42 protein-coding genes, 1 tRNA gene and 1 pseudogene (2 of these 44 cut by a window edge) are annotated in these 57,671 nt (G+C 38.6%); 33 read left to right on the plus strand and 11 right to left on the minus strand.

The window, feature by feature from the left end:
• Positions 1-548, plus strand: partial view of a DUF3153 domain-containing protein gene (locus tag H6G73_RS10085; RefSeq protein ID WP_190603901.1) — the 3' portion only. 280 nt of this gene lie to the left of the window's left edge; only the last 548 of its 828 coding nucleotides appear in the window; its start codon lies off the left edge, out of view; it ends in the stop codon at positions 546-548.
• Between the two features lie 246 nt (positions 549-794).
• On the opposite strand, the gene H6G73_RS24775 is transcribed toward H6G73_RS10085, so the two are convergent.
• Positions 795-923, minus strand: coding sequence for a hypothetical protein (locus H6G73_RS24775; RefSeq protein ID WP_256443769.1), 129 nt, complete (start codon positions 921-923; stop codon positions 795-797).
• 386 nt (positions 924-1,309) lie between these two features.
• On the opposite strand from H6G73_RS24775, the gene H6G73_RS10090 reads away from it, so the two are divergent.
• Both H6G73_RS10090 and H6G73_RS10095 read left to right on the plus strand, forming a co-directional pair.
• Complete coding sequence (locus H6G73_RS10090; RefSeq protein ID WP_190603903.1) at positions 1,310-3,484, plus strand: NACHT domain-containing protein; 2,175 nt, start codon at positions 1,310-1,312, stop codon at positions 3,482-3,484.
• A gap of 395 nt (positions 3,485-3,879) precedes the next feature.
• Complete coding sequence (locus H6G73_RS10095) at positions 3,880-4,590, plus strand: NACHT C-terminal alpha/beta 1 domain-containing protein (protein ID WP_190603905.1); 711 nt, start codon at positions 3,880-3,882, stop codon at positions 4,588-4,590.
• An 83-nt stretch (positions 4,591-4,673) separates the two neighbouring features.
• Here H6G73_RS10095 and H6G73_RS10100 read toward each other — a convergent pair.
• Positions 4,674-4,747 (minus strand) — tRNA-Pro (locus H6G73_RS10100).
• Between the two features lie 138 nt (positions 4,748-4,885).
• Between H6G73_RS10100 and lipA the strand changes: the two genes are divergently transcribed.
• The 3 genes from lipA to H6G73_RS10115 all read left to right on the plus strand — a co-directional run bounded on the left by lipA (position 4,886) and on the right by H6G73_RS10115 (position 7,159).
• Positions 4,886-5,761 carry a lipoyl synthase gene (gene lipA / locus H6G73_RS10105; protein ID WP_190603908.1) on the plus strand — a complete coding sequence of 292 codons (876 nt, stop codon included), beginning with the start codon at positions 4,886-4,888 and terminating at the stop codon, positions 5,759-5,761.
• Positions 5,762-5,848: 87 nt separating this feature from the next.
• Positions 5,849-6,136 (plus strand): hypothetical protein, encoded by a 288-nt coding sequence (locus H6G73_RS10110; RefSeq protein WP_190603910.1) that lies wholly within the window; start codon positions 5,849-5,851, stop codon positions 6,134-6,136.
• Between the two features lie 72 nt (positions 6,137-6,208).
• The gene (locus H6G73_RS10115; protein WP_190603912.1) at positions 6,209-7,159 is read left to right on the plus strand and encodes an NAD(P)H-dependent glycerol-3-phosphate dehydrogenase; all 951 of its coding nucleotides are present in this window, start codon (positions 6,209-6,211) and stop codon (positions 7,157-7,159) included.
• An 87-nt stretch (positions 7,160-7,246) separates the two neighbouring features.
• Here the strand turns inward: H6G73_RS10115 and H6G73_RS10120 are convergent, their stop codons facing one another.
• Positions 7,247-8,662, minus strand: coding sequence for a sugar transferase (locus tag H6G73_RS10120; RefSeq protein ID WP_190603914.1), 1,416 nt, complete (start codon positions 8,660-8,662; stop codon positions 7,247-7,249).
• A gap of 1,123 nt (positions 8,663-9,785) precedes the next feature.
• On the opposite strand from H6G73_RS10120, the gene H6G73_RS10125 reads away from it, so the two are divergent.
• The 12 genes from H6G73_RS10125 (at position 9,786) to H6G73_RS10180 (ending at position 22,656) form a co-directional block, all read left to right on the plus strand.
• Positions 9,786-11,999: a GumC family protein gene (locus tag H6G73_RS10125; RefSeq protein WP_190603916.1), complete on the plus strand. Its 2,214-nt coding sequence runs from the start codon at positions 9,786-9,788 to the stop codon at positions 11,997-11,999.
• Between the two features lie 52 nt (positions 12,000-12,051).
• A complete protein-coding gene (locus H6G73_RS10130) occupies positions 12,052-13,008 on the plus strand; it encodes a glycosyltransferase family 2 protein (RefSeq protein ID WP_190603918.1) in 957 nt (318 codons plus the stop codon).
• Positions 13,009-13,012: 4 nt separating this feature from the next.
• Entirely contained in the window at positions 13,013-13,717 is a 705-nt protein-coding gene (locus tag H6G73_RS10135; RefSeq protein WP_199317688.1) for an acylneuraminate cytidylyltransferase family protein, read from the plus strand.
• Positions 13,714-14,646 (plus strand): phosphoglycerate dehydrogenase, encoded by a 933-nt coding sequence (locus tag H6G73_RS10140; protein WP_190603920.1) that lies wholly within the window; start codon positions 13,714-13,716, stop codon positions 14,644-14,646. Before H6G73_RS10135 ends, H6G73_RS10140 begins: the two co-directional genes overlap by 4 nt.
• Positions 14,646-15,383 (plus strand): SDR family NAD(P)-dependent oxidoreductase, encoded by a 738-nt coding sequence (locus H6G73_RS10145; RefSeq protein ID WP_190603922.1) that lies wholly within the window; start codon positions 14,646-14,648, stop codon positions 15,381-15,383. The genes H6G73_RS10140 and H6G73_RS10145 overlap by 1 nt, the downstream gene beginning before the upstream one ends.
• Positions 15,384-15,510: 127 nt before the next feature.
• Positions 15,511-16,287: an FkbM family methyltransferase gene (locus tag H6G73_RS10150; RefSeq protein WP_190603924.1), complete on the plus strand. Its 777-nt coding sequence runs from the start codon at positions 15,511-15,513 to the stop codon at positions 16,285-16,287.
• A gap of 26 nt (positions 16,288-16,313) precedes the next feature.
• Positions 16,314-17,768 (plus strand): hypothetical protein, encoded by a 1,455-nt coding sequence (locus tag H6G73_RS10155; protein ID WP_190603926.1) that lies wholly within the window; start codon positions 16,314-16,316, stop codon positions 17,766-17,768.
• A 130-nt stretch (positions 17,769-17,898) separates the two neighbouring features.
• Complete coding sequence (locus H6G73_RS10160; RefSeq protein ID WP_199317689.1) at positions 17,899-18,570, plus strand: 6-hydroxymethylpterin diphosphokinase MptE-like protein; 672 nt, start codon at positions 17,899-17,901, stop codon at positions 18,568-18,570.
• A gap of 58 nt (positions 18,571-18,628) precedes the next feature.
• Positions 18,629-19,927 (plus strand): O-antigen ligase family protein, encoded by a 1,299-nt coding sequence (locus H6G73_RS10165; protein ID WP_190603930.1) that lies wholly within the window; start codon positions 18,629-18,631, stop codon positions 19,925-19,927.
• 61 nt (positions 19,928-19,988) lie between these two features.
• Positions 19,989-20,771 carry a glycosyltransferase family 2 protein gene (locus H6G73_RS10170; RefSeq protein WP_190603932.1) on the plus strand — a complete coding sequence of 261 codons (783 nt, stop codon included), beginning with the start codon at positions 19,989-19,991 and terminating at the stop codon, positions 20,769-20,771.
• 5 nt (positions 20,772-20,776) lie between these two features.
• A complete protein-coding gene (locus tag H6G73_RS10175; protein WP_190603934.1) occupies positions 20,777-21,847 on the plus strand; it encodes a glycosyltransferase family 2 protein in 1,071 nt (356 codons plus the stop codon).
• Positions 21,848-21,879: 32 nt separating this feature from the next.
• Positions 21,880-22,656 (plus strand): class I SAM-dependent methyltransferase, encoded by a 777-nt coding sequence (locus H6G73_RS10180; protein WP_190603936.1) that lies wholly within the window; start codon positions 21,880-21,882, stop codon positions 22,654-22,656.
• An 8-nt stretch (positions 22,657-22,664) separates the two neighbouring features.
• Here H6G73_RS10180 and H6G73_RS10185 read toward each other — a convergent pair whose 3' ends face one another.
• Positions 22,665-23,558, minus strand: coding sequence for an SMP-30/gluconolactonase/LRE family protein (locus tag H6G73_RS10185; protein ID WP_190603938.1), 894 nt, complete (start codon positions 23,556-23,558; stop codon positions 22,665-22,667).
• A 699-nt stretch (positions 23,559-24,257) separates the two neighbouring features.
• On the opposite strand from H6G73_RS10185, the gene sigC reads away from it, so the two are divergent.
• Together sigC and H6G73_RS10195 are read left to right on the plus strand one after the other, a co-directional pair.
• The gene (gene sigC / locus H6G73_RS10190; protein ID WP_190603940.1) at positions 24,258-25,511 is read left to right on the plus strand and encodes an RNA polymerase sigma factor SigC; all 1,254 of its coding nucleotides are present in this window, start codon (positions 24,258-24,260) and stop codon (positions 25,509-25,511) included.
• Positions 25,512-25,771: 260 nt separating this feature from the next.
• Positions 25,772-26,227, plus strand: a complete 456-nt coding sequence (locus H6G73_RS10195; protein WP_190603942.1) for a transcriptional repressor — start codon at positions 25,772-25,774, stop codon at positions 26,225-26,227.
• 110 nt (positions 26,228-26,337) lie between these two features.
• On the opposite strand, the gene H6G73_RS10200 is transcribed toward H6G73_RS10195, so the two are convergent.
• Positions 26,338-27,447 carry a peptidoglycan-binding domain-containing protein gene (locus H6G73_RS10200; RefSeq protein WP_190603945.1) on the minus strand — a complete coding sequence of 370 codons (1,110 nt, stop codon included), beginning with the start codon at positions 27,445-27,447 and terminating at the stop codon, positions 26,338-26,340.
• An 18-nt stretch (positions 27,448-27,465) separates the two neighbouring features.
• Positions 27,466-31,308 (minus strand): cobaltochelatase subunit CobN, encoded by a 3,843-nt coding sequence (gene cobN / locus H6G73_RS10205; RefSeq protein ID WP_190603948.1) that lies wholly within the window; start codon positions 31,306-31,308, stop codon positions 27,466-27,468.
• A gap of 92 nt (positions 31,309-31,400) precedes the next feature.
• On the opposite strand from cobN, the gene H6G73_RS10210 reads away from it, so the two are divergent.
• From H6G73_RS10210 to H6G73_RS10220, 3 genes and pseudogenes are all read left to right on the plus strand, one after another.
• Entirely contained in the window at positions 31,401-33,383 is a 1,983-nt protein-coding gene (locus H6G73_RS10210; protein ID WP_190603950.1) for a GAF domain-containing sensor histidine kinase, read from the plus strand.
• 17 nt (positions 33,384-33,400) lie between these two features.
• Positions 33,401-34,078 (plus strand): annotated as a pseudogene (locus H6G73_RS10215) (N-acetylmannosamine-6-phosphate 2-epimerase); the annotation flags it as partial.
• 77 nt (positions 34,079-34,155) lie between these two features.
• Positions 34,156-35,139, plus strand: a complete 984-nt coding sequence (locus tag H6G73_RS10220; RefSeq protein ID WP_190603954.1) for an alpha/beta fold hydrolase — start codon at positions 34,156-34,158, stop codon at positions 35,137-35,139.
• 109 nt (positions 35,140-35,248) lie between these two features.
• Here the strand turns inward: H6G73_RS10220 and H6G73_RS10225 are convergent, their stop codons facing one another.
• Both H6G73_RS10225 and trxA read right to left on the minus strand, forming a co-directional pair.
• Positions 35,249-35,914 (minus strand): nitroreductase family protein, encoded by a 666-nt coding sequence (locus H6G73_RS10225; RefSeq protein ID WP_190603956.1) that lies wholly within the window; start codon positions 35,912-35,914, stop codon positions 35,249-35,251.
• A 264-nt stretch (positions 35,915-36,178) separates the two neighbouring features.
• On the minus strand, positions 36,179-36,508 hold the full coding sequence (gene trxA / locus H6G73_RS10230; protein WP_190603958.1) for a thioredoxin: 330 nt from the start codon (positions 36,506-36,508) through the stop codon (positions 36,179-36,181).
• Positions 36,509-36,714: 206 nt separating this feature from the next.
• Between trxA and H6G73_RS10235 the strand changes: the two genes are divergently transcribed.
• From H6G73_RS10235 to H6G73_RS10245, 3 genes are all read left to right on the plus strand, one after another.
• Entirely contained in the window at positions 36,715-37,320 is a 606-nt protein-coding gene (locus H6G73_RS10235) for a vWA domain-containing protein (RefSeq protein ID WP_190603960.1), read from the plus strand.
• Positions 37,321-37,513: 193 nt separating this feature from the next.
• On the plus strand, positions 37,514-38,119 hold the full coding sequence (locus tag H6G73_RS10240; RefSeq protein WP_190603962.1) for a vWA domain-containing protein: 606 nt from the start codon (positions 37,514-37,516) through the stop codon (positions 38,117-38,119).
• A 50-nt stretch (positions 38,120-38,169) separates the two neighbouring features.
• Positions 38,170-38,562 carry a salt stress protein, Slr1339 family gene (locus H6G73_RS10245; RefSeq protein WP_190603964.1) on the plus strand — a complete coding sequence of 131 codons (393 nt, stop codon included), beginning with the start codon at positions 38,170-38,172 and terminating at the stop codon, positions 38,560-38,562.
• A 3-nt stretch (positions 38,563-38,565) separates the two neighbouring features.
• On the opposite strand, the gene H6G73_RS10250 is transcribed toward H6G73_RS10245, so the two are convergent.
• The 3 genes from H6G73_RS10250 to H6G73_RS10260 all read right to left on the minus strand — a co-directional run bounded on the left by H6G73_RS10250 (position 38,566) and on the right by H6G73_RS10260 (position 45,019).
• On the minus strand, positions 38,566-38,913 hold the full coding sequence (locus H6G73_RS10250; protein ID WP_190603967.1) for a winged helix-turn-helix transcriptional regulator: 348 nt from the start codon (positions 38,911-38,913) through the stop codon (positions 38,566-38,568).
• A 13-nt stretch (positions 38,914-38,926) separates the two neighbouring features.
• Complete coding sequence (locus H6G73_RS10255) at positions 38,927-39,439, minus strand: 2TM domain-containing protein (RefSeq protein ID WP_190603970.1); 513 nt, start codon at positions 39,437-39,439, stop codon at positions 38,927-38,929.
• A gap of 123 nt (positions 39,440-39,562) precedes the next feature.
• Complete coding sequence (locus H6G73_RS10260; RefSeq protein ID WP_190603972.1) at positions 39,563-45,019, minus strand: translocation/assembly module TamB domain-containing protein; 5,457 nt, start codon at positions 45,017-45,019, stop codon at positions 39,563-39,565.
• A 397-nt stretch (positions 45,020-45,416) separates the two neighbouring features.
• On the opposite strand from H6G73_RS10260, the gene H6G73_RS10265 reads away from it, so the two are divergent.
• The 7 genes from H6G73_RS10265 to H6G73_RS10295 form a co-directional block, all read left to right on the plus strand.
• The gene (locus H6G73_RS10265; RefSeq protein WP_190604051.1) at positions 45,417-45,830 is read left to right on the plus strand and encodes a DUF3110 domain-containing protein; all 414 of its coding nucleotides are present in this window, start codon (positions 45,417-45,419) and stop codon (positions 45,828-45,830) included.
• Positions 45,831-45,934: 104 nt separating this feature from the next.
• Positions 45,935-46,864 (plus strand): N-acetylmuramic acid 6-phosphate etherase, encoded by a 930-nt coding sequence (gene murQ / locus H6G73_RS10270; RefSeq protein WP_190603975.1) that lies wholly within the window; start codon positions 45,935-45,937, stop codon positions 46,862-46,864.
• Between the two features lie 1,202 nt (positions 46,865-48,066).
• Complete coding sequence (locus tag H6G73_RS10275; RefSeq protein WP_190603977.1) at positions 48,067-49,245, plus strand: response regulator; 1,179 nt, start codon at positions 48,067-48,069, stop codon at positions 49,243-49,245.
• 466 nt (positions 49,246-49,711) lie between these two features.
• Positions 49,712-50,077 carry a response regulator transcription factor gene (locus tag H6G73_RS10280; protein ID WP_190603979.1) on the plus strand — a complete coding sequence of 122 codons (366 nt, stop codon included), beginning with the start codon at positions 49,712-49,714 and terminating at the stop codon, positions 50,075-50,077.
• A gap of 345 nt (positions 50,078-50,422) precedes the next feature.
• Positions 50,423-50,899 (plus strand): chemotaxis protein CheW, encoded by a 477-nt coding sequence (locus H6G73_RS10285; RefSeq protein ID WP_190603981.1) that lies wholly within the window; start codon positions 50,423-50,425, stop codon positions 50,897-50,899.
• A 102-nt stretch (positions 50,900-51,001) separates the two neighbouring features.
• Complete coding sequence (locus tag H6G73_RS10290; RefSeq protein WP_190603983.1) at positions 51,002-54,859, plus strand: GAF domain-containing protein; 3,858 nt, start codon at positions 51,002-51,004, stop codon at positions 54,857-54,859.
• Between the two features lie 109 nt (positions 54,860-54,968).
• A protein-coding gene (locus H6G73_RS10295) for a hybrid sensor histidine kinase/response regulator (RefSeq protein WP_190603986.1) crosses the window boundary here: on the plus strand, positions 54,969-57,671 show its 5' portion. The gene runs 966 nt beyond the window's last position; 2,703 of the gene's 3,669 nt are visible here — the first part of the coding sequence; it begins with the start codon at positions 54,969-54,971; the stop codon falls past the right edge of the window.

Below are 57,671 nucleotides of genomic sequence, written 5' to 3' on the forward strand. Positions count from 1 at the left end.
AATTACAAGGTTCAGCTAAACGCATTTCTCCCCAAGAAGTTGTTGTTAAAATTCCCTTTACTAACGGCAAGGAATTACAGGAAAAATTTAACAGCTTTTTTAATCCCCGTAACGACAAAAAAGCCAAAGATTTAGATAATAATGGAGAGTTAGCAAAAATCGATTCTAATTTAATTGTTGAACAAAACAACTTTTTGCTATTTGTGAGAAATCGGCTGATTTATGATTTAGATTTAAGTTCTCTAGCTGTAATTGCTAGCAACGGTAATGTCATAGAGGGAACTAGTTCTCTAGTGAATTTAGATTTAAGCTTAAATACTCCTTTTGGAGCAAAAAATATCCAGCCAGTAGAAAATATAAATCAACCAGAAAAACATGGAAACCAACTAGTTTGGAAATTACAACCAGGTCAGTTAAACCATGTCGAAATCGTATTTTGGTTGCCTAATTTTTTAGGGATTGGCACCTTAGTGATAATTCTGTTGATTTGGGCTGGTTTGTATTTGCGATATACGGTATTACCAGCACCAGTAGTTGAGAAGAATTAAATTAGGGCGCTGCAATGATAATGCGTAGGTTGGGTTAATCGGAGTGAAACCCAACATAGACAAGGCATTTGGTTCTTGGTTTATACCTACGACAAGCTACGCGAACGTTCCTCAAATGGATATTAATTGGAGAAATCAAAGGCTGAGATTGTGATTTGGGCTATAGCTTTTATGGTCTCTATGTTAATTGGTAAAGTCTTAGCACAATCCAATCACATCTAATGGTGAGTTAGAAAAGCTTTATAGCTAGTTATCCTCGTTGTTATCGGAAGATTTTTCTTTGAGATTTTTCTTCACCCAAAATAGAAACTCATCCGCAGATTTCTCAATTGCCCAAGTGATTAAAGCTGTTAAAAGAATAGTAGGTATATCCATGATTAAAATTTTTTAAAATTTGGTTGCTATTCAAACAATACGAAATTCCTAATTAGCTTGTACGGCAACAAACAGAAAGTTAATAAGTTTCCGGATCTTTCCGGTTTTAAATCTAGACTGACTTTTGCAACAAAGTTATGATGATGAAATTAATTTAGTCATTAGTTTGGTGTAGTAGATTTTGACCCCACCCCTAACCCCTTCCCGCAAGCGAGGAGGGGAACAAGAGAAGATAGAAAAAGTAGCCTCTTTTCACCCAGTGAGGGGAGATAAGAAAAAAATAGTAGCCCCTTCTCCGTGAACGGAGAGGGGGTTGGGGGTGAGGTTTCCAGATGTAATGAACTCAACTAAAAATTCCTATAAAATGCCTATTATTGAAAATAAATATGGCTAATTCTAATTCTTCTCAGTCCAAACCAAGATCAATTGCCATCAGTGCAAATGGACGTATTTTACTGGAACAGAAAATCGCACAACAAAAAGATGAAGATGGAAAAAAGTTATCCCAACTGGATATTGCTACTAAAGTGGGTATTAGCGATAAAACGTTGCGAGAATGTCTGAAGGGTACACCAAAAGATTTAACGACAGTTGTAGCGATCGCTAACAATCTAGGATTGAAAATTGAGGATATTGTTGATTCTGAAGATTTAAAACAAGTCAGGGGAGAAAGCAAACCCAACTCTATGCAAATCAACTGGCGCGAAATATGCCAGAAAATGCTACAAAAACAGCAACATCAACAACTATTAAGGCGACAAATTACTGAATTAAAACACGAAATAGAAATCTTTGTAGAATTAGGCTTAATTCAACCCAAACCCGCACGACGTAAGGAAGAAACACCCTTTCCTCATCCTACCAACGGAATGCGACAATATAAACCAGAACCAGAAAAACAATACGAATATGAGGAATTTATTAATGAAGTCATTGGACAGCAAACCAAAAATTTAGCCATTATTGGAGAACCAGGGGCAGGAAAAACCACTTGGTTAAGCAAAATTGCCGAATATTTAGCCGATAATTCTGATTATCCCAGCCCTATTTGTATTAGTCTCAGTCGCTTAGAAAATAGAACCCTAAAAGACTATTTACTGCATACTTGGCTAGAAGAGGCTTTAGAATTTATTCCCTCCCAAATTACCGTTACACCCGCTTTAGTGGCAGATTTCCAGCAACAGTTTAAGGATCAGCGAGTGTGGTTGCTGTTGGATGGGGTGGATGAGATGAAAACCACCGCCAACTCACCTTTATCCCAACTCAATAGCCAATTAGAAGGATGGGTAACTTGGACAAGGGTAATTCTCACCTGTCGTCTCAATGTTTGGCAACCTAACCCCATTGCTAATTTTGAATATTATCGCACTCTGGCTTTTAGTGATGTCCAGGTGAGAGATTTTATTCAGCAGTGGTATGAAAAGGCGGAAAAACGGGAGTTAGGGGAACAGTTACAGCAAAAGTTAACCGCACCCCAACACAGCCGCATTTTTGATTTAGTCAAAAACCCTTTGCGGTTGGCAATGTTGTGTCAGAGTTGGTATTTTTTGCAAGGGGAATTACCGGAAACCAAAGCAAATTTGTATCAGCGTTTTGTGAATGAAACTTATGAATGGAAAAAAGGGGAATTTGGCACTACAGCAGTGCAAAGACAACAGTTAAATCAGGCTTTGGGAAATTTGGCTTTGAGGATGATTGATGAACAAATCAGTCTCAAGGAGTCTGTGATTAAAGATGTGATGAGTTTAGAGGAGTTTGAGTTAGCAGAAAGGTTAGGTTGGTTAAATGAGATTTATCGTGACCAAAAAACTGATGAAAAGGTTTATGCTTTCTTTCACCTGAGTTTTGCAGAATATTTTGCAGCCTGTGTGATTGATGATTGGGATTATTTTTTACCTAAAAATCATGTTGATAAACCTGTTGAAGGTAAGAAATATCGCATTTTTGATAATGAATGGAATGAGATATGTTTATTGTGGATGGGAAGAGGGAATATTGATGATAATAAGGAAGAATTTATTCAATCGTTAGTAAATTTTGCAGATGGTGTAAATGATTTTTATCGGTATCAGACTTATTTTAAAGCAGGTGTAGCCCTTGCTGAGTTTAAAAATTGTTCCCTTGCTGATGCGATTGTAGATCAAATTATCAAATGGGCATTTGGCTATTTTGATATTAAAAAGCAAGAATGGATAACTTTTCCTGATCCTCTTCCAAGATATGCAGAAGTAAAGTTATCATCAACTGATACACAGAAAGTTATTCCGGCATTAATCTCCTTTCTTAATTCTAATCAGTATGAAGATGCCCATAGGCAAGCTATTTCGACTTTAGGAAATATAGCAGTAGGGAATGAACAGGCTATTAATACTTTAATTTCTATTCTTAATTCTACTCATAATGAAGATACTCATATGATAGTTGCTATGACTTTAGAAAAGATAGCAGTAGGGAAGGAACACGCTATTAATGCTTTAATAAACCTCATTTTATCTGCTCAGAATGAACCTAGAAGTATGATAATTCCTGGGAGTTTAGGAGAGATACAAGAAAAGCTTTAGTCTCTCTCCTTGATTCCAGCCATGATAAAGATATCCGTCGGAGAGTTTCTGAGAATTTAGGAAAGACAAAAGTCCGAAATAAACAGGTATTAGAGATTTCCATTCCATGTATAGAATCTTCTGATAATCAGAGTATTGAAAGACTAAATTTTGATGATGAAATAGTTGGGTCTACCACAATAAATGTTGATCCAGTATTTACCGTTTTTACTCAAGAGGGTGTTATAGAACGCCGAAATGGAGATGATAAATATCTGATTCAACATGAAATTTATCTATTAGAAGAAGTTTTATTATGTGGTGAAGATATATCTGCTTGTTGGTCAGCAGCTAATATACTAGCACAAACTAATCCTGGTAATGAAATAGCCATTTCAGCATTGTTGAAATTTATTATGTTTGATAAAGATGCAGATTTAAGTATTGCATCTTATAGATTAAAACAAGCTTTAGATAAATCTCACATACCAATGGTTATCAATAATCTAAGATATTGTCTATCTAATGAAATTTATGAAAATGAATTTGAACGATTTACTTGTTGTTTCAAAATCCTCTGGCAATGTACCAAACACCTCACCTATCCCCAATTTTACCAAGCATGGCACGCCACCCCAACCTATCATCCCAAAATGGCAGATTATCAACCCTCCACCGACACCACCCTTAACAAACTCGAACAACAATACACCGATATTTATACCCAATTAAAGCAACTGCAACCAACCTCCACCACCTATCCCATCCCTCTCAACGCTGCCAACCTGGAAGGAAAAACGGCAGAAAAAGCCATAGCCAAAGGTATATTAATCAAAATTTATGGCGAAATATTTCCCAAACAAAAAGCCAACAGCATAGAAGATATATTCGACTTAGAAAACGAACTCCAACCCCTGAGAGAACATCTAAAAACAGATAAAATCGCCCTCATTTTCTGTAACATTAATCCTCACCCAGAATTAATTAATTTCTGTCAGCAATTACAGAATCACTGGTTAAAAATCGCCTTGATTACCGATACACTAATAGTATCTCCCTTGAGTGCTTTTCTGCCTCAACAGGATAATTTATTAGGAAGCGTTCAAACTTGGTTAGAGGAATTGTGATTATCACACTACTCTAGTAATAGGCAAAAAAATGACATTAATCTGTTAACAGTGACAAATAATTAGTTAATGTACATGTACAATCGGGATGACTGGATTCGAACCAGCGGCCCCTTCGTCCCGAACGAAGTGCGCTACCAAGCTGCGCTACATCCCGCCGCAAAAAACAGCAGTTTATACTGATTATATCACACTTGGTGCAAAATAATAAAAATAATTTGCTAAACAGATGACATCATCACGGTCTTTGCTTGCTAGGATTAGATTTGTATAACTTCAGTGGTCAAAATAGATTGTGACTGTTAAACCAGACTGGTTGCGGGTAAAAGCACCTCAATGGGAGCGTGTCGGTAACGTTAAAGAAATTTTGCGGGATTTAGCCCTGAACACGGTTTGTGAAGAAGCATCTTGCCCAAATATAGGTGAATGCTTCAACGTTGGTACTGCCACATTTTTAATTATGGGGCCTGCTTGTACCAGGGCTTGTCCTTACTGTGATATAGATTTTGAAAAAAAACCGAAACCATTAGATCCTACTGAACCAGCAAGACTGGCACAAGCTGTCCGTCGAATGCGACTTAATCATGTCGTCATTACTTCTGTCAATAGAGATGATTTATCTGATGGTGGTGCATCTCAGTTTGTCCAGTGTATTACCGCAGTCCGTGCAGTTTCACCCCAGACCACAATAGAGGTGTTGATACCTGATTTGTGTGGCAATTGGCAAGCTTTGGAAATCATTCTCCAAGCTGCACCAGAAGTGCTTAATCATAATACAGAGACAGTACCTCGCTTGTATCGTCGTGTCCGTCCCCAAGGAAATTATGAACGGACAATCGAACTTCTCAAAATAACCCGTGCACTATCTCCCAGTACCTATACTAAATCTGGCATTATGGTTGGCTTGGGTGAAACTGATGAAGAAGTACGTCAAGTAATGCAAGACCTCCGGTCAGTAGATTGTGATATTTTGACTATTGGGCAGTACCTTCAACCAAGTCAAAAACATTTACAAGTAGCGGAATTTATCTCTCCCGACCAATTTGCAGCTTGGCAAGCATACGGTGAAGAACTAGGATTTTTACAAGTTGTTTCATCACCTCTGACCAGAAGCTCATACCATGCTGAACAAGTGAGAGAATTAATGACACGCTATCCCCGCAGTCATTGATCCTCATTTGACTGACTTGTTTTATACCCCCCTATTCAGGGGGTTGTATATGTCAACAAGCTGGCTTTTCAGAGTAAATTTGGACTTATGTCTCTAAAAATTAATATATATCTATTATTCGCTGCTATTATTTTTGCTATTTGGCCTATTCCTGCTGTTTTTATAGGAGTTACAGTAGCTGACTGGCTTGGTTGCGATACCTCTGGACTTGCAGTGCATTGTGAAGGCAGTTACGAAATCAGTTTGATTTTAACCTGGATGACTCTTAGCCCCACGCTTCTTTTTTATACTGTGCCAATAGGAGGTTCAATAGCTGCCGTTTTGTTAATTATGTTATTAATTCAACTAGCTATAAAAAGATTTAAATCTCAATAAACTGTGGTGGTTAATTGCTAGTCAAATATTCCTTTGACATTCAGGCAAGACCAAATTCTTGGTTTTTGACTAATGATTGAACTCAAATCTCAAATTCAAAAAATAAAGTTGGTTACTGTTCTGGGTGCAGGTGCTTGGGGTAGTGCTTTAGCTGATTTAGTTAAATTAAATGGCTATCAAGTCCGTCTATGGTCACGACGGAGTGAGTTAACTTTACCAAAAGCATTAGAAGATACAGAAATTGTCGTTTCTGCAATTTCCATGAAAGGTGTGCAGGACGTAGTTTCTGTGGTTCAATCTTGTCCCATAGCACCACAGACTATCTTGGTCACAGCGACTAAAGGTTTAGACCCGCAAACTAACACAACACCTTCTCAAATTTGGCAAAATGCTTTTCCTCATCACCCGGTAGTGGTTTTATCTGGTCCCAATTTATCAAAGGAAATTCAAATGCAGTTACCAGCAGCAACGGTGGTATCTAGCATTAATCATGATGCCGCAACCGTAGTGCAGTTGGTTTTTTCCTCTCACAGATTTCGTGTATATACAAACCCAGACCCTGTGGGAGTTGAATTAGGGGGGACACTGAAAAATGTGATCGCGATCGCTGCTGGTGTTTGTGATGGTTTACAATTGGGGACAAATGCCAAGGCAGCTTTAGTCACTCGCGGCTTAACGGAAATGGTTCGCATTGGCACAGTCTTGGGAGCAAAAACAGAAACATTTTACGGCTTGTCTGGTTTAGGAGACTTGTTGGCTACATGTAATAGTCCTTTAAGCCGTAATTATCAAGTAGGTTATCAATTAGCTTTAGGCAAGACCTTAGACCAAATTATGACCAACTTACCTGGTACAGCAGAAGGAGTAAATACCTGCCAGGTGTTGATGCAAATAGCCCAACAACAAAATATATCTATTCCCATTACTGAGCAAGTCTATCGGTTACTACAGGGTGAGGTTACACCTAAACAAGGACTAGATGAGCTAATGTTAAGAGATATTAAGCCAGAGTATCACCATTGACCAAAAGTTCATGCTCTCCAACTCTGATTGATGAGTATGGAGAGCAAACTATAGGATTCTTTTTCTTGGCTTACGAAAAAGGTCTAACTATCTACCTTTACCCAATAACACCACTCGAATAGTCTTGAAAATAATTGCTAAATCCAATCCAAGTGAATAGTTCTTGATGTAGTAGAGGTCGTAAGCCAACTTTTCATAGGCATCCTCTACAGATGCTCCATAGGGGTACATAACTTGGGCCCAACCAGTAATTCCCGGTTTGACTACATAGCGTAGGTCGTAATAAGGAATCTCTTGTTTGAGTTTGACATCAAATTCTGGTCTCTCTGGACGAGGACCAATCAGACTCATTTCCCCCCGCAAAACGTTTAAAATCTGGGGTAATTCATCAATTCTGGTCAAACGGATGAATCTTCCCACTCTAGTAATTCTAGGATCTCGCTCATTAGCCCACTGCGCTCCTCTTTTTTCCGCATCTTGATACATGGAGCGAAATTTATAAACCTTAAAAGGCTTTCCTTCTAATCCTGTGCGTAGTTGACTGTAAAAAACTGGCCCTGGACTATCCAACTTAATAGCCAACATCACCAGCAGCATCAGTGGAGACAAGAGGACTAGTAATATCCATGCCATTAATAAATCTACGGCTCGTTTGAATTTTTGACTGATGCTATCAGATGCCAAGTTAAACCCTGCACCAAACGCTAACCAACTGTCTTGCAGCAAAGATGAGGGCAACTTGTACCATAATGTTTCACAAACATCTGGTATCGTATAAATTGAAACACCAGACAGTCGCAGTTGCATCAGCTGTTGTGTCTGTAGAGGAGATAAATCAGTGGATGTTGCCACTACTACTCCAGACCAAGCCTGTTGGCTCCATTCAGGCAGTTCATTTAAACTACCTACATAAACACGACTATTTTTAATTAACTTTTCTGTGTCTTGTTGTGGTTCTACCAGGACTACTAAACGTCCCCAGGTGTTTTTATCTAGAAATGTTTTTACAAATTGAATAGATTTTTGGGTTGCCCCTAAAATTAGCCATCGAGTTTCTTGAGCGTGCGATCGCACCCATTTTACTGCCCAAACCCTCAACATCACAGACCAGAAGGTGAATATGAGTAGGCATAGCAATAAAATCCCTCGGCCAAAAAATGGATCTTGACCCCAAACACCAGTTAAGTAAATCAGAACAGCAATAATGCTACCCACAATGCCATTACTAACTACTACACGGTAGGGAGCGCGAAACCCTGCTATTTGAGTATCTGGATGATATGTATCTGCTAAATAAAGCCCTGCTATGAACAATGCTAAAAATAGATAAAAAATAGGATTAACAGCATTAAAATGCCTGTCCAATCCTAGTCTGATCCAAAAAGTCAGAGTAAAACTTAAAAACAAACCCAAAATATCCCCTATTAACAGCAGGACAGATAGAATATTTTGAAATTCGTGCAGCTTGTTTCCTGTTTTGCCAATAGTCAGAGTAAAATTCATTGCCACAAAATTGTTGATAAATTAAAAATTGGCAGAATCTGCTAAAAAATGGAACTTAAAACTATTCATTTACTGGCTTTGCCTGTCAATAATGGGCATACTCCTTGACGTAGATAGCAAGATGTAATTTTTATTATGTGCATTTAGTAGCTGCATTTTACACACTTGTATTCTATGAGAATATGTAGATTACTCCAACTCTAGCGGACAATATTACGTAATTCAGGTAATAAATCTTGATTTTATGGACTAAGTTATCTTAGATAACTTAATTACTTTTTAGCATGTACATATTACCTAAACACTATAGAATATACAGCAAAATCTGCTCTAAACAAGCATGTTTAGCATTTGTCAAAAAAACGCCCACCCGATAAGATATATTTATAGGCAGTATTCATGGATCATTTGTACTAAATTACAAGTGTAGTTATTAACAATAAGCTTTTCAAGGAGCAATATTTAATTAGCGTTAAAAATAAAACTGTATAAATACTGAAATTAGCAATGTAATCTATCAAAATTTAGTATCAATTTATGGTTTTAGAGGAGCAAAATCAATAGATATGAGAAGTATTTAACCAAGAATAGACTTTTTGCTAGATTTCTAGGGGGAATATTAAATCTATGAGTTTGGTACAAAATGCAAAGAGCGATCGCTGAACGTGATAAGCTGTTCACCGAATCTATGAATAGTTAACCCTTAACTTGCTCTCACACACAACCACTGCATAGTTTACAAGTTAAGATATTATGCTTAACATCCGAGTTAACCCACTTCTGATTAGCAACCCTGAAACTGTACAATCGAAGATCATGTTTACCAAACTGAAGAGATGCACAATGTTTATAAAGCTATAATCTCTCACATTAAAAGTTAATTCGTATTTTATTTAAGTATAATAATGTATTATACCATTTTATACTTTAGCTTCATTGTTGAGTATGTAAGAATTTTAAACCAAGAGAGGATTATCAATCATATTGATAGGGAACATATACATAAACTTTAGTGTCTACTAATACAAGATTTATTGAAAACTGCATTGCTTAAATTTTCCGTTCAACAATATCCATACATAAATCCATAAATAAATTTCAGTCCTTTTTTCTCAAATAAACTATGTCTAATAACCAAGAAGATAGAGACACAATTGATATTCAGCAATACCTATTGACCCTGAAAAGAAGATGGTTATTAATATCATTAGTCGCTGGCTCTGTATTCGGTCTTGTAGCCCTCATTACCTTCAAGCAATCACCAGTTTACGAAGCAGAAGCAAAATTGCGTTTTAGCAAGCAAAGTAGTGCGTCAGAACTAACTGGTATTTCGGAAAGCGTGGGAGAATTAAGCGGAATTACTAGTCTGAGTAATCCCATAGATACAGAAGCAGAGGTGATCCGTTCATACCCAATTATTCAAAAAGCTATAAATGAACTAAATTTACAGGGTGATGATAATCAACCTTTATCAGTGGATGATCTGCTCAAATCTCTAAAACTAAAAACCATTCGTGGTACAGATGTGATGCAGTTATCTTATCGAAGTACCAATCCTCAAGAAGCAGCAGCAACGGTTAACACTATCATCAAATACTATTTAGAGAGTAATATTACTACTAATAGATCAGAAATCAGATCAGCTAGAGAATTTTTAACCAAACAACTCCCTGAAGTAGAGAAAAAAGTTCTAAAAGCAGAAATGGCCCTAAGGCTATTTAAAGAGCAAAATAGAGTAGTTGCTCTGGAAGCAGAAGCTAAAGCAGGGGTAGATAGTCTTTCCACTTTATCCAATGATATTATTAAAGCCCAAGCTGATTTGGTAGATGCCAACACTCGCTCTTTAGCTTTGCAAAATCAAATGGAATTGAAAACTAAGCAAGCTATACAACAGAGTACATTAAGCCAAAATCCAGCCGTTCAGCAAGTATTAGCAGAATATCAAAAAGCAGAAAACGAATTAGCTGTAGCCAAAACAAGGTTGACTAATCAACATCCTGCCATTGTAAACCTTGAACAGAAAGTCTCTGTTCTCAAAAATCAGTTGCAAAAACAAGTCTTTAAAACTGTTGGCAGTACATCTTTGCCGGAAAAGAATTTGCAAATTGGCGAACTCAAGCAAGCATTAACTGTAGACTTAGTTAAAGCAGAAGTAGAACGCATTGCTCTAGTTAATAGAGTAACAGAGTTAAAAAAAGCATTTACCCTATACCAAAACCGTTTAGATATATTACCCAGACTTGAACAACAGCAGCTACAACTAGAGCGACAATTACAAATAGCTCGCCTTACATATGAGCAACTTTTAAAGAAATTACAAGAAGTTGAGGTTGCAGAGAATCAAAACGTAGGAAATGCAAGAATCATTGCAGAAGCTTTAATACCAGACGAAGCTGTTTCACCACGTATTCTTCTGAATTTGGCGTTGGGCGGATTTTTAGGAATAATTATCGGTATAGGAACAGCACTCATCCTTGAATCCATGGATAAAGCCTTGAAGACTGTTGAAGAAGCTAAACAGTTGTTGGGATATCCTCTCTTGGCTGCTATCCCATCTGCGAGTCGTAAAGGCAAAGAAAAAGAAGAAGACCATACCCGGGAATTACCAGTTATTAACAGTCCTTACTCAACTCAAACCGCAGCGTTTGAAATGCTTCAGACTAACTTGGGATTCACTCTTTCTGATAAAACACTCAAGGTAATTGTAGTCACCAGTTCTGTACCCAGTGAAGGAAAATCTTTTGTATCTGCAAACTTAGCAGCAGCAGCATCTCAAATGGGAAGAAAAGTCTTGTTGATCGATGCAGATATGCGTCGTCCTCGGCAACAAGAAGTTTGGCAGATACCTAACCTTCAGGGTTTGAGTAATATTTTAGTTGGTCAATTAGAACTTGAGTATGCAACTCAAGAAGTGCAAGTCAACTTGGATCTACTGACTGCTGGTACAGTTCCTCCCAACCCAGCTGCACTACTAGATTCCAACCGGATGTCTACTCTGGTAGAAGAAGCTTCAGATAAATATGATTTCGTTATTATTGACACTCCACCTATTGGACTATTTGCTGATGCTGTCATATTAGGCAAGCTAGCAGATGGAATGATGCTGGTCGTACGTCCTGGAACAGTAACATCTCCTGTAGTTTCTACCTCTAAATCAACCTTAGAGCAATCTGGAAGAAGGGTATTAGGAATGGTAGTTAATGGTGTTAAATCGGAAGGCAGAACTGGATACTATTCTCACTCTTATCATGGTTATTACCGTAAATACTACGGTCAGGGTAGAAGTGATAATAATGGCAAAGTAAATATAGTTACTGGAAAAGGTCGTAACAAATAATAAATTGATGTCCAGAGCGAGAGTAATTTGCTGTGGTTAGTGAGGCTTAATCATGGATTCATCAGTCAGTATTATTATTAGGACTTATAACGAGCAAAAATATCTAGCTCAACTATTAGCAGCTATTCATGCTCAAGTCTTCGAAAATTTGTTTTATGAAGTAATAATTGTTGACTCAGGCTCTACAGATAGAACCTTAGAAATAGCAAATAACTTCAAATGCAAAGTTTTGCACATTAAAAAGTCAGATTTTTCATTTGGGCGTTCTCTCAATATTGGCTGTGCGGCAGCACAAGGAGATTATTTAGTATTTATTAGTGGTCACTGTGTACCAACTAATAATTATTGGCTTCTTAATTTAGTGACTCCCTTAATAAAAGGTGATGTGGTTTTAACTTATGGACGACAATTAGGTGGAGAAACTACAAAATTTAGTGAGCATTTACTTTTTGCCAAATTTTATCCCCAAGAGAGTCGAATTCCACAGCAAGGCTATTTTTGTAATAATGCTAACTTAGCTGTATTAAAAAGTATGTGGCAATTGCATCTTTTCAACGAGTCCTTGACTGGCTTAGAAGATATGTATTTGGCAAAACAACTTGTTTCTAAAAGCTTCCCTATTGGTTATGTAGCTGAAGCATCTGTTTATCATTATCACAATGAAAATTGGCAAATAGTCAAGAGAAGATATGAGAGAGAAGCCATTGCTTTAAAAGAAATCATGCCAGAAGTACACATCACTTTTATTGATTTTCTGAGATACTTTATTAGTGCCATTCTTTTGGATCTTTATGTGGCTTGGCAACAAAAAAAACTAATGGGGAAAATAAGTGAAATCATCCTGTTCCGTCTGATGCAGTTTTGGGGATCATATGTCGGCAATCACGAACACAGAAAATTATCAAATGAAATGAAGGAAATGTATTTTTATCCTTTGAAAATTTACCCACAGGATGATAATAAAATCTATTACAATGAACAAGACCAGGAGATAGTGGAGGTTATTTAGATCAATGTCTCAAAAAATTGTTGCTTTATTACCAATGAAAGCTAATAGTGAGAGGGTCAAAGGCAAAAATTTTAGATTAATGCATGATAAACCTCTGTTCCGTTGGATTTTAGATACTTTACTTTCTATAAATGAAATTTCAGAAGTTGTGATTAATACGGATGCTCGAGAAATTTTATCTGCAAATCAATTGTTAGAATCAGACAGGGTGAGAATTAGAGACCGTAAGCCTGAAATATGTGGTGATTTTGTGAGTATGAATTTGATATTAGCTGATGATGTTGCTAACGTTCCTGCTGATATTTATTTAATGACTCATACAACTAATCCCTTGCTCAGTGCCACAACTATTCAAAATAGCCTTAAAGCCTTCTTAACTGCCCAAGAAAGTAGGGCGGCAGATTCTTTATTTACAGTTAATCGCTTTCAAACTAGATTTTATACGAAAGATGGTGTTCCCATTAACCATAATCCTGAGAAATTAATTAGAACACAGGATCTTGAACCTTGGTATGAAGAAAATTCTAATTTGTATATTTTCACCAAGGAAAGCTTTCAATCAACACAGGCAAGAATAGGTAAAAAACCATTGATGTTTGAAACACCTCGTTTAGAGTCTATTGATATTGATGACCAGGATAGCTGGAATTTAGCAGAAGCAGTTGCTAAACACCTCAAAGTATCTGCGGCTTCAGGGGGAAACCTATGAAAGTTCTGGTTACTTGTCCACCAATGATTGGAGCAATTGAGCGATTTGAACCTCTATTTGCAGCTAAAGGAATAGAAGTTAATTGTCCTTCAGTTATACAAACTTTATCTGTAGAAGAATTAAAGAAGTTAGTTCCTCAATATGATGGTTGGATTATAGGTGATGATCCAGCTAATAGAGAAGTGTTTGCTGCTGGTAAAGCTGGAAATCTCAAAGCAGCTGTTAAATGGGGAGTGGGTGTAGATAATGTTGATTTTAAGGCAGCCCAAGAATTACAGATCCCAATTACTAATACACCTAGAATGTTTGGTGGTGAAGTAGCGGATATTGCTGTAGGGTATGTAATTGCATTAGCACGGCAAACCTTTGTAATTGACCGAGGTGTAAGAGCAGGACAATGGCCTAAACCTTCAGGAATTTCACTGGCTAATAAAAAAGTCGCTCTGGTAGGATTTGGTGATATTGGTAAAAATACGGCCAAACGCCTTTTAGCCTTTGATATGCAAATTACTGCCTATGATCCATATTTTCAACCAGCCTTAGGACTAGAATCTGTTGAATCTGCTGTTTGGCCTAAAAAGCTAAGTGAGGCTGATTTTATTATCTTGACTTGTGCTTTAACGCAAAACAATAGACATTTAATAAATTCAGAGACTTTAGCTCAAGCTAAACTAGGCGTACGTATTGTGAATGTGGCAAGGGGTCCATTGATTGATGAGGTAGCTCTAGCTGAAGCATTGGCCTCTGGGTATGTACATTCAGTAGCATTAGATGTTTTTGAAGAAGAGCCACTATCTGCAAATTCGCCGTTACGAAAATTTGAACGGTGTATATTTGGTTCTCATAACGCCTCTAACACAGTAGATGCTGTTCATCGTGCCAGTGAACGAGCGATCGCTCTTTTGTTTGAATTTCTGGGAGTCAATTAATGCCCAAAAACGTATTGATTACAGGAGCAAATGGTGGTATCGGGAAAGCTCTATGTCGTAGTTTTAAAGAAACTGGCTATTTTGTAATCGCTTCTGACCTAGTTGCAGGTAGTTGTATCTGTGATGTTTTTATTCAAGCTGATATACAAGCTCTTTGTACTAACCTTAAATATCAAACAGATTTTCTGGATAAAATACGCAGTGCCTTAGGTAATAATGGTCTTTTTGCCTTGATTAACAATGCTGCTATTCAAATTCTTGGCTCCACTGAAGAAGTTCAAATCAACCATTGGCGACAAACTTTAGATACGAATTTAATAGCACCTTTTCTGCTCATTCAAGGATTACTACCAGAACTAAAATTGTCTGGAGGATCTGTAGTTAATATTGCTAGTGTTCACGCTATTAGTACCAAGCCTGGCTTTATTTGTTATGCTACTAGCAAAACAGCGTTAGTCGGTTTGACAAAGGCTATGGCAGTTGATTTAGGAAACAAAGTTAGAATCAATGCCATTTGTCCTGGTGCAACAGCAACACCGATGCTATTGGCTGGGTTTGAGGGTAAAGATGAGGCTTTTCAACAACTATCAAAAATGCATCCTCTAGAAAGAATTGCTCAACCAGAAGAAGTGGCTCAGGTCGCATTATTTTTGGTGTCTTCCCAAGCAAGCTTTATTACTGGAGCATCTATAAATGTCGATGGAGGTATTGGGGTACGACTTCATGATCCAGTCTAATTACATATGAATCAAATTAAAACATCCTCTTGGTAAATATATTAATTATGCGGACATAGCAAAATTTTATATTAATATATATAGGTTTAGACAAGGCAGTGATAACATTAACTACTGAGAATTATCAATGATGACAAAAATAAATTTAATAGATATTGGTTCAGTGGGTGGATTTGATATTCCCTGGAGTTTTAATACAGATAAGATAGAATACAGTTTAAGTTTCGAGCCTAATGACCAGCCTATATTAAATAGTAAAAATTTACGCTATAATAGCGCTATTTGGAATTTTGACGGTGAAGCAAATTTTTATGTCTCAGGACATAATGGCACTGGTTCTTCATTACTCAAACAAAACTTCACTTGGGTTAATAATAATTTTGATGCTATTAAAAATAATGGCAACAAAAAGTTAAATCAATCATGGTTTGAACGCTCAAAAATTACCAATGAATTTAAATGTCAGGTTAAGAAATTGGATACTGTTTTGAGTGAAATTCATGCAGCAATTGGAGAAGATATTAAATTTCATTTCTTGAAAAGTGACACCCAAAGTGGAGAATATTACGTACTCGAAGGTGCAGAAAATTTTTTAAAAACTGATTGTCTTGGACTAGAGTTAGAATTATATCGTTATCCTTTATATGAAAATATAATCCTTGAACAAGAAGTAAAAGATTATTTACGTAGTTTAGGTTTTTTTGTAGCTGGTTGGACTGGTTATAAAAACTCTTTTGAGTCTCAAGCAGACTATTTATTCTTGAAAAAAGAGGCAAAAAATCAGGAAGAACAAAACATCATTGATTTAATTAAAGAAGTTTATAAACCTCAAAGAGGAGGAATTATTAAACATAGAAGCCTGCTCCAAAAGGTAACTGCTAAATTGAAAATGAACCTAAAGTAACTATATTGCTAAGGGAATCAAAAAATTTGCAAAAACTTCTGTATAGAATTTGGCATTCTCCAACTTTAATGACCTGGGCAAGTTTTACGGCAAAATCGCTCAGTTTAGTCTTGGTTATACCCCTTATTTTAACACGGTTAAGCACTGAAGAAATAGCATTGTGGTATCTTTTTGGCACCATTATTGGGTTACAGCTTTTAGCAGATGTTGGCTTTAGTCCTACATTTTCCCGTGTAATTGCTTATGGTATGGGAGGTGCAAGTAAAAGCGATATAAAAGACTTTCGGAATATTAAACCAATAATTGATCCCAAGCAACCCAACTGGAAGACAATAGAATTAATTTGCTCAACAATGCGAGCAGTATACTTGCGCTTAACAGGTATTTTAATTTTTTTACTAGCCACCTTTGGAACTTGGGCATTAGTTAAACCAATTTCTGTCACTAATGACTTAACCTCTGCTTGGATAGCTTGGGTGGTTATTTTAGTAGTTTCTACAGTTTCTCTATTAGGTAACTCTTACAGTTCTTATCTTCAGGGCGTAAATCAAATTGCCCTACTTCGGCGATGGGAGGCTTTAACCTCTCTAGGTTCCATTATCACCAGCGTTTTAGTTTTATTGCTTGGTGGTCGTTTACTAGCACTTGTGATCGCTAATCAAATATGGCTAATCATAAACTTTCTCCGCAACCGATGGTTATGCCAAATTGTAGAAGAGGGACGTTTCCAGAAATTCAGTAGTCATGAATTTGATCAAACAGTTTTTAGAGGAGTATGGTCAAGTGCTTGGCGTAGCGGTGTAGGCGTATTTATGGGTTACGGTCTAGTGCAACTCAGTGGTATCTTTTATGCTCAAGTTTCCTCTGCATCAGAAGTTGCATCATACTTATTAGCCCTAAAACTTATCCAAGTTATTACTCAATTTTCTCAAGCCCCTTTCTACAGCAAAATTCCCATGATGGCACGCTTGCGTTCTGAAGGCAATTTAGAAAAGCAAGTTAGTGTAGCTAAAAGAGGTATGATCTTATCGTACTGGACTTATATTATCGGGTTTATTGGATTAGGAATTTTAGCAACACCTTTACTGAACTTAATTGGTAGTAATACTGCATTTATCAATCCCTTGCTATGGAGTTTAATGGGATTGAGTAATTTTACTCATCGCTATGGCGCTATGCACATACAGTTATATAGTACCACTAATCATATTATATGGCACATTGCTGATGGGGTATCTGGTTTAATTTACCTTACTATTAGTTTAATGACGTTTAAACTAATTGGTATATATAGTTTTCCTTTGGGAGCTTTGTGTGGTGACTTAGGGTTTTATTGCTGGTATTCTGCCAAACACTCTTACCAATCTTTAGGTGTGACCTTTTGGTCTTTTGAACAATCAGTAACTTTAATTCCTTTTATAACTATGTTAACTTATTTTGCTGTAACTTTAATAATGTCTACCAATATCAATTGGATGTGAGTAAATGAACGAGATTAATCCACTCTTAAATCAAAAACCAACAATTAACCCCTATCTTTACGCTGCATTTTCAATTTGGAATCGATTAAAGTGGGATTTATATCCTGAATCCTGGAAATCACGCTCAAAATTGAAAAATTGGCAAAATAAATACGCTGACCATAAAGCAGTAATTCTTTGCAATGGACCAAGTCTGTTGAAAAGTGATCTTTCATTACTAGATAATGTATTTACTTTTGGTTTAAACAAAATTAATTTACTTTTTGCAAAATCCAGTTTCAGAACATCTTGTATTGTTGCAGTTAATCGGTTTGTTATAGAACAGAATGCAGATTTTTATAATCAGACTGACATTCCTTTGTTTTTAGATAGTAATGCCATCAAATGTGTTAAACCACGTTCTAATATTAGTTTCTTGCATTCTTCTCCACAACCGAAGTTTGCGATGGACTGTTCTATGAGTATTTTTCAAGGATACACAGTTACTTTTGTGGCTATGCAATTAGCTTTTCATATGGGTTTTACAAAAGTAGCATTGATAGGCTGTGATCATAATTTTGCAGTCAAGGGACCAGCAAATATGACTGTTGTTGCAGGGAATAAAGATGACAGCCATTTTGACCCCAATTATTTTGCAGGAGGCATGAAGTGGCAACTTCCTGATTTATTACGTAGTGAAGTGTTTTATGCTTTAGCAAGGGATGTATTTGAAGCTCATGGTAGAATGATTTTTAATGCCACAGAGGGAGGAAATCTGAATATTCTACCCAGGATTTCCTTACAGGAATTTATTAATAGTTAAATTCAAATTATCAGAAAAATAATTCTTAATTTGTGCATTAACAAGGAAAAAATAAGGAATGAGTTTTGCTATTGTTATATGCAGTATTCTTTTATTACAAATTCCCAATCTCTTGCCATCTAACTACAGTGGAATAGCAAAAGTTGTAGTATTAATTCCATTTTGGTCATTTATTAGTATTACTTTTTCTTCACACTTATTAACTCCTGCTAATTTTAAGCAAAAAGTAAAGCTTCATAAACAAAGATTTTGGGCATTTGTTGTATTTATACTTTTTTTGGTTTTTGCAATTTTAAGAAGCTATGCAGGCATTAGCTCTAGTATATATGAATTATTTGAACTGATAACTATTATTAGTTTTGGTTTTGCCGCATTCTTGTATAACCAAAATAAGTATTCAAGCCACAAATTGGTCATGGCTATTTGTTACTCCATACCCGTTTATGTGGTTGCTAATGTATTATTAAGCGTAGCAGGGATCAATCCTTCCCCAGAAAAAATTGCTGGTCTATATGGTACTGCAACTACACAAAGTAGTTATTTTTTAACAATATTAGGTCTTCAATCTCACAGGGTACTGTTTCCATTAGCTAGTGGTATCAATTCTTTTGGTGTTGCTGCGGGAGCATCATTATTATTGGGAATTGCTATGTTTTTGGAGGAGAAAAAGTATATTTTTAAAAAAATAATTGCATTATTTATAACCTTGTTTGGTCTATACGCATCATTGATGTGTGATTCCAGAGGACCATTATTTATGTCTTTTTTATCATTATTGTTTATGAAAATTGCAATTAGCAAAACTAGAGGTTTGGTTCCTTACCTGATAGTGTTAACTCCTTTATTTTTAATTTTGTTCTCTTTATTTATTGCAACTGTAGACATCCCATTTGTAGAGGTTTTGTCCCGTAATCCATCATCCCAAGTTTTGACAGGTAGAGAAGTAATTTGGAATAGTGCTATTCAGGAATTATCACATTTTTCCCTCAACCATTTACTAGGCTTTGGTATTTATGGTCAAGCAGCTTCTTCTGTATCTGCTAATTATTCTGATATTTTTGAGAAACGTTATGCAATCAATCCAGAGTTAGCTTCTTTGCACAATGCACAGTTGCAGTATATTATAGATATAGGTTACATAGGTCTTTTTTCGTTTATTACTACTTACATACTCACAATTAAAAAATTAATTAAATCTGCAAATAATTTTCAATCAGGCTCTAATAATGCCATTGTATTATTAACATATTTTTCTTTTGCTGGTGCTTTTGAAGTTACTAATACTATTTATTCGGCTGAAACATTTCCGATTTTTATATGGCTGGTAGTTGCCAGTTTAAATACACGCGATATTTAAGCGCATTTTTTATTAAAAACCATGATCTACAAATTGCAAGTTGAATATTAATATTAAAAATATGGAAAATCTATATCCCCAAGTCCAAGTTGATGTTATTACAATTGTGAAAAATTGTAGTGATGTAATTCTCCAAACATTATCCAGTGTTAGTAGCCAAACTTATGAATACATAAACCACATTATTATTGATGGTAAATCAACAGATAATACAAAAATATTAATAGATAGTTTTAAACACAATAAGAATGTTAATGTATACGAGCAAGATGGTCACGGAATTGCCAATGCCTTTAATAATGGATTAAGACAATCCCAAGGAGAAATAGTGATTTTTTTAAATGCTGGTGACTCATTTATAGATGAAAATGTATTGTCAAAAGTAGTAGATTCTTATATTAAAGAAAAATGGTTGTGGTCTTTTGGAGAAACAATATCAGTTAGCAAAAAGAAGCTACTCAAAAGATATATTAAACAATACAAAACCTGGTCAAATGAATATTTACTGTATGGCAATCCTATGTGTCATCAATCTACATTTTATTCTCGCCATATTTTAAACCAAATAGGACTATATAATGAAAATTTGAAACTAGGTATGGATTATGACTTCAATATCCGAGCATCTTTAACCCGTTCACCATTTCTTCTTTATTTCCCTATTTCCTATTATGATACATCAGGTGTATCATCTATACGTGTCTTTAGGAGTTTTCGGACAGCAAGGAAAATACGTAATCTCTATTTTCCCTTAAGCATTACTAAAAATTTCCTGATTGATAGCATCTCTTTTGCCAAGGCAATTAAGAGATTTATTATGATACCTATAAAACTTTTATTTTGATCATTATGACTCTATCATATACAGAAAAATATCCAACCCTAACAGTAGCAATTCCGACTTACAATGAAGCTACTAATATAGAAAGTTTAATTAAAGGTTTTTTATCTACCAATTATCCTAATTTAATAGAATTGTTCGTTGCTGATGGTGGTAGCACAGATGGAACACAGGATATAGTTAAAAGATTAGAGTTAGAAGATAATAGAGTTAAATTAATACATAATCCTTTAAAAATTCAATCGGCAGGATTAAATTTAATTTTAAATCAATGTAGTGGAGAAATTTTCCTGAGAGCAGATGCTCATTCGGAATATGCGGACGACTATATTGAAAAATGCGTCGAAATTTTATTATTTTCTCAAGCTTTGAATGTAGGTGGAGCGCAACGCTTTGTTGCCAAAACCAATTTTCAGTCTGCGGTAGCTATAGCTACTAAAAGTATCTTGGGAAGTGGAGGGGCAAAATATCGAAATCCTGAATATGATGGTTATGCTGATACTGTTTATATAGGATGTTTTTGGAAACAAGCATTGCTTGATGTTGGGGGATTTGATACCACACAAATTACAAATCAAGATGCTGAGTTGAATCAAAAGTTACTCAGAAAAAATGAAAAAGCTATTTATATAAGTTCAAAAATTCGTGTTTGGTATTATCCAAGAGAAAATTGGAAATCCTTATGGATTCAATATTTTAAATATGGACGTGGCCGATATATGACAACTACTAAACACTATTTCAAATCTCAAGTTAGAGGCAATTTGCCCTTTATAACAATAGCGACGACAGTAAGTTTGCTTTTAATTGATTTGTTATTACCCCAAGTCAATCTGCATATAGAAATATTAATTGTGATAGGAATTTTGTTAACTTTTTTAGAAAGCTTACGAACAAATTTAAAAATTAATGATAAATTTGATATGGAAATTTGGCGTGGAGATAAAAATAAGATACCTTCTTTTCTAAATCGCTGGTTTGGTTGTGAAGTTGTTTTATTAACTATGTCACTAAGTCATGCTTGTGGTTATGCTTATCAGCTAATTAGGCATAGGCTATTGGGTGTAACAGGTTGGTAAGTCTAGTTCCATTATTAATGGAGTAAATAATTATGTCAGAATCTTATGGTAAAGATAAATCAAGAGTTGAACGTGAAAAAAGATTTCATGATCAACGCTTTGCTGATGATTCTCAGAGAAAAAACAAAGTAGGAAGATTTTATAAAATAACTCAATCTATTAAAACAGAATATGAAAAACTTTTAATGGATAGCTGTCAAGGTTCATACATTATTGAGTATGGATGCGGAACTGGCAGTTATGCCTTTGCATTAGCTAAAAACGGCGCAACAAAAGTTACAGGAATTGACATATCTCCAGTAGCTATTGAAATTGCTACTACAAAAGCTATAGATGAAGGGTTAGGAGATAATATTGCTTTTGAGGTTATGAATGCGGAAGAATTAAAGTTTGCTCATTCTTCTATAGATTTGATTTGTGGTTCTGGAATTTTACATCATTTAGAATTAAAAAAAGCTATTTTAACAATTGTAGATGTTCTTCAACCAGAAGGTAAAGCAATTTTTATTGAGCCATTAGGTCATAACATATTGATTAACCTTTTTCGTAGTTTAACACCATCCATTCGCTCGGAAGATGAGCATCCACTGTTAAAAGATGATTTAAAATTTTTCAAGACTTACTTTAAAAAGGTAGAAATTAAATATTTTTACTTAACATCTCTGATTGCTAGTCTGACGGTTGGATTTCCAATATTTAGAATAGTCTTAAGTGTCTTAGAATTTCTAGACCAGATTTTATTTAAGTTACCATTTTTACGTAATCAGGCATGGCAGGTACTAATAGTAGTATCAGAACCGATTAAGTAGTGATATATTTATACTACTAATTTCATAGGAGAAAATGTATAGGTAGATAATCCAGTCATTGCTGTTGACACAGAAAATATATCGCCGGAGTAGAAGCTTTTCTGAATTTCTTCTTCACTTAATCCTACAGATGCGCTAGTGATATAAAGTATATCTAAGTTTTCACCACCAAAAGTGCAGCTAGTTGGACGTTGCACTGGTAAATTTATCCGCCATATTTCCTCACCTTTGGGGTTGAAACAGATCACACACCATCCATCCCACATAGCTGACCAAATATTCCCTTGTTGGTCTATTGCTAATCCATCGGGATAAAACGATTCAGTTGTTAAATCTACAAATACCTGGCGATCGCTAATATTGCCTGTGCTAGGCTCAAATTTGTAGGCGTATATCTGTTTTTGAGCAGAGTCTGTCAGGTAAAAAGTTTTATCATCTGGACTCCAACCTAAGCCATTGGCAATGGTTAATCCTGTTTCCATTCTATGTAATGAACCATCAGGATCATAGCGATAAAGACTACCTTGGGGTTTACCAGGACACATGGAACCAAACCAGAAACGTCCTTGCGAGTCACATTTTCCATCATTGAAGCGGTTCTCTGGTAAGTCTGCTTCTACAGATATAATTGGCTCTACTTCACCTGTTTCTGTATTGAGATAAGTTAGCCCATTGCGTTGGGCCATAATTAGTCGGTTTTCACCTGCTATTGCTATAGAACCTACCACATCTCCAACATCAAAATATAAATTCTGTCCAGTTACAGAATTAAATTTATTGACTCGATGGTTATATATATCAACCCAATACAGCACCTTTTCTGTTGCACTCCAAATCGGTCCCTCTCCTAAACGAGCGCGTGCTGGTAAAACATTTGTGATTTGATATTGATGGGAAATCATAAATAACTAGATTACAAGGTATATAGTATCAAATTTAACTGTAATACTCAACTTTTTTTAATTTATTTAGGAGAAGATTATCATTGCTATTGCTTAACTGATGGGTGATGGAAGCTTTTTCATCGCTCCTGGATCAAATTTCAGTATTAATGTATTTTATGTTTTAATTTCTTAATTAAGATACCGCAATAACTCTGTACTAGATTGTCTCATACAACTTTTTTTGATCTTATTCGTCATCAAAAATAATTGTATTTTTCAGTATTTTATCCCTTGCGAGTGGAAAGAACACCAGGGCATACCTCGAAAAAATTGTTAAATTGTCAGGAAATTACCCTGAAAGTCTTGTAATTATAGCTATCTAGTTTATAATCACGATAATTACTCGGAATAGAATTATACTTAGTAACAAAAAGAACATTTAATATATTTCATTAAAGTGGTTTTTACTAAGTATTATTTAATCTGAAAGTATAACTGGAGCTTTTAATAGCTATAGGTTCACCCAAAAAAGCTACAGTAATAGATGCATTTTAAGATGTATCTAAATACACAAAGTGCAATTTATCTAAAGAATTGTACAGGAACCCTCAACTGTGTTAGTTCTTCGTGAATTACGGGAACAATAGCAATAGTTGATTAGCTGACCGTAATTTTAGCTGACCGTAATCTATTGTTACCTGGAGCAATTAAGACGTTATGCCCGCAACATCTTTTGACACTGATGCTGTCTTCGATACCGAACCTTCCAACCAGATATTAGAGGCGGATCTTGGGGTTGATGAAAGTGATTTGACTCTAGATGATCTACAGGAGTTGGAGATAGCTGCTGTTGATGCCAATCTTTTGACTGCTAGCTCAACTAACCGTCGTAGCACAGATTTAGTGCGATTGTACCTGCAAGAAATTGGTCGGGTACGGTTGTTAGGAAGGGATGAAGAAGTTTCTGAAGCGCAAAAAGTTCAACGCTACTTGCGGTTGCGGACAGTGCTGGCTAATGCGGCTAAGGATGGGGATGTAGTGATTACACCCTACTTGCGCTTAATTGAGGTGCAAGAACGTTTAGCCTCAGAATTAGGACATCGCCCTTCTTTAGAAAGATGGGCAGCAACAGCTGGTGTGAATGTATCTGATCTCAAACCAATTTTGGGAGAAGGTAAACGACGCTGGGCAGAAATTGCCAAATTGACTGTAGAAGAACTGGAGAAAATTCAATCCCAGGGACTGCAAGCAAAAGCCCACATGATTAAAGCCAATTTGCGGCTAGTGGTATCTGTTGCGAAGAAATATCAAAATCGTGGTTTGGAATTATTGGATTTGGTGCAAGAAGGAACGTTAGGGTTGGAGCGAGCGGTTGAAAAGTTTGACCCAACCAAAGGTTACCGTTTTAGTACCTATGCTTATTGGTGGATTCGCCAGGGTATCACTAGAGCGATCGCTACCTCTAGCCGGACTATTCGCCTCCCTGTTCATATTACCGAAAAACTGAACAAAATTAAGAAAGCACAACGGAAAATAGCCCAGGAAAAAGGTCGGACTCCTACCTTAGAAGACTTGGCTGTGGAATTAGAAATGACACCTACCCAAGTGCGGGAAGTTCTACTCAGAGTTCCTCGTTCGGTTTCTTTGGAGACTAAAGTCGGAAAAGATAAGGATACCGAATTAGGGGAATTGCTAGAAACTGATGGCATTACACCCGAAGAAATGTTGATGAGAGAATCTTTACATAAAGATTTACAACATTTGCTGGCTGATTTAACTAGCCGCGAACGGGATGTCATCTTGATGCGCTTTGGTTTAGCCGATGGTCATTCTTACTCTTTAGCAGAAATTGGTCGGGCACTTGACCTATCACGGGAACGTGTCAGACAAATTGAATCTAAAGCGTTGCAAAAACTGCGCCAACCTAAACGTCGTAATCTAATCCGTGATTACCTAGAGTCCCTGAGTTAGTCATCAACTTCAGGCAGGCAAAAAAGGATCTTGAATTGGGATAGGGTTGATTGTTACCAATCTGTTTACCTGAACTGACATAACACCATCCCATATTTTCAAGCATCTAATGTAGGGATATTAGCTGTATTTGATGACAGGGACATTTTTCTTGATCCCCATAGCATTTAGTAAATATTCTCAATAAGCTATGATTGTTGCAAATCAGGTGAGACATTTGCTATATTCTCAACTAACGGGCTTTGTTGAGAAAATTTAGTATGACTGTCTACACAACTACTTCCTTAAAGGCAGAACTAAACGAAAGAGGCTGGCGTTTAACTCCCCAGCGTGAAACAATTCTACACATTTTTCAAGAGCTTCCGCAAGGCGAACATTTAAGTGCAGAGGATCTTTATCATCGCTTAGACAGTGATGGAGAAGGGATTAGTCTGTCAACGATCTATCGGACTTTAAAGCTGATGGCGAGAATGGGGATTTTGCGGGAGTTGGAATTAGGTGAAGGGCATAAACATTATGAAATCAACCAACCTTACCCTCATCACCATCATCATTTGATTTGTGTAAAATGCAACAGCACAATTGAGTTTAAAAATGACTCAATTTTAAAAATTGGCGCAAAAACTGCCCAAAAAGAAGGTTTTCATTTACTTGACTGCCAGTTAACTATTCATGCGGTGTGTCCAAAGTGCCAAAGGGCATTGATGCCGCTTTAGCACTAAATTGAAACCATAAAGCTAATTTAATGCAATGACACCATCAGATCATTTGCCGTTATTGGAGAGCTAATCAACTGGATGGGAATTTTTCTGCTAGATGGCGGATGCTAAAAGCTTCCGCTTCTAATATCTTTGAGATTAACACCGTAAAATTCTTGAGCTTGCTTAATGGCTTTGGTTGTATCCTTGGACATCACACCATTGAGTGGGCCTTTGTAGAAACCTCGTTCTTGTAGTCTGCGCTGAATTTCCAAGGTATTGAAATCGCTTTTAGGTGATGTTCTCACTAATCTATGTAACTTCGACCGAGTTGTGGGGCCAGCAACACCGTTAACATCTAAATCATGATCCTTTTGAAAGCGGCTAACGGCATCAGCAGTATAAGAGCCATAGTAGCCATTGGGTTCTCCTTCTAGATAACCAGCTTTAATTAATTGCTCTTGGAGAACTCTCACGGCTTCACCGCGATTACCAAGGCGAAGCTGGTCACGATTAGAAGTCTTTTTGGGTGTTTCTTGAGCACCTCCCACTCCCAAGGGGGGTAACTTGGCTAGGGTAGCTGGGCCAACTACACCGTCTGGGGTTAATTTATAAGCTGTTTGGAAGCGTTTCACAGCTTCTTCGGTAATGGGTCCGAAAATACCAGTGGCGTTGCCATAATAAAAGCCGGCAATTCTTAAACGTTCTTGTAAAACTCTAACTTTTTCCCCTTCATCTCCTTTGGAGAGAATTTGGGTATCTGAGCTTTGTTTGGTGGGAGAGGTATTGGTGCGGGTTGTAGTAGTGACTTGGGTAGTGGGGGGTTTAGTGGTGCTGATGGTTCGAGATTGGGGTTTTTTCGGCCAAGTTTCTAGTTTTTGCAGTGTAGTGGACTTGGCAACACCGTTAACTGGTAACCCTGCTGCCTGTTGAAAACGTCTGACGGCCGTTTCTGTGGAAGCATCATATACTTGGGTGATGGGCGCTTGATAAAAACCTGCTTGTTTTAATTTCATTTGCAGATTTCTGACAGAGGGGCCTTGGTCGCCTTTTTCCAAGGCTAAAACACTACTCACCGCACTGAGGATAGATAAAGTCAGTGCCAGGGGAAGCATATATTTCCAGGCTTTGCTGGAAAGCCGCTTCCAGTCTGGTGCTACAGAACTAAGGCACACCAATTCATGAGATGCGCTGTCTTCATAGGCGAAAGCCAAGTGTAAATAAGCGAGATTCTCCATTTTTGTTTCCTAAAGCACTTACTTTTCTTCGATGGCAGCTTCTGCTTGATGTACTAAATTTCGTAGATTTTCCAGTGTTTCTATACTTACATCCTGCCATAAATGGCGTTGATGTGCTTCTAGTAATCTTTCAGCAATGTCACGTAATGCCCAAGGATTATGTTGTTGAATGAATCCACAGACTACAGAATCTTGTAAATATGCCTCCATGATGCCCTGATACATATGGTCTTCTACGCAGTTAGCTGTAGCATCGTAGGCGAATAAAAAATCGACGGTAGCTGCCATTTCAAATGCACCTTTATAGCCGTGACGCATCGCGCCGGCAATCCATTTAGGATTTACGACGCGGGAACGATATACCCGTGCAATTTCTGCGGAGAGTTGGCGGACTTTGGGTTGAGCAGGTGTGGAATTGTCTCCAAAATAGGTGTGGGGGTTTTTCCCTTGGAGAGAGCGCACCGCTGCTGTTAATCCACCTTGAAATTGATAATAATCGTCGGAATCGAGTAAATCATGTTCGCGATTGTCTTGATTGTGCAACACTATTTGCATTTGTAGCAAGCGTTGCTGAAATGCTTCGGGAGAGGTGACAGGAATGCCCTTGTCTGTTCCCTGATTACCGGGATAGGCGTAACAACTCCAATTCAGATAAGCACGGGCTAAGTCTTGGTCATCTTGCCAGTTTTGGGAGGCAATTAAGCCTTGGAGTCCAGCACCGTAAGCACCGGGTTGGGAGCCAAAAACACGGTAGAGCGATCGCTCTGTGGCTGTTTCTACAGGTAAACCCTGTTGTATCCAAGACATCTGGTCTTGGCGGACTGTGGCGGCTAGGGGGTTATCTTCGGCTGGTTCATCTAGGGCGGCTACCGCTGCCACAGCTTGGGAAAATAAATCGATTAAATTGGGGAAGGCATCCCGAAAAAATCCAGAAATTCTTAAGGTGACATCAACACGGGGGCGGCCTAAGTATGATAATGGCAAAATCTCAAAATCTACGACTCGTCTAGCTGCACCATCCCAGACAGGTTGGACACCAATTAACGCTAATGCCTCGGCAATGTCATCTCCACCAGTCCGCATGGTCGCAGTTCCCCACAGGGATAAACCTAAGGTTTTTGGATACTCACCATGTTCTTGGGTGTAAGTTTCAATTAAGGTTTCGGCGGCTTTTCTGCCTACATCCCAAGCTGTTTCTGTGGGGATGGCACGAATATCAACAGCATAAAAGTTTTTACCTGTGGGTAGCACTTCCGGGCGACCCCTGGTAGGTGCACCAGAAGCCGCACTAGGGACGTATTTTCCATCTAAGCCCCGTAAGAGGTTGGTGATTTCTAGTTCCGTTTGCTGGAGGTCTGGAAGGAGTTTGCTGGCAATCCAGTGAAGAGTGCGGTTGATTTCTGGGTATTGGTGGGTGGGAGGGGTATTGGTGATGATTTCCTCCACGAAAGTAGCGGCTTGTGTTTCCAGCAGTGCCACCACATCGCCAATGGTGCGGCAGGATTTAAGGTTAGCTTCTAGGTGTAAAGGTGCTGTGTGACTTTGGGGTAGGGTGAAGTGGGTGGAGAAATTTGTAGTTAAAGGGTCGAAGTCTAAACCCCAATCTTGAGCGATCGCACGGGTGAAGCCGATAGAATAACGATTAGGAATGCGAGCGATGGCCACGATTAAATCTCGCAGTTGTCGATCTTGGGGACATTGACCAAAAATATGTAAGCCATCCCGGATTTGGGCTTCTTTTAATTCGCACAGATAACCATCTAGAGAATTTAAGATTGATGATTCAAAGTTGGCAATATCCTGTGCTTCCTTAATTCCCAAATCCCGATAAAGATTTTCTTTAATCACCAATTCCCGAATGCGATCGCCTAAAGTAGATAGGCGTGACGGATCTAAACTTTCTGCTTCATAATACTCATCTATTAAATTTTCCACCTGCTGCAAAGCCCCATAGAGTTCAGCGCGGGTCATGGGTGGTGTGAGGTGGTCAATAATTACAGCTTGGGCCCGACGTTTGGCTTGGGAACCTTCACCAGGGTCATTCACAATAAATGGGTAGAGGTGGGGCATGGGGCCAAAAGCCACTTCTGAATAACAATTACTCGATAACGCCACACTTTTACCTGGTAGCCATTCCAAATTGCCATGTTTTCCCACATGAACTACCGCATCTGCACCAAAACAAGAGTCATGTTTTTGCCGCAGCCAATGATAAAAAGCTAAATAATGATGGGTTGGTGGCAAATCTGGCGCGTGATAATTCAAGCTAGGGTCAATATCATAACCCCGCGATGGTTGTACCCCGACAAAGACGTTGCCCAATTGCACACCAGCAATGGGAATGGCTGAAGCAAAATACCCTGTATCTATTTCTCCATCACCAGGTAAACCCCAACGGGCAATTATTCCTTCCTGGACAACTGGTGGTAAGGTCGCAAAATACTCTTGATATTCTCCCCAGCTTAAACTCTGCTGTACAGGTTTCCAGTCCCTTCCCTCTGGGTCGTTGGTAACACCATCAGTTAGCAGTTGAATTAACTCGTCTCCAGTGGCAGGAATATTATCTACTTGATACCCAGCCAACTTTAAAGCCTGGAGAATTTCTACACAACTAGCTGGAGTATCTAAACCCACACCATTAGCCAAACGACCGTTGGTATTGGGATAATTAGCCAAAATTAAAGCTATACGCCGTTCCTGGGGTGGTTTGTGGCGGAGATTGGCCCAGTTGGCAGCTAATTGGGCTACAAATTCAATGCGATCGCTCACTGGTTCATAAACTACCACATCTGTCTCTAAATCCAAATTCCGAGTTTGTAAGGATTTAAATGAAACTGCACGGCTAATAATTCTGCCATCTACTTCCGGTAAAGCCACATTCATCGCTATGTCACGGGGAGTCAGCCCTTGCATCTGTGACTCCCACTGTTCCACAGAACTAGCGCACAAAATCACCTGCAACACAGGTACATTTAATTTTTCCCACAGTTCTGTTTCTGGGGTTTCCGTGTCTAACCGAGCTAGGGAAAAACTGGTAGTATTTAATAATACTGAAATAGGTTCTAGATCCTTCGGGTGAAATAACTCTTGTAATTCTTCACTGACATTTGCTTCCCGTAAGGAAGAAACAAACACAGGTACAGGGTGTAAATTTTTCTGTACCAAAGCTGTACATAAAGCATCTATAACCTTGATATTCCCTGCCAAATAATGAGCGCGATAAAAGAGGATACCAACTTTAGCTGAGGTAGAGGAAACGTCAGAAATTGATAATTTGTAATTTTCATCCAGTTCTGCCATCTCCCGTCTTAATTTCCACTCATAGAAACCTACACGGGGAACGCTTCGGGGTGGGTTAGGGTGAAAATTAGTGGACAAACAATTATCAGTAACAAATTTGAGGGCATTGACAAAATTTTCCACACCCCCTTCACTAAAGTAGCGCCAGACTTGGTTAACAATACTTATAGAAATTGTTGATTGAGACATTAAATCTGGATCAAGAGCATCGTCTCCTGGCATTACAATTAGGGTTGTACTATTACGTTGCACAATTTCTTGAACAACCTCTAAACCGTAAGACCAGTAAGCACGTCCCCCTAATAGACGCAAAATAATTACTTGGGCAGATTCTAAGACTTGTTCGCTATAAGCATCTATAGTGATTTGTTGCTGTAGTTGTAGGAGGTTAGCAACTCTGAATGCGGGAAAGTTAGGAGGTAATTTGGAAACCGCAGCTGCCAGAGTTTGAATATCAGTATCAGCAGATGTAATTAATACTAAAGGAGCCGGAGTTTGCTCAACAAAAATTACACCTTCTGACTGATTCCATCCTACCGATGAGGTATTTATACGATGCATAAAATTGTGTGATCACCTTAAACTATTGGTTAGTACACAAGCAAAATAGACATTTTTCACCAGCATTTAGCCCCTCTCCCCAGACTTTTACAATGCTTATCTCTCCTGAATTGGGCTTTTCTCGAACCTTACCTTTGAGTGTATTTAATCAGCTTAGGGAATTGTTAGAACAAATGGCCCAAGCTGTAGAAAATGTCACTGTGGTACTGACGGAAGCTGTACTGGCGAGAATTTGTTTACCACTAGAATGGGAAAGGCAGAAATTTACACTAGTTGTCTCAGAACAATTCAGTGCGCTGTTACTGGGTAAGCAGGAGGATGGAGGGGAAAATGGAGAAGAAAACGGTGAAAAACCAGGGGAAAGCCGAATAGTATCGAAAAACAAGGAAATTCAGCATTTACTATTAAATACAACCTTGACCTTTAATGCTGAAGCGATCGCCTCATTTATTTCTAAACTTAAAAATTGCTTTGACATTTATTCCTCAACATACCATAGTCTCGAAAATTACAAGCAAATTATCCGCACCAATGATTCCACTAAGCAAAGTCAATTCACACTATTATTATTAGAACATTTCCTCCCATCAGTTAAGCCCAGCACCACTGTCAATGAACAAGTAGTCAACACAGATTGTGATGCTTGTGCAGAAATAGAAGCAGCCTTGAATAAAAAGATTGCTCAAGAGCAACTATTAAATCAGGTGACAACCCAAATCCGCAAAAGTTTAGATTTGGGAGTTATTATGGCCACGGCCTTGACCCAAGTGCGGGAGTTTTTAGGTTTAGATCGATTAGTAATTTATCAATTTGAACCTGCTAAAGTTAAGTATCCATTTCAGTTACATAAAACAGGAGAATATAGTTCTATTGCTCCAATAGAACCAAAAAATACTGGCTATGTTCTCTACGAAGCCCGTGCCACAGAAGCAATTCCCTCGGTGTTAAATGTGCCCACAGATGAATGTGTGGATAAAAATGATCGCTGTTGGGATAAATATCGATGTGGTTTTACTTTGGTGGTAGACGATGTAGAAAAGACCTATGGTTTAGAAACTTGTTTTTTAGAATTTCTGCAAAAAAATCAAATTCGAGCCAAGTTAGCTACCCCAATTATGTTTGAACAGACATTATGGGGATTGTTAATTGCTCATCAATGTCATGCACCCCATCAATGGACAGACAATGAGAAAAGTTTATTGAATGCCATCGCGGAACAATTAGCGATTGCCATTCATCAAACAGAATTAATGCGATCGCTTGGAGATGCAGCACGTAAACTCACTAAGGAAAAACAAACCTTAGAACAAAGGGTAGTGGAACGAACCATTGCCCTGAGGGAAGCATTATTAGCAGCAGAAGCCGCAAGTCGCTTAAGAAATGAATTTTTAGCCACTATTAGCCATGAATTACTCACACCGCTCACCTATGTAATTGGCATGTCTTCCACCTTATTACGGTGGCCTTTAGGTGAGTTAAGTCAGAGGCAAAGAGATTATTTACAAACCATACATGACAGTGGCGAACATTTACTAGAAATGATTAATGACATCCTGGATTTGTCACAAATCGAAGCAGGAAAAACAGTATTAAATATTTCTGAATTTTCATTAATCGAAATAGCCCAGGAAACCGCAGAAGCCTTACGAGAAAAGGCCGAACATGAAAAAGTCACCCTCAAACTAGATTTACAAATCCATCCTCCACGCGATCGCTTTACCGCAGACCTGGGTAGAGTAGAACAGATTATCTGGAATCTTGTTTCTAATGCCATTAAATTTACCCCAGAAGATGGTGTAGTTACCTTACGTTTATGGGTAGAAGATGACACAGCTATCTTTCAAGTAGAAGACACAGGAATTGGCATACCGGAAGAGCAGTTACCCCGACTTTTTGAAAAGTTTCAACAATTAGACACACCCTATCGTCGTCGTTACGAAGGTACAGGACTTGGTTTAGCTTTAACGAAGCAATTAGTTGAGCTACATCGAGGACGAATTGAGGTAGAATCAACAGTTGGCATTGGTTCAATATTTACGATCTGGATTCCTAATCAATTAAAAATTAAAAATTAGCCAGTAAAAATAACAAACAAATGATTAATTTACCCAAAGGATTAATAATTTCTTGTCAAGCACCAGTCAATTCTCCTTTACATCATCCCATGATCATTGCAGCCATGGCCCAAGCTGCTGTAAATAATGGTGCAGTTGCCGTGAGAATTGATACACCTGATCATATTCAAGCTGTGAGAGAAAAAGTCGATGTACCAATAATTGGTTTATGGAAACAAGTTATACCCAATTATGATGTTTATATTACACCCCAATTTCATCATGCTGTAGCTGTAGCTGAAGCAGGGGCAGATATTATTGCCATTGATGCAACTATCAGAAATCGTCCTGGTCATGAAACAGTAGCAGAAATCATCACCCGCATTCACCAGGAATTAGGAAAACCAGTCATGGCAGATGTGGATACAATTGCATCTGCAAAATTAGCAGTAGAAGCAGGTGCAGATATTGTCGGGACTACTTTATTTGGGTATACAGGAGAAACTAAAAATTGCACTCCTCCTGGTTGGGAATTACTCAAGCAAATTGTCGAAAACCTTGATGTTTTTACTATTTGTGAAGGGGGAATTTCTGCTCCAGAAATGGCCAGAAAAGCTTTAGATTTAGGTGCAGATGCAGTGGTAGTTGGCACGGCAATTACTGGCATCGATTTGTTAGTGCAAGCTTATCATTTATCAGTTATGAATCAGAGATAATTGTTAGTTTTTGAAAAAATTAACTTGCTTTTAACTTGTGACAAATAGTTAAATTTCTCTGACCGTCAATTCTGGTGATGACATTATTTTATCTGCGAATTATAGTATTGATTGCCACTACTTTGTATCAAGCGATCGCTTGTTGGCTAGAAGATTGCACACCTCCACCAGGCCAGCGAGTAGATATAGGAGGTTACCATTTGCACTATGTCACGGCTGGTACAGGATATCCAACTATCGTTGTAGATCATAGTTTGGGTGGAGTTGAGGGTTATCTGCTACTGGAAGAATTAGCAAAACTCTCACGGGTCTGTATCTATGACCGAGCAGGTTTTGGTTGGAGCGATATTAGTCCCTATCCTCGGACTAGCAATCAAATTGTCACGGAACTTGATACCATGCTGACCCGTGCTGGATTAGAACCACCTTATATTCTCGTGGGTAATTCCTTTGGTAGCTACAATATGCGTCTTTATGCCCACCGATTTCCCGAAAAAGTCATGGGACTCGTACTTACTGATGGTTTGCATGAATCCAGGATGTTACAAATGGGTCTTGCTCTTAAAGGACTACAACTATTTTTTATATCGGGTTTTCTCATGTCTATTTTCGGGTCTGGATTAGGGCTAATTAGAGTTATGAATTTGTTGGGAGTGTTTGAATTAATCAAGCCAGAACTGCGGAATTTTTCCACTGCATCTCTTCAGCCCGTAAAACGCTCTTTTTGTCGCCCTAAACACTGGTTGACCATGACACAAGAAATTCTCAATTTAACTACAAGTGGTCGCCAAATGTTTTGTGCTAATAATTTGCAGAATCTACCCATTGTCAGTATCAAAGCTCAGTCTTTTTTCAAAGTTTCTCTCATCACTGCCTTGATACCTTTGAAAGCAGCGAATCAATTACGAGAGCAGATACAGCTTGAGTTAATAAAACTTTCCACTAACTGCATTCAATTAGATGCCGAAAACAGCGGTCATTTTGTTTGGATTGATCAACCAGATGTCATTACCAAAGCCGTTAAGTTGCTGTTGAAATCGGTAAATGAAAATAATCACTAGCTTGCACTACCTCCTGCCATGTTTTCGTTTCGTATCACATAAAGTTAAGTAGAGACGTTACATGTAACGTCTCTTTTGATATGCAAATTACCTTGAATACAAAAATTGCCTATCCTTGATAAGGATTGTCAATTGTATCGACAGAAACCTTGGCAGATAAGGGCAGACGACCAGGATTTAACCGTGGTTCAGCAGCATAACCAACCGGTACCAAAACAGCAATACCAATATGAGGATGATCTGCTGCACCAATTACAGCTTTGACCTGTTCTTCAATCCAACCATTCATAAAACAGGTGGATAAACCTAAACTTTCCGCAGCTAATACTAAGTGGGTAGCAGCAATCATCGCATCTTTAATGGCATATTCTCGACGCTTGTCTCCTAACCCTGCTTGGAATTGAGGAATGGCATTTTTAAAATAGTTAATAGTACCTTCATTCCAGGCACCAATTTCTAAAGCTTGATTGAAAATGGGAGTTAAATCTTCTTCCCCAGCGGTAGCATCTCCAGCAAAGACAAAGGTCACAGGTGCTTCAATAATTTGCTTTTGGTTCCAAGCCGCAGCAGATAATGCTGCTTTTTTTGCTTCATCTTGAACCAAAATAATCCGCCAAGCTTGAACATTAAAACTACTAGGTGCAGCAATAGTTAATTCCACTAATTGCTGTAGTAATTCTGGTGCTATGGGGTCTGTTTTAAAAGTTTTAATGGAACGACGCTGAAGGATCGCACTGGGAACGTCTAAGGCTTTGATTTCAGTGATTGGACTCACGCGCTTTTCCTCTAGTTTATTTGATTGCTGGGGCTAGACTAGCGTTTTTTGTCCTAAATTTCAATCTTTCATCGGTGTCAAATCTAACTTCTCTCATTAAAACAACCGCAAAGATATTCTCTGCGGTTGCTGGCAAAAATAACATGGATTTACGATGTAATTTTAAATATATTTTAGCCCTATCTTAACCATAGAGATTTCCCGATTTCTATACATAGTTTTGTTGATAGGAGCAATGGATATTAATCCCTATTCAAACATTCTCTAGGAGGCAAGATAAGGAGTTAAAGCTTTAGCTAAAGTGGTTTTAGGAACTGCACCAACAACTGTATTAACTTGCCGACCTCCTTTAAATACCATCAACGTGGGAATACTGCGAATTCCATAGTGGCTTGCTACTGTGGGATTTTGGTCGGTATTGAGTTTGACCACTTTCACATGGCCTGCGTATTCAGCCGCTACTTCATCGACCACTGGAGACAGCATTCGACAAGGGCCGCACCAAGGGGCCCAAAAATCAACTAATACTGGATCTTCACTATCCAATACTTCTTGTTTGAACGTTGCCTCAGTTACATCAGTGACGGATGACATGATTGTCCTCCTGAATTTAAGTCAATAACTCGATATTATCCAAGAATTAGCGATCGCTCAAAATTGTAAGAATTAATTTGGTTTGCCTTGACAACCTGAAAACAAAGGACTTTTTAGCTAGTTTGCTGAGTATTACTTCCCTTTATAGATGTACTACACTGAATTTGGGAGTTAAAATGGCAACAGATAATTAACTCAGGTACATTATGATGAGCGATCGCGACTATACTCTAATCATTGATAAAAGTGGCAGTATGTCCACTCCTGACCAAGCTGGTGGTAAAAGTAGATGGGACACAGCCCAAGAATCTACCCTAGCTTTGGCGAGAAAGTGCGAACAGTTTGACCCTGATGGCATCACTGTTTACGTATTTTCTGGTAGATTTAAACGTTACGAAAATGTCACCTCCGCCAAAGTCGCGCAAATATTTCAAGAAAATGATCCTGCTGGGACAACGAATTTAGCTAGTGTATTACAAGATGCGCTAAATAATTATTTCCGACGCAAAGCTGCTGGACAAGCTAAAGCAAATGGAGAAACAATTTTAGTAATTACTGATGGTGAACCTGATGACCGCAAAGCAGTATTTGAGGTCATTATTCAAGCAACTAGACAAATGGAAAGAGATGAAGAATTAGGCATTTCTATTATTCAAGTTGGTGCTGATGCACAAGCGAAAAAGTTTCTCACGGCTTTAGATGACCAGTTACAAAGCGTAGGCGCTAAATTTGATATTTGTGACACAATAACTTTAGACGATTTAGAAGATATGAGTTTGGCAGATGTATTAATGAATGCTATTACTGATTAATTATTAAAAACTACTGAATCTGAAATCAAAAAGTTCAAATAGACCTCTTGTCAAAATTTTAATTATGGCGTTTTAATTGACTAAATTTACATCATAAATAATTGAACAAGAGGTCTAAATATTTAATTCAAGATGATTGTGAGTTGATTATTGAAAATTATCAATATTAAATTAATTGCTGGAGGAAAAGACAATGTTAGAAAATCGTGATTACACTTTAATTATTGACAAAAGTGGCAGCATGGCTACCCCAGACCAAAAGGGTGGTAGAACAAGATGGGTAACAGCCCAAGAATCTACCTTAGCTTTAGCTAGTAAATGTGAACAATTTGACCCAGATGGCATTACAGTGTATCTGTTTTCTGGTAGGTTTAAACGGTATGAAAATGTTACTTCTGGCAAAGTAGCACAAATTTTTCGCGAAAATGATCCCTCTGGTACCACAGATTTAGCTGCCGTATTAAAACATGCTACTGATGATTATTTTCAACGCAAAACTAGTGGTCAAACTAAACCCAATGGAGAGACAATTTTAGTGATTACGGATGGTGAACCTGACGACCGTAAGGCAGTGATGAAGGTAATTATTGAAGCCTCACGCAAGATGGATAGAGATGAGGAATTAGCTATTTCTTTCATCCAAGTGGGTACAGACCCCCAAGCAAGTCGTTTTCTCAAAATTTTAGATGATGAATTACAAAGTGCGGGAGCTAAATTTGATATTTGTGACACGGTAACTATGGAAGATATGGAGGATATGAGTTTATCTGAAGTTTTACTCAATGCCATTACTGACTAGATACCAGGGATGAAAATCACAAATTCACAAAGCAAGTAGGAATTATCAATATGGATGATATTGAGAAGCTATTAGCTGAAATTAAACAAGAATATCAAGGTCAAACAGGTGGGCAATCAAAACAATTAATTACCACACAACCTGTTAACATATCAACAACAACAGGAGATGTGTTAGTAGATAGTTTGTTAGCCTCTGTTAAAGCTGATTTTGCTGCCCTAGATGCAGCTGAAGAACTAAAAAAACAGGCAGAATTAGAACAAGAAAGAAAACGACAGGCACAAATCAAGGCTAAAGAATTAGAGAAATTACAAAAACAAGCTCAACAATGGTTATCGAAATTAGACCCTTTATCCTCAGAAGGTTTATGGTTTGAGAGATTTGCAGAAAATTACCCCTCTAAATTAGCAGCAGCTATAGAATATTTGCAAATCAATCAGTAAATTTTAATTGTTTTTGCTGTGAGATAAATTTTCTACAGCCCATGTGTGCATGGCATACAAAACGGGTTTTAAACTTGACCCTAAGTCTGTGAGTGAATATTCTACTTTTGGTGGAATTTGGGGATATACTTCTCGATGAATAATGCCATCATCTTCCAATTCTCTTAATTGTTGAGTCAGCATTTTCTGTGTAATTCCTGATAATGAACGTTGCAGTTCTCCAAAGCGTTTAACCCCATCCATGAGTTCACGAATAATTAATACCTTCCATCTACCACCAATAATTTTCAGTGTGGCTTCAACTTCACAGGTTAGTATCTGATGGGTCTCAACTGCCGAATTCAGTTTCATTTTGTTTAGTGATTTAGGTAGACGAAATAAATAAGGCTTTAAACCATTTATTGATGATTGTATTCAGAGTTTGTTTGATTTGATGCTGACGATTCCACTTTTGGAAAGCGAGTTCGTAGTCTTCTCCTTTGGAGAGGAAGGTATTCCAAATATCGAGGGTGATGAATAAACCGCAGGAGAGAATAATATAAAGTGACCAGGAAAGAGTCCCACCACCGATAAAATCTGCAACGAGGAAAAAACTATTGATAATGGCATAGTTACCCAGACGTTTTTTAAATTTGCTGCGACGGTAAATATCAAAAGCCTGACGCTGTTTCACTTCTGTTTGCTGTGCTAACCAGTCTTGTTGTGCTGCTTGGACAGCATCGGGAGATATCTGTAATTCTCCAGCGATTTCCAAAATTTGCTCATAGGAAAACTCTTGGTTTTGAGCATTGGCTTGACGAGCGATCGCTAGTTGTAGAATATGTTGTACATCTTCTTGGCTATAGGTGCGTAAACTGTCATGTTCAAACGCCGTCATAATTTTATCTCTAATCACAATTCTCCCTTATACTATCTACACTAGCAAATCTCTGGGGCGTTGGATATCAGCTAGTGGGATGGTTTCAGGCAGCAAAAAACAGATGAGAAAAGCCGGAAAATTTTAAAATCTTCTCTCAAACTCAATTACAGCCCGACTATCATCTGTTAAATTGGTGGAAGAACGCAGTCGAAACTCATCATTAATTCGGTAGTTAATCCCCCATTGAAATGGGTCGTCTGTAGTTAATATTTTGATGCCAGAAATAGAAAACTTAGAGGAAATATCTACACCAGCTTCTAAGGCTAATTCTAAACTAGAGTTACTTCTAGGTGCTTCCGGTCTATCAGCAATAATAGTAGGAAATAGCCGTAATTCACTTAAGCCAAAGGCGCTACCAATTTGGTTAAATGCACTTTGGAAATTATTAAAAACTGCGGAACCTGCTATGTTAATTAAACCTAAGGTACTATCAGCACGACCTTGGGTATCAACAAAACCTCCACCTAACAAAGTGACAATTTCTGTTTCTGATCGACTAGGGCTACTTTTGAGTTCTAAATTATCATTAATTTTGCTAGCAGAACCTTTAATATTCGCTTCTACTCTCACGGTTTCTAAAGTTGATAAACCTGTACCTTGACGGCTGATGTCAACGTTTTGGATAACATCCAGAACTTTCGCGAAGAGACGCAGATTTAAATCTGGGTTGCGGGGTTGACTACTTCTAAAAGTGGCGCTATTGTCATAACCGCGTGCTAAGTTTAATTGGGTCGTAAATAAATTTACCCCTCCTTGAGTCAATTTGATTGTACCTTCGGGAATTGGGTTACTTAAGAAACCATTTACTGTCAAATTACCAGAAGCAAGAAAATTGAAAATTGGCGGTCTGGCAATTTTTACATTTCTGCCCAGTTTTAATTCCAAATTATCTAGCTTTGTAATCCGAATATTGGTATCTGACTTATTTTGCTTGTTAACTTTCAATGATGATGAATCAATATCATCATTAACTGTATTGGTATCGCTAGCTTCTGCTACTAATACTAGACCATCCACTAATTCAATGTTGCCGCCAATTACAGGATTTAGCAGGGAACCATTAATTTGTAAATTGCCACTGGCACCACCTTGATATAAACCTTTGAGGTTTAAGACTAATTTTTCTAGATTCACATTCAAAGGATTGTTGATTTTGATATTTTGACTAGTAAAAATGGGAATTTCTCCAGCCGCTTCTACTTTACCATTGCTATATTTACCTTGGAAACTTTCCACAACTACACGGTCAAAATCAAATTGGGCTTTACCGGAAACATTGGTTAATTTTCCTGGTAAAGCTTGGGCAGAAAAACTGGCATTGTTGAGAGAGGCAATGCCTTTGACTAAAGGTTGTCTCCTCGTACCACGAATGGTTAAATCTAATTCCCCTTCTCCATCCTCGAAGGATATTTCATTAGTAAAGAGATTTAATAAGGCTAAACCTTCATCTTTAACTTTGACATCTAAATTAATTTGATTACTTTCTGGTTCTAGAGAAGCAAAAGGCAATTTATAGGGAATACTTCCTGTCACATTCACAGGTTCTGGACCAGATGCCAAGACGGTACTACCAAAATTCAAGCGGCCGTTATTGTAGCTAAAACTAGCATTGGCTGATTCAATTTTCTTTTGGTTGAGTGTGCCGTTAGTAATATTTAATTCGCCTCTGGCTTGAGGATTGGCAACACTGCCAGCAATAGCAGCAGTGGCATTCAAATTCCCGGAAATGCCTACGGGTATTTTGACAAAGTTACTTAATAATTGAATGGGGAAGTTTTTAACTCTTAATTGACCAGATTGTTCTTTTCCACCAATGTTGCCAGCAAAGTTAATTAATTTATCTTTTGATTCAACTCGCAGCGGTTGTAGCCGTAATACTCCATTGGTAAAATTGCCTTCAGCAATGACTTTATCTGCACGATAATAACGATTTGGTTCTTCTTCCCGACCCCAAACAAAGTTTTGCCCTTGTAAATTAAATTCAACTGTTGGTGCTTTGGTGGCAATGGTATTGATCGCAATGTCACCGTTAAAAATACCCTGTAAATCAATTAAATCTGGGATGGGTTTGGATGCCAAGCGTTTTTCTTCTTGGTTGGTTTGCAGAGTATCTAATTCTGACAAACGCTGAATTTGACTGAGTAAAGGTTGATTAGGTAAGCCTTGGGGATAGATGTTGGTCAGGTCTGCCGCTGTGCCGTAGGTGGGTGCAGTTAAACCCCTTTGCAGGTCTTGGAGATCAAAAATTTGGGCAGCAGCAAGAACATCTTGAATTTGCCCTTGACTAACGTTGATTTTGGCTTGAATTTGGGGTTTGCGGTTGATTTGCTGGATATTGGCGTTAAAACTGTAGCGACTTTTGCCTTTAATCAGTTCACTGTTCGTGAAGGTAGCACTATTATTGTTGTAGCGAAATAGGGTGCTAAAACGATCGCCTTTGATTCTCGCTAGTCTGGGTTGGTCAATGGCAATATTGCCTGCTGCGGCTAATGTTTGTTGATTGACTTGGAACTTGCCAGATAATAGGCCAGCAACTGCACCGGCACCTAAAGCGGTGTTATCAGGTAAGGCGATATTTAAGGCTTTGAGAGGGAAATTCTCAACATTTACCGTCCAATCATTTTCTACTGCCCTACCTGTAGCTAAAGCTTGTTGCCACTTGACTAAAAAGGCGTTGGGACGATTATTAGGACTGAGATTGACAGCCAAGCGATCGCTTTTCCCAGCTACATCCAGACTAGAACTTTGCCCTTGCTGCAAGTTAATATTACCAGTCAGCAACGGTTCAAAGGCAAAATCCTTCACCCGCAAATTTCTCAATCCCAGCATCCCCACTAAATTGGGTGCGGTGAGTTTACCTGTAATTTGCCCATTAAAATCAGCTAGACCAGTGACAGCAACATTCTGCGGTAGCTTTAAAGATACATTTTGCAGATTGTAATTCTTCGCTTGCACATTGAGATTGAGTTGGGTAATGGTGGGAATTCCTGGCTTTTGGGCATCAGCCAAGATATAGCCATTGGCATTGACATCTCTTCCCTTCGCACTATTAACAATCAATCTTTCACCATTCCAAGCGATGGCAGCATTCAAGGGTGACCTAATCCCCGCAATGCCTTGGCTAAACTGCACTTCACCAGCTGCCAACACATCCGCTAATCGACCAGACCCAAACACACCCATCACTTGTAATTGGGCTGCTAAATCCCCTTGCCACTGGGGATTTAACCGAGTTAATTCCACACCCCTACCACTTACCGCCGCTTGATAACGTCCATCTGCCAATTGGATATTTTTGGCTGTAACCGTTCCCCCAGAAACATTTAACTTAGCTTGACCAGTGGCTTGAATAGTATTGGTGCGGATAGACTCAGCTAACCCAGCCACATTAAACTCACCTGTTACCCGACTATCTCGCAGTTGGGGGGCAACATTTGCTAATCGGGGTAAAGGCACTTGATTAATGGTCAGTTGTCCTTGGTAACGTCCATCAGCTAATTGGATATTTTTGGCTGTAACTTTTCCACCATCTACAGCTAACTGCCCATCACCCTTAGCAATAGCCGTTTGCAAACTGAAATTTTCTCGATTACCAGCAACTTGAAATTTACCTGTTAATGGTGCATTCAAAATCGGATGGGCTTTTTTCAAGATTTGTCCCAACCGCACATCTTCAGCTACCAATTCCGCTGCAAAGCTTTTATCTTGTAACTTGACTTGATTAATACCCACTTTGCCACCAGCAATGCTGACCGCAGCCCCATTGGGGCGAATCTCTTCCACTTTAAAGGGGCCAGAACTACCAGCCAAATCTAAACCACCATTAAATCTGGCCCCAGCTAAGGAGACATTTGGTAATTTCTGTTCTTGAACAAAGGGAGTTAACTTGACATTAGCAGCTTGAGTAAAAGCTTGCCATTTTTGATTGGCATAACTACCATTAGCCCGAACAATACCATCACCAACATTCACCGCCACATTTTGGAACAAGACAGTGCGATCGCTATTGATAATGGTTTCACCAGAGGCTGCATATTTAGCCTTGGGTGCTTGCCATTTCACAAAAGTTTGCACATTGTTGGGTGTGCCAGTGATTTGGGCAATACCCGCAACCGTACCAATGGAAAATCCAGGATTAATGGCATAAATTTGGGCGATCGCATCCCCAGGCACATTATCCGAGGCAAAATTTAAGTTGATTTGGGATGCTTTCCCCAGCTTGATGCGGCCTCCTCCTCTCACATCCGCCCCTAGCTGGGATTTTCCTTGAATATCTTCAATCGTCAGCAGGGAATCTTGAGTTGCTAACTTAAACTTGGCACTCAATTGGGCAAAATCCACTTTATCGATGCGTGTGGATTTCAAACCAGTTACCTGACCTGATAGCACAGGGTGAGAAATTGCCCCTCCCATCTGCACATCAGCCTTCACCACCCCCAGCACTGGGAATGGCAGTTTTACTTTCAAGGTTTCTTGGGCATTAGCCAGACTCACCGCATTCACACGGGCCGCCAAATTAAAACCGTTGTGCCGATCAATTACACCTGTAGCAGTCAGGGGAATTTTGCCGTAGCTAGTCACCATCTGGTCTAGCTTAATTACCATGCCTTGAAAAGTCAGATTACCTTGACTATTACTCAAAAGCTGCGGTACACGGGGGATTGACAGGGTTACCCCTTGAACAGAGGCATTACCAAATAATAAAGTCGGGCGATCAGGAGTCAATTGAATCTGTACATCACCATTAACTCGACCAGCCTGCAAATCTAATGGCAACTTCACCAACCGGGTAATTTCTGCTGCTAGCAATCCTTTCGTTTGGATGCGAACATCACCAGCCAAACTCTTACCAGGGCGTACATCTCCTTGGATGTAAATGCTTCCCCCCGTCCCTGGCGTACCAGCTAAATCTAACTTAATCAGGCGATTCTTTTCTAAAAGTTTGGCAGTACCATTAACTTCCGTAAAACTGACAGCTACTGGAGATTGATTTGTCGGTGTTTTTCCTTGATGTGGCTGGGGTAATAATACTAATCGTCCATTCCGAAATCGCAGTTTATCTAACTCAGTGTTAATCGGCCCCCTAGCTGGTTGCTGAACAATTTTGGTGGCTAACCAGCGTCCTTGATCATCCTGATCAACATATATATCTGGGTTAATTAATGTAACATCCAATAACAACCGACGTTGACTCACTAATTGCCACAGGTCAAACCCGACTTCAATTCCCTCGATGGTCAACCAGTCTTTATCCGTAGCTGTAGCAGGTATGGTCGAACCACCAAACTTCACCCCCATCCAGGAAAAATCTGTGACTTTTCCCAATTTAATCGGACGGTTGAGGCTATTAGTGAGGTTTTTCTCGGCTACAGGCACTAACTCGTGATAAACAAAATTCTGTAGTCGCCAAGCACCACCGATCATCGCTAACAGTAAAAATATGCCGAAGGCTAAACCACCACGACTAAAGATGATCAACCACAGTAACTGACGACGAGTGGAGGAGGAGTGAGAATCTTGATTAAAAGAGTTAGACATCGGTTTTCACCCACGGGAATTGCCTGATGTTGTTGCTAACTGCTTAAACTGGCGCAATTAGCACGATATATGACTCTGACCTGGTTGGAATAAAAATAAATTTTGATATTATTCCAACATCAACCATTTGAGTATAACGGGGAGATTTCCAAAATCCAAAATGGTATGAGTTGGCTGGATAAACAAGGGCAAATTTTCAGCAGATGGTAGCAGGAGTCAGAGTGAATGATGAGGGTAGGAAAACCCGTGATCAAGGAAACACCGATAAATCTGTGATTTTATGTGCTTTTTCAACCGATTGATACATTTGCTATTTGTACATAATTCATTCTGAATTCTGACTCCTGACTTCTGTATTCTGTTTGATAATATCAACTTCAGAATTAAAGGATGGATGATGCGTGTTTTTGTACTAATTTTTAATGCAGGCACTGACAATGAGGGAATTCACTCCATTCAGGTCGCAAACCGGAATAAAATCCTCATGTTTGAGTCAGAAGATGATGCAACTCGCTTTGGTGTGATGTTAGAAGCCCAAGACTTCCCCACAGCCACAGTAGAACAAATGGACGCGGATGATATTAAGGAATTTTGCCAAGCTTATGACTATGACTGGGAAATTATCCCAGAAAACGGTGATTTAGTCCTGCCACCAGAAGCTAACGTAGAACAAACTGACTGGCAACCGGAAGATGATTCCCCATTGTCAACAAATCAGTTTGATGATGCGGATGCCGATGACACTTCACCGACGGAAATCTCTGATTCTGAGTTAGACAGCATTCGTCGCAAACTCGAAGGTTTGTTGTAATTACTCCTCCTTTTCTTCCTGTTCCCTCGCTGATGACACATTGACAAATGACCACCAACAACTGACAACTAAACAAATGACCACCAAAAATTGACAACGGACAAATGACAAATTTGCAGGAACGCGGGCATCTGTTAACCGAACAAATCAATCCCCATAGTCTGAACCTAGACCAACTCAATTCTGTGGAATTGGTGGAATTGTTTAATAGTGAGGACTTTAAGGCAGTGGCAGCGGTGGCTGAGGCAAAAATTCCCTTAGCTAAAGCCATTGATACTACAGCTGAAAGATTACGCCAAGGTGGGAGGTTATTTTACATCGGTGCGGGGACTAGTGGGCGGTTGGGAGTATTAGATGCGGCTGAATGTCCACCTACTTTTTGCACCCCTCCTGATTTGGTACAGGGAATTATTGCCGGTGGTGCTGGTGCGCTGGTACGTAGTTCTGAGGATTTAGAGGATCGGGCAGAAGATGGGGCCGGGGCGATCGCTCAACGTCAAATTACCCAATTAGATGTGGTAGTTGGCATCACCGCTGGGGGCACTACTCCTTTTGTACATGGTGCTTTAAATGCGGCTCGACAACGGGGGGCTGCAACAATTTTTATCGCCTGTGTTCCTGCTGACCAAGTGAGTTTTGAAGCGGATATTGATATTCGATTGTTAACAGGCCCAGAAGTCCTAGCTGGTTCGACTCGTCTGAAAGCTGGGACGGTAACTAAGCTGGCTTTAAATATTCTCTCCACCGGGGTGATGGTGAAGTTAGGCAAGGTCTACGGTAATCGTATGGTGGATGTGGCGGTCACAAATCAAAAATTACGCGATCGCGCCCTTCGCATTCTACAAGACCTGACTGGCTTAAGTCGGGAAGCATCTGGTTTTCTGTTGGAACGCAGTGGTAAATGGGTAAAACTTGCTCTCTTAATGCACTGGACTAATTTAGATAAAGAAGCAGGGGAAAAGCTTCTCGCTGCACATCAAGGTAATCTCCGGGCTGCTGTTGCTACCTATGAAAGCCAGCAAAAACCCTCATAGGTTCTTGATTACTCATGTCGTTTCTGGATGCTGGTGTAGTCTACCCGTAGGAATGCTGAATTTTGTGTAGAGATGTTCTTGCTGAATGTCTCTACCATAGTTTTTTCGTACATTCGTACATTTGGGGACAATTTAATATAATATTAATGTCTACATATAATATAGTTTCCCATCACTTATCCATCGCTCATTCTTGCAAATATGGGAGTATGGCTTGGTGAGATATTCATCATCCAATGTTTGAGAATTTATACCTAAATTTTGGTGTCATTGCTGTGGAAAAAAGTTTGATATTAGTTTTCTAGGCAATGTTTCTAGTTCAACATGGGGCTATTTTTTAATATTTAGTCTTGCTGACACCAATGACCTAATCATTGTGAAAAATACCTTGCTCTATGTTTTGTTTTAGTCCATTCATAGTCATCATCAAGTATTACTGATAGCTTTACTAGTTATTTATCTATAAATATGTGGAAATGAGGATTATAGTCTTTCCAGAGATTGAGACTCATTATCACAAGTTATTGAGAAATTTGTGAAGCTAACAGTAGTTTTGTGCCAAGGTATTGTAGTAATAATAGAGACATAATGACCCCTATTCCCTAGTCAAAGGTGGTCTAATAAATAAGTGCATCAATATTTTGATGTTAATCACAACATTACACGAACAATCTCTATGACATCAAGTAATATTTCAGATATTGCTTTGACCATAGCCTAGCTACCATCAGGCATTGAACAGAGGTTTATTAACTTTTATGAGGCTTTATTAAAGATTAAACAAATTCACGAAAACTTCTCTCTTAATCAGGTGAATCTTCTCAGATAAACAATGCTATTAAAAAAATAAGTTCAGAAGTTCTACGGATATACTCAACCAAAAATAATCAGTAAAATACTCTTGAGATTAAAAAAATATTTCAGAATGTGGCAGTATAGCAATTTCCTATGATGCTGATGATAATTTGCTAAAACATAGAGCCGAAAGATCATATTCTCAAGCCTGATAGATAGCACCACCATCAGCAATATATATAAATCTATCGTTGATATACATCACCATATCCTGAGCATTCATACATACAAACTATTCCGACCAGTGAGAAGGATAACTTCTCCTTCAATTTATTCGCATAGCACTGTATGGATAGTGTGGGTTTTCTAAAAGCTGACTGCTGAATCACTAAGGGACTGAATTAAGTATGACCCACCCAGAACTTATAGAATCAAGCAACTTACTGAATGAATTTAAGACCTGTACTCAGCTTCAATACAATGGGCAATTAAATCTCAAAAGTGCCAACGGTACTCGCTGGATCTTCTACTATCGTTTAGGGAGAATCGTGTGGGCAACTGGAGGGGTACATCCCTGTAGAAGGTTAAGGCGACTGATGGCGCAAAATTGCCCTGCTATAGATTTAGATAAACTGAGGTTTCGTGGTGAAGATGTTGCTTTTGACCATTGGGATTATCATCTTTTAGAAATCTTACATAAACGGCAAAAAATCCAACGGGAACAAATTCACGCGATTGTGGAAAGCACCATTGCTGAATTGTGTTTTGATTTAGCCCAAGAATTTGATTTTAGCCAAGTGACATGCGATCGCTCTCAGGAAGTGATTTTAGAAGCGCCAATGAGCTTCACCAGTTCAGACATGTCGATGAGATTGATGCAAGAATCCTGGTCTATGTGGTCACAAGCAGGCTTGGCGAAGATTTCTCCCAACTTTGCTCCTATTATTCGTAAACCAGACCAACTAGAACAACTGGTCAGTCCCCCTGTATATAAAAACTTTATCAACTTAATTAATGGGAAATCGACTCTGCGCGAGTTAGCCATGAAAATGAAGCAGAACGTGATGCCTGTGGCCCGTTCTTTGCTGCCTTATATTCTCAAAGGTATTATTGAATTGGTGGAAGTAGCAGACATTCCCTTTACACTGGCTGATGCAGACAACCCCAAACCGAGAACCAGTAACGCGCCTGTTCCCCTCATTGCCTGTGTAGATGATAGTCCTTTAGTCTGCAAAATGTTGGAAGAAATTATTACTGGTAACGGCCTAAGGTTTACCAAAATTCAAGATGCAGTACAAGCTTTACCAATTCTCATCCAAGAAAAACCAGACTTGATTTTCTTAGATTTAATGATGCCTATCGCTAGTGGCTATGAAATCTGCACTCAAATCCGACGTATTCCAGCTTTTGCTAATACACCTGTGATCATCCTCACGGGTAGTGATGGTCTGTTAGATCGAGTGCGCGCGAAAGTAGTAGGTTCGACAGACTTCATGTCTAAACCAATAGTCGCTGAACGAGTGATGAATGCGATTCGCAAATATTTGAATGTGTCTAATCGTTTATTGGTTGATAGGTCTGCATAAATTGCACCAAGATGGAGTTCACCGACTGAATTGCCATCTGACAACACATTACACAGACTCATATATAAAAACTTAGCCTTGAGAGGCTGAATTTTGGGAACTACAACTTGAGAAATACTCCAATTAGTATTGAGTTAATCACCAGGATATCAGCTAAATCCTTCAGAGTATTTTTTCATCAGTTGTTAATCCGGTGTTAACTTAGTTAATCGTTGTTATCGGTTAATTAACTGTTAAAAATCAGCTTTTGAACTGAATTATTGATTGTAAATTTCTGTTGAAAAATTCAGACTAGATTGGCAAATCTTTATACAATTAAATACTAGTATTTTAGGAAAATAAAACTGCAAATCATTAGTAGGCAAGATTTTCATAAGTTTTAAAGAATTGTCCAATTATACTCTGTTATACTAGTGTGTGTTCACCATTAAATGACAATTTTCATCTGTAAATAAAAGGAATTACTATGAGTACAATTTTGGTAGTTGAAGATGGTTTAACTGATATGGAAATCATTAGTCGCTACTTACAACAAGCCGGATATTCTGTAGTTGGGGCAAAAAGTAGTGAAGAAGCCCAAGAAAAAATCGATAAAACCAAGCCAGATGTAATATTTTTGGATGTAATTTTACCGGGAAAAAGTGGTTACGAAATTTGTCGAGAATTAAAAAATAATCCCAATACTAGCACTATACCTATCGTTTTTTGTTCAACTAAAAATACAGAGGCTGACAAAATGTGGGGTAATATGCTCGGTGCCTCAGCCTATTTATCTAAACCCATTGATAAAGAAGAATTAGTGGTGACCATCAAGAAGTTAATTAAGAATTAAAGACAAGCACAGTTCTCAATTCATTTGATTAATTATAGCAATAGACAGAGCAGTTATGACATTAACTAAGGCTAAAAATTAGTGAGCCAAAGAAAGGCTTTTAGCACTGTCACCTGTTAACTGTCACCTGCTATATCTTAGTGATGGAAATTCCCTCAAAAAGTTTTTTACTGAACTCAGGGAAAATAAGGTTGTCAAACCTAGGGAACTTCCAATTACCATAAATCTATAAATAATGTCTAAACTTTTCTATCTACAATCACTCAGAGGTATCCCCTGAGATAGATTCGTCTGGCTAATAGTAAAAATCTCCAATTACCCAGTAATGAAGTTATCAGGAAATTAATGTTAGAAACAAAACAAAAATTCTTAAGTTTTAATTTAGGAGTGAAAGATACAGCGGTAATTGCCCTAAATCATATCACGGAAGTGTTACAAGTCTCCCTAGCAGAAGTTTGTGGAGTTCCCCAAATGCCTAATTGTGTATTAGGTATATACAATTGGCGGGGAGAAATGCTGTGGTTAGTGGATTTAGAAGAAATGCTGGGTTATCCCTCACTCTTAAAAAACACAAATTTACTCTCGAAGATGATGGCAATAGTCCTAGAGAGTGAAGGCAAATACTTAGGCTTATTAGTGAGGCAATTGTTAGATATAGAGTGGTTAGACACACAGCATTTGAAATTGCAATCAGCAGAATTATTTTCCCCAGGAATTTCACCATTTTTACATGGTTATTTTATCAATGGTGATGAGCAAATTATGTTCAACTTAGATGCCAACTTAATTATGCAGTCTCCTTTGTGGGGCAAGCATAATTGATAGGTAAAGCCAGGAAAATAAACCGTTAATCAATCTTTGATGATTATCAGGTGCCTACAAAAAATCAAAATCTATTTACAACAAATAATCGAGGGTGTACAGATGACAACTTTATATGAAAGCCCCAGCGACAACAGCGGGAATGTATATGAAGTAGAAACTTTAGAAGTTAAACCAGAAAACGGCAATATTCATCATCAAGATCCATCGGTATCGAATGTAATCGCCCAAGAATTTAAAGTATGGCGACAAAGGTTTGAAAATATTACCATCCATATGCGTCAAGCCTCTGATTTAGAGGCTTTATTGAAAACTACGGTCACCCAAGTTAGAGATAAATTTGGATGCGATCGCGTTGTTATTTATCAATTTACCAGTGATGAAGCTGGGACAGTGGTTGCAGAAAGCAGAGGTATCTCTTGGACACCGACCTTAGGGGAAAATCTCCCTGCAATTTTATTTGGTTTATATACCAATCAAGATTATGTAGAACCTGTGGTGATTAACGATATCAACCACATCAAAGTTACACCCTATCAACAACAATTACTAGAAAAGTTTCAAGTCAAGTCTAGTTTGAGTCTACCAATTTCTATTGAGGGCAAAATCTGGGGATTGTTGGTAGTCCATAATTGTGTTTCTCCCCGCACCTGGCAAGAGACAGAAACTACTTTATTATCGCAAATCTCTACAGAAATTACTTATAGATTGCAAAAGTTCAATTTACAAAAAGAACTGCAACAATCTTCCCTAGCTAAACAATCGGTAGCCAAAGTCATTACTAAGATTTTGCAACAGCCGGATGTAGAGAAAATCTTTCAAACCACTACTCAAGAAGTCCGCCATTTTCTCAAATGCGATCGCGTGGGAGTTTATCGCTTCAACCCTGATTGGAGTGGTCAATTTGTGGCGGAAGCGGTGGGTAATAATTGGGTGAAAATCGTCACCCCAGATTTTCAGATGGTGTGGGAAGATACCCATTTACAAGAGACCAAAGGGGGACGCTATGCCAAAGGCGAAACCTTTGTGGTGAATGACATTTATAAAATTGGCCACACCCAATGCCACGTGGATATTTTAGACCAAATAGAAGCTAAGGCTTATATTATTGCCCCGATTTTCTCCGGGGAAAAATTGTGGGGTTTATTAGGTGCTTATCAAAATACAGGCAGTCGGGTTTGGCAAGATTGGGAAATTAGCTTCCTAACTCAAATCGGCTTGCAATTTGGGGTGGCAATTTCCCAAGGGGAATACCTGCAACAAGTACGGCTGCAATCGGAACAATTAGAACAAATTGCTAAACAAGAAAAGGCCTTAACAAAGATTGTTAACCGCATTCGTCAGTCCTTCCAAGTAGAAGAAATCTTTAAAACTACCACCCATGAAGTCCGGCAATCATTGCGATGCGATCGCGTGGGTATTTATCGGTTTAATCCTGACTGGAGTGGGGAATTTATCGCCGAATCTGTGGGTACAGGTTGGGTGAAGCTAGTCGGGCCAGATATCAAAACTGTTTGGGAGGACACCCACTTACAAGAAACCCAAGGGGGACGCTATGCTAAAGGCGAAAACTTTGTGGTCAATGACATTTATCAAGTAGGTCATGCCCAATGCCACATTGATATTTTAGAGCAGTTTGAAGTCAAGGCTTATATGATTGTGCCCATTTTCTTTGGTGAGAAATTATGGGGACTATTAGCGGCTTATCAAAACTCCGGTACTAGAGTATGGCAACCTTGGGAAGTCAGCTTCCTCACTCAGGTTGGGTTGCAATTTAGTTTGGCCAAATCGCAAATTGACTATCTAGAACAAGTCCAAGCCAAATCAGAACAACTCGAACAAATAGCCGAACGAGAAAAAACCTTCAACAGAATTGTCAATCGGATTCGCCAATCTTTAGACGAAGCCGAAATATTCAGAATTACTACCCAGGAAATTCGCCAGTTATTAAAGTGCGATCGCGTCGCTGTTTATCAATTTCATCCTGATTGGGGTGGGGAATTTGTGGCTGAGTCTGTTGGTAGTGGTTGGGTGAAACTAGTTGGCCCCGACATCAAAACCGTGTGGGACGATACCAACTTACAGGAAACCCAAGGGGGACGCTATGCCAAAGGTGAAAGCTTTGTCGTTAATGACATTTATCAAACAGGCCATGCCCAATGTCACATCGCCATCTTAGAACAGTTTGAAGTTAAAGCCTATATGATTGTGCCGATTTTCTTCGGTGACAAACTGTGGGGATTACTAGCAGCCTATCAAAACTCCGGTACTAGAGTATGGCAATCTTGGGAAGTCAACTTCCTAGAACAGATTGGTTTACAGTTTAGTTTGGCTAAGTCCCAAATTGACTATTTAGAGAAACTGCGGTTGCAATCTGAGAAGTTAATGCAGATTGCCGAACAAGAAAAAGCCTTCACCAAAATCGTGAACCGCATTCGCCAATCTTTAGATATTGAAGAGGTCTTCAAGACGACCACTCAAGAAGTCCGTCAACTGTTAAAGTGCGATCGCGTGGCCGTCTACCAATTCACTCATGATTGGGGTGGAGAATTCGTCGCTGAATCCGTAGCTAGTGGTTGGGTGAAATTAGTAGGTATCGACACCAGAACCACCTTAAACGACCCCTGTTTACAACAAACAGAAGGTGGACGCTATAACAAAAATGACACCTTAGTGGTCAATGATATCCACCAAGCAGGTTTTGACCCTTGCTACGTGGAAATTTTAGAAGGTTACGAAGCCAAAGCTTATATCATCGCCCCTATTTTCTTTGGTGAAAAACTCTGGGGACTACTGGCCGCTTATCAAAACTCCAGCCCCCGCAATTGGGAAGAATCACAAGTCAACCTCATAGCCCGTGTAGGTGACCAGTTAGGACTAGCCCTCAAGCAAACAGAATACTTGAATCAACTACAAACCCAGTCCACCAAACTAGCAGAAGCAGCAGAACGAGAAAAAGCCGCCAAGGAACTGCTACAACAGCGTTCTATTCAACTACTAACCGCCTTAGGCCCTGCCCTGAGCGGTGATTTGACAGTACGTGCCCCAGTGACAGAAGACGAACTAGGGACTATTGCCGGGGCTTATAACAGCACCTTACAAGCACTTCGTCAAATCGTTCTCCAAGTTCAAGACGCTTCCCAACAAGTTGCCCAAACCTCCAGCACCAGCAATGCTTCCCTGGTCGGACTGACTGATTTAGCGAAAAAACAATCAGAGGAAATCAGCCAGGCTTTGAGTGAAATTCAACAGATGGTGGACTCTACCCAAGGAGTGGTTAGTAACGCCCAATTGGTACAAGTCGCCGTTCAACAAGCCAACAAAACTGTTGATTCTGGTGACATTGCCATGAACCAAACAGTTAATGCCATTCAAACCATCCGCGAAACCGTTGCCCAAACTAGCAAAAAGATTAAACGCCTGAGTGAGTCATCACAAAAAATTTCCAAGGTGGTGAACTTGATTGGTAACTTTGCTACTCAGACCAACGTACTGGCATTGAACGCGGCAATTGAGGCTACCCGTGCCGGGGAATATGGTAAAGGCTTTGCGGTGGTAGCAGATGAAGTACGTTCCCTGTCTCGTCAGTCTGCCGCTGCCACCATCGAAATTGAAAAATTAGTTCAGGAAATTCAAGCAGAAACTGGGGAAGTTGCGGTGGCAATGGAAACTGGTATTCAGCAAGTTGTAGAAGGAACTAACTTAGTCAACGAAACCAGGCAGAACTTAAATGCGATCGTGGCAGCAACCGCAGAAATTAGTCAACTGATTGAACAGATTACAGATGCCACTCAACAACAAATGAATCAATCTGTAGCTGTGACTAAATCAATGAATGATGTGGCAGAAATTGCCCATCAAACCTTTGGTGAATCTCAAGAAATAGCCACGGTGTTTCAGAATTTATCTGTCATGGCTCAAGATTTATTAGCAACAGCTAGTAAATTCAAAGTCAACTAGTAGCAGCAGCTAGGTTAGGGGTAGGCTGATCTGAAAGTATATAACTTTTTCAGTCTGCCCCGTACCATTAGGGATTAATGGCAAGATGAATAAATGAGCAATAAAAATTATGATTACAGATAATGAAATTCGAGAACAAGGCTATGCCTATTTCTTGGCAGAAGCACCGGAATTATTACAAATAATTGAACAAGATTTATTTACCTTAGCTGAAAGTTATAGTACCGCTAAAGTCCATAGTTTAATGCGAGCCACCCATACGATTAAAGGTGGTGCGGCCAATGTGGGACTAGATACAATCAACAAAATTGCCCATGCCCTAGAGGAAGTATTTAAATCTTTATATAATCCCGATGTAGTTATAGATTTAGAATTACAAAGCTTACTGTTAGAATCTTACGAATGTTTGCAGCTTTCCCTGACTTCAGAACTCACCGGGACTCATATTAATCAAGAAGAACTATTACAAAGAGCTACCCACGTATTTACACAAATTCAAACCAAATTAGGTGATGCCTTTGGTGCAGAAGCCCATATTCCCACTTCTGAAGAATTAGGTTTTGATATTGTCCAATCTATTTTTGAAGTAGGTGTTAAAGAACGCATTGATAGCTTAGTAGCAGCTATAGAAAATCAAGTTAGTGAAGCAGAATTAACAGAATTATTACGTTCTCAGGTAGAAGTATTTGTGGGTTTAGGGGAATCTTTGGGTTTACCAGGGTTTGGAGAACTAGCACAGACCATTAATCTAGCTTTAGATGCCAATCCTCATTTAGTTCAGGAGATTGCCTCCATTGCCCTAGCTGACTTACAACAGGCCCAACAACTCATTCTAGCAGGCGATCGCACTTCCGGTGGTTCCCCTTCCCCAGCTTTGCAAGCACTCACCACATTAGCTACAGAGGAGTCCTTAAATTTACCTCCTGCTAGTTCACTGGTGACAGTAGCACCAACAGCAACTTCATTGACAACTATTAATAATACTTTAGCGACTACTTTTTTTAGTATAACTTCTGAATTTTATCACTTTTTGACTACAGCTAGCCAGCCAAATCACGAACCGCTTAAACCTGCCAATGCTAAATTTTATTTAAAAGTTATTCGCTACATTTTTGGTTGGTTTAATCACTACCGAAATATTCCGGTAACTGGACTGAGCTTAAACTTATTAATCCCCCAATTCTATACAGAAGAGACAAATAATTACATTCAAGATTGGGTGAATGAATTTATCGAATTTGTTGAAGAGGAAGAAGATAGTCACAGCCTATGTCTTTATCGACGGGGTGTGATTTTAATTATTCTTTTATCTCTAGCTAACTATCAATATCATCTAGAAGCTGAATATATTCATTTTTCAATTCTTGACCACCTCAAACAACAAATTCGTAAATTAGGAAAAGAATATAAAAATTATCCCCCAATCACCGAAGTAGAAAAAAATTGGCTGGATAGTACCAAATTGCAAGCTTTACTCATTCTCAAAGAAGTAATTGACTCTCCATTAGAACTCAATAACGATAATCTTTTAGAATCTATATGGGGTGGAGAAACATTTGCTGATACAGAGGAAATAACCACAACAGAAAATCTGGCTTCTGAAAAATCAGAAGATATTCACAACGATAATTATTTAGAAAGCATTACTTCATCAGTAGTCAGTGAACAAGCCTTTACAGATAATTCTGAAGCTAGCAATAGACCTGATCACAATGTAGCTATTAATCAAGCGATAGAAGAGAAATCACCATCTTCTACTCATAAAAATGCCCGTCAGCCTTCCTTTGTCCGAGTCGATGTAGAAGGACTACACCGCCTCAATTACTTAACTGGGGAATTATTAATTTACCAAAAACGCCGCAGTTTATATGATGAGCAAATTCTTGAATTAATTGAACGGTTAAGTCAACAACTAAATCGTCATCAATCTACCTTGCAGGCATTACGAGAAATCCCATTACAAAGCAACAACCTTAATACCGTATCCCCAACACAAAAAGTCGCTGCTGTACTTTTTGATGAGTTAGAAATGGATTCATATACAGAATTTAATCTCACTCTCCATGAAGCCACAGAAGAGACTTTACAAATTCAAGAAACAGCAGAATCCCTAGAACTTCTTGTTCAACAAGCCCAACAAATTAGTGATAAAAAACAAACCTTAACGCTGAGTATTATTGATAATTTAGTGGAAGCAAGGATGCTACCTTTAGGAACTATCCTCAATCGCTTTCCCCAAATGGTCAGCAAACTCGGTAATGTTTATAGTAAGTTAGTAGAATTAAAACTCACTGGTACTCAAGTTTTAGTTGATAAAGCTATTGCTGAAAAACTTTACGATCCCTTATTACATTTAGTTCGCAACGCTTTTGACCACGGGATTGAGCCTCCCCATATTCGCCGTGAGCGAGGTAAATCCGAACAGGGTATCATTGAAATTTGTGCCTATAATCAAGGTAGCCAAACTGTTATTGAAATTCACGACGATGGCGAAGGATTAAATTTTGAAAATATCCGCCAACGAGCAATCAAACTCAATTTAATTCCTGATGATCAGGATGGCAGAAGCTATGGTCATCATCCTACAGAAGCAGAACTAATTGAACTAATGTTTTCACCAGGATTTTCCACTGCGGGACAAGTTAGTGAAATTTCTGGACGAGGGATGGGGCTAGATATTGTCAGAACTCAATTGCAATCTTTAAATGGTTCTATTTCTGTACAATCTTCGCTGCATCAAGGAACAACATTTATCCTCAAAATTCCTTTTTCTATGACTACAGATAAACTCATGCTAGTTCAGTGTGGGGGT

It is taken from the genome of Richelia sinica FACHB-800 (assembly GCF_014698825.1).
Classification (GTDB): domain Bacteria; phylum Cyanobacteriota; class Cyanobacteriia; order Cyanobacteriales; family Nostocaceae; genus FACHB-800.

Coding starts and splice junctions, on each gene's coding strand:
- H6G73_RS10180 (WP_190603936.1), top strand. CDS start 21,880: ATGTCAGAATCTTATGGTAAAGATAAATCAAGAGTTGAACGTGAAAAA.
- H6G73_RS10235 (WP_190603960.1), top strand. CDS start 36,715: ATGATGAGCGATCGCGACTATACTCTAATCATTGATAAAAGTGGCAGT.
- H6G73_RS10285 (WP_190603981.1), top strand. CDS start 50,423: ATGTTAGAAACAAAACAAAAATTCTTAAGTTTTAATTTAGGAGTGAAA.
- H6G73_RS10170 (WP_190603932.1), top strand. CDS start 19,989: ATGGAAAATCTATATCCCCAAGTCCAAGTTGATGTTATTACAATTGTG.
- H6G73_RS10260 (WP_190603972.1), bottom strand. CDS start 45,019: ATGTCTAACTCTTTTAATCAAGATTCTCACTCCTCCTCCACTCGTCGT.
- H6G73_RS10255 (WP_190603970.1), bottom strand. CDS start 39,439: ATGACGGCGTTTGAACATGACAGTTTACGCACCTATAGCCAAGAAGAT.
- H6G73_RS10165 (WP_190603930.1), top strand. CDS start 18,629: ATGAGTTTTGCTATTGTTATATGCAGTATTCTTTTATTACAAATTCCC.
- H6G73_RS10275 (WP_190603977.1), top strand. CDS start 48,067: ATGACCCACCCAGAACTTATAGAATCAAGCAACTTACTGAATGAATTT.
- H6G73_RS10265 (WP_190604051.1), top strand. CDS start 45,417: ATGCGTGTTTTTGTACTAATTTTTAATGCAGGCACTGACAATGAGGGA.
- H6G73_RS10245 (WP_190603964.1), top strand. CDS start 38,170: ATGGATGATATTGAGAAGCTATTAGCTGAAATTAAACAAGAATATCAA.
- H6G73_RS10140 (WP_190603920.1), top strand. CDS start 13,714: ATGAAAGTTCTGGTTACTTGTCCACCAATGATTGGAGCAATTGAGCGA.
- H6G73_RS10250 (WP_190603967.1), bottom strand. CDS start 38,913: ATGAAACTGAATTCGGCAGTTGAGACCCATCAGATACTAACCTGTGAA.
- H6G73_RS10120 (WP_190603914.1), bottom strand. CDS start 8,662: ATGAATTTTACTCTGACTATTGGCAAAACAGGAAACAAGCTGCACGAA.
- H6G73_RS10240 (WP_190603962.1), top strand. CDS start 37,514: ATGTTAGAAAATCGTGATTACACTTTAATTATTGACAAAAGTGGCAGC.
- H6G73_RS10095 (WP_190603905.1), top strand. CDS start 3,880: ATGTTTGATAAAGATGCAGATTTAAGTATTGCATCTTATAGATTAAAA.
- murQ (WP_190603975.1), top strand. CDS start 45,935: ATGACAAATTTGCAGGAACGCGGGCATCTGTTAACCGAACAAATCAAT.
- H6G73_RS10200 (WP_190603945.1), bottom strand. CDS start 27,447: ATGGAGAATCTCGCTTATTTACACTTGGCTTTCGCCTATGAAGACAGC.
- H6G73_RS10150 (WP_190603924.1), top strand. CDS start 15,511: ATGATGACAAAAATAAATTTAATAGATATTGGTTCAGTGGGTGGATTT.
- H6G73_RS10185 (WP_190603938.1), bottom strand. CDS start 23,558: ATGATTTCCCATCAATATCAAATCACAAATGTTTTACCAGCACGCGCT.
- H6G73_RS10210 (WP_190603950.1), top strand. CDS start 31,401: ATGCTTATCTCTCCTGAATTGGGCTTTTCTCGAACCTTACCTTTGAGT.
- H6G73_RS10220 (WP_190603954.1), top strand. CDS start 34,156: ATGACATTATTTTATCTGCGAATTATAGTATTGATTGCCACTACTTTG.
- H6G73_RS10110 (WP_190603910.1), top strand. CDS start 5,849: ATGTCTCTAAAAATTAATATATATCTATTATTCGCTGCTATTATTTTT.
- H6G73_RS10175 (WP_190603934.1), top strand. CDS start 20,777: ATGACTCTATCATATACAGAAAAATATCCAACCCTAACAGTAGCAATT.
- H6G73_RS10115 (WP_190603912.1), top strand. CDS start 6,209: ATGATTGAACTCAAATCTCAAATTCAAAAAATAAAGTTGGTTACTGTT.
- H6G73_RS10130 (WP_190603918.1), top strand. CDS start 12,052: ATGGATTCATCAGTCAGTATTATTATTAGGACTTATAACGAGCAAAAA.
- H6G73_RS24775 (WP_256443769.1), bottom strand. CDS start 923: ATGGATATACCTACTATTCTTTTAACAGCTTTAATCACTTGGGCAATT.
- H6G73_RS10145 (WP_190603922.1), top strand. CDS start 14,646: ATGCCCAAAAACGTATTGATTACAGGAGCAAATGGTGGTATCGGGAAA.
- H6G73_RS10090 (WP_190603903.1), top strand. CDS start 1,310: ATGGCTAATTCTAATTCTTCTCAGTCCAAACCAAGATCAATTGCCATC.
- H6G73_RS10135 (WP_199317688.1), top strand. CDS start 13,013: ATGTCTCAAAAAATTGTTGCTTTATTACCAATGAAAGCTAATAGTGAG.
- H6G73_RS10195 (WP_190603942.1), top strand. CDS start 25,772: ATGACTGTCTACACAACTACTTCCTTAAAGGCAGAACTAAACGAAAGA.
- sigC (WP_190603940.1), top strand. CDS start 24,258: ATGCCCGCAACATCTTTTGACACTGATGCTGTCTTCGATACCGAACCT.
- H6G73_RS10280 (WP_190603979.1), top strand. CDS start 49,712: ATGAGTACAATTTTGGTAGTTGAAGATGGTTTAACTGATATGGAAATC.
- H6G73_RS10125 (WP_190603916.1), top strand. CDS start 9,786: ATGTCTAATAACCAAGAAGATAGAGACACAATTGATATTCAGCAATAC.
- trxA (WP_190603958.1), bottom strand. CDS start 36,508: ATGTCATCCGTCACTGATGTAACTGAGGCAACGTTCAAACAAGAAGTA.
- H6G73_RS10290 (WP_190603983.1), top strand. CDS start 51,002: ATGACAACTTTATATGAAAGCCCCAGCGACAACAGCGGGAATGTATAT.
- cobN (WP_190603948.1), bottom strand. CDS start 31,308: ATGCATCGTATAAATACCTCATCGGTAGGATGGAATCAGTCAGAAGGT.